We start from the raw sequence: 57,671 nt of genomic DNA, 5'->3' as shown, positions 1-57,671 counted from the left end.
AACGTGGGCGACAGCTCGTACATCGACAGCACCATGCGCCACGCCTTCGTGTCTGGCGATGAGGGCGAGGCAGAAATTCTGTCGATTTGCCTGTCGATCAGGCCGTTCAAAGCGCAATAGATCGCGGTCTGCACACCCCTCCCCGTCGACTCAATGGACCACCGGGTCGCCTGTGCATCAGGTAACCCCGTGGCCCTTGAATGCTATCCCCGCTCACGGAATCAGCAGAATCGACCCCGAATGTTTACGCGCGGCGATGGCCTGATGGGCCAAGGCCGCCTCATCCAGTCGATACCGGGCCAGTGGGAGCGGCCCCAATGCGCCTGCCCTGAAGCGCTCGAACAGTTCAGCGGCGGCGCTGTCCTGATTCTGCGGGTTGACGTACTGCGGCGTTGAGGGTTTCACGTAGCGAATCCCGCGCGCGGCCAACACGGCCATGTCTGCCACGCCAGCGCCTGACGCATTGCCGACGTGAACCAAGTGCCCGCCGTCGCACAATGCGCTGACCGAAGCCGACAGTGTGGCCTGCCCTACCAGGTCATACACCACATCGACGCCTGCCCCGCCATTCGCGGCCTTGATCCGCTCAGCCAGTTCAGGTTCATCCGAACGCAGGACGTGATCGAGCCCCCAGCCTTCGATGATTCGCGCTTTCTCGGCGGACCCCGCCGTCGCGATGACGGTGGCACCGATGGATTTGGCCCACCGGGCGAGCAGCGTACCGACACCCCCTGAGGCCCCTTGAACCAGGACCGTTTCACCGGCCTGAAGGGCATGCACCTGCCTGACCAGCATCCACGCCGTCAGCCCTTTGGCCAACAGCCCGGCGGCCTGCTCGCTGGAGACATCGTCGGGCAGTTTGATCAGCGTGTTCGCGTCGATCACTCGGCGGTCCGCGTAGGCACCCAAGGCGAAGAAATAACCCACCCGGTCGCCCACTTTCAAATGCCGGACCTGCGCGCCCACGGCTTCGATGACACCGGCGCCCTCCACGCCCGGCGTGAACGGCAACGGCACGTTGAAGGTGCCGTCCCTGAACATCGTGTCGACGAAGTTCACGCCGATGGCGTCGTGGCGCAGCAGCACCTGATCACTGCCGAGGGTCTCCAGCGTGAACGTTTCGGGGTGGAGAACCGAAGGCCCTCCTTGTTGATAAATCCGGATGCGTTGGGTCATGGCAGGCTCGCTCAATCGTGACGTGGAAAATGGACGCCCGTAGGAAGGGCGTCTCTCAAGCACAGGCGTATCAGGCGGATTGGCCGCCGTCGACGTTGAGGGTGGCGCCGGTGATGTACGACGCATCCGGGCTGGCAAGGAAGGCCACGGCGGCGGCGATATCTTCCGGTTGACCGTAACGGCCGAGCGCCGTCAGGCCAATGAGAAACGACGCGTGATCGGCGGTTTCAGGGTTCATGTCGGTGTTGATCGCCCCCGGCTGGACCGTATTGACGGTGATGTTGCGCGGCCCCAGATCCCGCGCCCAGCCACGGGTGTACGCCGCGACAGCGGCCTTGGTCGCCACATAATCGGCAGCACCCGGAAACGGAATGCGATCAGCGCCAGTGGTGCCCACGGAAATGATGCGACCGCCGTCACTGATCAAGCCCGCCGCAGCGCGCACAGCGGACACCACGCCGCCGATGTTCACGGCCTGCTGGCGGTTGAACCCTGCGATATCCGCCTGCGGATCATCGACAGGACCGGTGACGAACACGCCCGCGCTGTTGACCAGAATGTCGAGACGGCCGAAGTGTTGATGGACCTGTTTGACCAATGCGGTGACTTGGGCGGCATCGCCTTGATCAGCCTGGATCGCCAGCGCCTTCACGCCGTGACGCTCGATGTCGGTGACGACCTGTTGCGCTTGCTCACGGGATTTCGCGTAGCTGAACGCCACATGGGCGCCGTCTGCAGCGAGGCGTCGGGCGATGGCCGCGCCAATGCCACGGGAGCCGCCGGTCACCAGTGCCACTTTGCCCTGAAGGTGTTGAGTCATTGATTGATCTCCTCTGAGTGCCATCCGACTGGATCGCGTAATGGGGTGAAATCAATGTATGAGAACGTGATTGATGGATAAACCTCTCGTAAACAACACCACTGTTCCTATAAACGGGCTAATAATGCGTGCACTCATCGTCACCGGAGCGGGCCGCGTGGACTATTTCAATGCTGTAAAAGCCTTCATTCAGGTCGTGGAAGCGGGAAGTTTCGTCAAGGCGGCGCAGGCCTTGGACCTGCCGCGCAACACTGTCACCAAGCACATTCAGTCGCAGGAAAGCCACCTGCGGGTGACGCTGCTCAACCGCACCACGCGACGCGTCTCACTGACCAATGACGGCACGGCTTACTACGAACGTATGGTCCGGGTGATCGATCAATGGCTGGAAGCCGAGTCCGATGTGGCTAGCGCCCAAGCTCGCCCTCACGGCCGATTGCGCGTCGACATGGGCGCGACCATGGCGTGCATGCTGGTGCTCCCCGCCCTTCCGGACTTTCAGCAACGCTACCCGGATTTGCAGCTGGACATCGGCGTGAGCGACCGCCCCGTGGACTTGCTGGGGGATCGAGTGGACTGTGTGATTCGCGGCGGCGCGTTGAACGATCCTTCGCTGATTGCCCGGCGCCTGGGCAGCCTTTCGTTCGTGACCTGCGCGACGCCCGGTTACCTCGCGGCGTATGGAACGCCCCTGCACCCACACGATCTGGAAAAGGACCATCATCTGGTTCGCTATTTTTTTGCGGGCACCCATCAGCGCAGGCCGGAAATATTCGTCAATGGCGACCAGCGTATTTCCATCGATGGCCATTACTTCGTGTCAGTCAACGATTCCAATGCCCTGCTCGCCGCCGCCCTCGCGGGCATGGGCGTGTTGCAGACACCCCGTTTCATGGCCGATCCGCACCTTGAATCCGGCGCGCTGGTTCAAGTGCTGGACGACTGGTCCCTGGAACCCAATCCGATCTACATCGTGTACTCGCCCAACCGCCACCTCAGCGCGCGGGTGCGGGTTTTCGTCGAATGGCTGGTCGAGCTGTTCGAGGCAAAAGGCTTGAGGTGACGCGCCCGCAGGCAGAACGACATGGCAGTACGCTGTTGCATCTCTTTGCATCATTTCAGCCTGCGAAACAATGAATTGAGATACGAGCGGGTTCTGTACAGAAATATCTTGTAGGACGATATCCGTCTCAGTTGTCGGAATCCGTGTCATGGACAAACCTCAGGAAGACACAGAAACCTCCCCCTGGAACGAAGGCGAATTGCGCCTGCAACGCAGCGTTGGCGCCGTCGAGCAAATGGTCAAGGCGGGCAAGATGCAGATGTCCCGCAACTGGCTGCCTGATCAACACCGCGAGTTTTACGCACAGTTGCCGTTCGTGGTGTTCGGCTGTGTCGATCCGCAGGGTCACCCGTGGGCGACCTTGCGCGCAGCCCAGCCCGGTTTCGCTCAGTCGCCGGACCCCAGACGCCTGGTGTTCGACCTGCCCCGGGAACCTGCCGACCCGGCCGACGCAGGCATGGAAGACGGCGACGGCATCGCCATGCTTGGCATCGAAATGCACACCCGGCGCCGCAACCGCCTCAACGGTTTCGTGAAGCGCATCGACAACAGCGGCTTCGAAATCGACCCAACCCAGACCTACGGCCATTGCCCCCGCTACATTCAATTGCGTCGTTTCGTGTTCAGCGACGCGCCCCCCGGCCAGGTGAGCCAGTCCGACACCTTGAGCGCCGATGACATCGCCATGATCACTTCAGCGGACGCCTTCTTTGTCGCGTCTTACGTGGAGCGCGACGGCAAACGCCACGTCGACGTGTCCCATCGTGGCGGCAAACCCGGCTTCGTGCGGGTCGACGAAAACGGCAGGCTCACGGTGCCCGAATTCAACGGCAATCTGTTCTTCAACACCTTGGGCAACATGCTGCTGAACCCGAGGGCCGGGCTGGTATTCGTCGACATGCACAGCGGCGACCTGATGCACCTGACCGGGCGCTCAGAGGTCATCATCGATTCGCCTGAAACCCAGGCCTTCGCCGGCGCCGAACGCATGTGGCACTTCTTTCCCGAACAGGTGATCCGTCGCCCTCGCGGGCTGCCCCTGCATTGGGAAGAAATCGAAGGCGGCATGTCGCCCAATGTGCTGATGACCGGCAGTTGGGACGACATGGAAATGCGCCTGAAAGCGGCCGAATTGAAACGGACGTGGCGACCGTACCGCGTGATCGGGATCGACGACGAAAGCGCGAGCATTCGCTCGTTCCGGCTCTTGCCCGATGACGGTGTGGGCACGCCGACACACCTGGCGGGGCAACACTTGCCAATCCGCGTGACCCTCCCGGGGCAGGACGCACCGCTGCTGCGCACTTACACCCTGTCGAACGCCCCGCGAGACGACGCACTGCGCATCAGCGTCAAGCGCGACGGCGCAGTCTCCAGCCACTTGCACGACACCCTTCGCGTCGGCGACAGGCTTGAAGCCCTTGCGCCGTCCGGCGCCTTCACGGTGGATCATCTGGCGCGCCGCTCGGTGGTGTTTCTGGCAGCGGGGGTCGGCGTGACCCCGTCGCTGGCCATGGCCCGCCACTTGGTCCAGGAAGGCATTCGCACGCTGCTCTGGCGCCGTACGTGGGTGTTTCAGTCGGCCTCAAACAAAACACAACTGGCCTTTCAGGAAGAGTTCGCCGGCCTGGTCACCGCCGCCAACGGCAAGCTCAATTACGTGCGTGCCTTGAGTGACGTCACCGAGGCGGAGCACGGCGTGGATTACGAACACGAAGGCCGACTCAGCATCGACCTGTTGCGTGAAAAGCTGCCGTTCGACGATTACGACTTCTACCTGTGCGGCCCTCAAGGATTCATGCAGCAGATGTACGACCGCCTGCGCGCGCTGGACATCAACGACGGACGTATTCATGCGGAGGCCTTTGGCCCCTCGAGCCTGCAACGCAGCCGCGATGACACCCCGCCGCTCGCGGCACTCGAACCGGTGGCCACGGAATCCGTCACCGTTACGTTCAACGCCTCCAACAAGAAAGCGCTCTGGAACCCGGACGCCGGGTCGCTCTTGGAACTCGCCGAAGAGAACGGTCTTACGCCCCCGTTCGGTTGCCGAAACGGTTCCTGCGGGTCATGCCGGGCAAAAATTGTGCAAGGGGCAGTGACCTACGAACGGCATCCGGAATTTCCACTTCCTGCGGGGGAAGCATTGATGTGCTGCGCGGTTCCAGCGAAGGGAACGGAAGCGGTGCAACTGGATGTCTGAATGTTCGTCAATCCGTTCAAAACAGCGGCGCATTGACAGGAAACGGACAAGTAAGTTGTTCGTCAGTGCAATGAAACGTGTTACCCCTGCGCGCCGCAAACATACTTTTTTTACATCATCAAGAATGTTGCGCCGCAGAAACACTCGCGCAAAACATATAGCAGCTATTGATACGATCAATACGATTCACTGCATCTTCCAAAGTATGTATCTCAGTATTATGGCGTCGATGCCGATGAATATTTGCCCGTTGCAAACGTACCCGCGCTCTTACCGGGTACAGCCTGCGTCAGACACACCGACCTCATCATCAGCATGTCCGGTTCACTTTGGAGGCTGGACATATTCCCCACCACAATAAGAACAGCACACACGGAGCAATGCGTCATGAAATTCATTCACGATTTGAAACTGGCCACGAAACTGATCATGGCGTTCGGGCTATGTGCATTCATTACATTGGGCGTCGGCTTGTTGGGAAGTCGAGGTTCTACCCAACTGGCGGCGAGTCTGGAAAACGTGTTTTCCAACAACTTCGTTTCCGTGGCAAACATTGATGATGCCCAAACCAAGGCGGTGGCACAGCTTCGTGACGTCTACAGCCTGATTGTCGTGACGGCGGCGAACGAGCCCGACAGCGACAAACAGGAAATCCTCACCAGCATCAGGGCCAACCGTAAAGCCAGCGAAGACGCGTTCGCGACTTATCGCAAAACGCCAATGGTGGAAGACGAACGTATCGCCGGTGACAAAGTGGTGAAGGACTGGCCGCTGTACCAGGCCCAGGTGCAACGCGTGCTCGATGCATTGGCATCAGGCGACTTGCCCTCTGCCCGCTCCATCGTCGGCAACGAAGTGCAAGACCGCTACCAGCAGGTCATGAGCGAATTCGACGCGATTGCGGAGTCCAATGACCGCCAGGTTGCAGACGCTGCGCGGGACGCACACGAACAAGCCAGTACCGCCGCGACGATCCTCTTCACGGGCGTTGCGGCCGCCTTCCTCGCGGCACTGGGGCTGGGGCTCGTGTTGGCGCGCCTCATCAGTCGTCCCATCAAGACTGCCGTGGAAACGGCTGAACGCATCGCAAAGGGCGATCTCACGCAGCGCATCCACAGCACGTCCCTTGATGAAACCGGCCAGTTATTGACGGCCTTGGGCAAGATGCAAGAAGGCCTGCGCAGCACGATTCACCAGATTGCGGATGCTTCCAACAACCTCGCATCCGCCGCCGAGGAATTGAATGCCGTGACCGAAGACGGCAGCCGTGGCTTGTTGCGTCAGAACGACGAAATCCAACAGGCCGCCACCGCCGTGACGCAAATGACCTCGGCGGTTGAAGAAGTCGCACGCAACGCCATCTCGACGTCCGAAGCGTCAAAACAGGTCAGCGCTCAGGCGAGTAGCGGTCTGGAGAAAGCGCAGGAGGCCGTCGGTGCCGTCAATCAGGCGACAGCCAACATCACCTCGTCCACCGGCATCGTGGAAGACCTTGCCGTCGGCGTGCGGGACATCGGCAAAGTGCTGGAAGTGATTCGCGGCATCGCCGAGCAGACCAATCTGCTGGCGTTGAACGCCGCCATCGAAGCCGCGCGCGCCGGTGAACAGGGGCGTGGTTTTGCGGTGGTCGCCGACGAGGTCAGGGCCCTGGCGGCGAGAACCCAATCCTCCACAGGCGAAATCGAAAGCATGATCTCGTCGATTCAATCCAGCGCCGACCAAGCGGTGGTTTCAATGGGTAACAGCAAATCACTGGTGACCCAGACGCAGCAGTTCGCACAAGCCACCGGCGACGCGCTGGAACTCATCGCACAGGGCATCGGAGAGATCAACGACCGGAATCTGGTCATTGCCAGCGCCAGTGAGCAACAGGCGAACGTGGCGCGTGAGGTAGACCGCAACCTGGTCAACATTCAGGACCTGTCGACCCAGACGGCAGCGGGTGCGCACCAGACAACGGCGTCGTCGCAGGACTTGTCGCGCCTCGCGATTTCCTTCAACGATCTGGTAGGCCGCTTCAAGCTATAAAAGCAAGCGAACCGCATCGGGCCAATGGGATGCCATTGGCCTGATGGGTGATTGGACGTGAGGGGTGAACGATCAGAGGTCCAGGACCAGCCGTGGACTTTTGGCGCGGGAGCAGCACGGGGTGAACTGGTTGTTACGCTGGTGCTCTTCCTGGGTCATGAACATGTCCCGGTGGTCCGGGGTGCCGTCGAGGACCTTGGTCAGGCAGGTGCCGCAGATGCCTTGTTCGCAGGACACCGGAATCTCGATGCCGGATTCGGCCAACACCTCGACCACGCTTTTGCCTTCGGGGATGTGATAGGTCTCGCCGGTGCTGTTGAGTACCACATCGAAACTGTCCGCACTGCGTTGCACCACCGGCGCAGCGAAGTATTCGCGGTGCAGGTGGTCCGCTGGCCAGTCCAATTGTTCAGCGGTGCCAAGCACGGCGTTCATGAAACCGTTCGGGCCGCACACGTAGAGATGGCTCCCCTTCATGGGTGCTGCCAGCACCTTCGCAGCGTCCAGTTTCGAAGGCGTGTCGTCGAAATGGAAGAACACGCGGTGGGCGAAACCGGCCTCGCGCAGCTCTTTGAGGAACGCCATGCGGTCCACTGAGCGCGTGCAATAGTGAAGCTCGAACGGCGCACCCCGGTTGAACAATTCTCGCGCCATGCACAGGATCGGCGTGATGCCGATCCCGCCTGCGAACAGCATCGAATACTTGGCGTCGGCCACCAGCGGGAACAGGTTTCGCGGCTCGCTGATGGACAACGTGTCGCCCACCTGCAGCCCGTGCATCGCCAGCGAACCGCCCCGAGATGCGGGATCATTGAGCACGCCGACGCGATAGCGCCGGGTGTCATGGGGGGCGTTGCACAACGAGTATTGTCGCGTCAGGCCAGCCTTGAGGTGCACATCAACGTGCGCACCGGCCGTGAAAGGCGGCAACGGCGCGCCATCGACACGCTCCAGTTCGAAGCTGTCGATACCGATCGCTTCAGCACGGCGCGACACCACACACACGTCGATCATGCTGGACTCTCCACGTTCCGTGACGAAGGGTTCAGGCTGTTCTGCTCCTCAAGGATCAACCTGTCGAGAATGCGGCGGGCACGAATGGCCCCGGCGTCACCGATCAACAGGATCGGTTTGAGGTCCCAGAAGTCCTCATCCCCCATGGAGGCCTGCTGCGCTTCGAGCATCGGCAGGTCTTCGGTTTCGAACGGCACACGCAGGCCCTGAATGTACATCTTGGCTTTCTGCTCACCCACCTCGGCCAAACGTTTCGGGAAGCTGATCCCGAACCAGTAATGGGTGGTGGTTTCCGTTTCGGGGGTGAAGAAATGCACGGTAGGGACCGGGCTGCCTTCTTCGCGGCTGCTGCCGGTGCGGGTGGCACCGGTGTTCAGCAACAGCGTGGCCGGGGCGTCCCAGCGCACGTCGAGCCAGCGATCGACCCGGGTGTCCGGCGTGAAATCGAAGATGTCGTACAGGAACGACGGCATGATTTCATTCTGGATCAGGCGCTTGGACCAGACGGTGTTGCCGTCCTGTTCGACCACTGTCGTCGCCTGGCTCACCGAGCTGCTGCCCAGGGTGCTGGGGTGCAGGTATTCGATGTGGCTGAGGTCCATGATGTTGTCGGTTTCGAGCACGTAGTTGGCCCGCGCGTGCAGGTAGTCGCGACCGATGTAATAGAGCTCCGGGTCCAGGGCTTCGAAGAACGGAATGGTGTCCGGCGTGGCCAGTTCAGGGGCGCCCATCCAGATCCACAGCACGCTGTGACGTTCGACCAGCGGGTAGGCCTTGACCTTCGCGGCCTTGGGAATCTTGCCGTCGCCGTGAGGGTTATGCACGCACTCGCCACGGCCGTTGAATTCGAGGCCGTGGTAGGCACAGCGCACCGAGTCGCCTTCCAGGGTGCCCATGTGCAGCGGCGCGAATCGATGGGGGCAACGGTCGTGTACCGCTTGAGCGACGCCTTGGGAGTCGCGGAAAAACAGGATGTTTTCGTTCAGCAGCTTACGGTTGAAGAGCTTGTCTTGTTCGACTTCGTAGTCCCAAGCTGCCGGATACCAGGCATTACGTAGAAAGGCCATTATCGATTCCTCATCTCAGATCATCTTGTTATTGAACGAGCGGCGTCTTCACACCAACGCCTGTCGTTTTGCGGCAGCGGGGGGCGGCGCTATTCGGTCGTGCCGTCCGTTTTCAGCCTCCGGGGAGGCAGCTTTGTCTGGCGCATCAGGCAGCATGAAATGCGCGAGCGCGGGCAACAGAATCAGCGCGCCCAGCATGTTCAGCAGGAACATGAAGGCCAGCAGCACGCCCATGTCCGCCTGAAATTTGATTGGTGAAAAGATCCACAGAAAGACCGCGCAGGCCAGGGTCGCGCCGGTCAACATCACGACCTTTCCGGTGAACACCAGCGACTGGTAATAGGACGCCGACAGCGAATGGCCCTGACGTTTGTGCGCCACCAGCACGCTCATGACGTACAGCGCGTAATCGACCCCGATGCCCACGCCCAGCGCGATGACAGGCAGGGTCGCGACTTTGATGCCCATCCCGAGCATGACCATCAACGCTTCACACAGGATCGACGTCAGGACCAGCGGCACGATGGCGCACACCGTCGCGCGCCAGGAGCGGAACGTCGCCAGGCACAGCAAGGTGACGGCGGCGTACACCCACAACAGCATTTCGTGGTTGGCCTTCTCCACCACCTGATTGGTGGCGGCTTCGAACCCGGCGCTGCCCGCGGCCAACAGGAACTTGACCTCAGGCTCGTCGGCGGTCCGGGCATAGGCCTCGACCGTTTGCGTGACCGCCTTGAGCGTGTTGGCCTTGTGATCGCTCAGGTACACGAAGAGCGACAACAGGTTGCAGTCCTGATTGAACAGCGAACGCGGGGTGTTGGTGGCGATGGCGTTCAACATGCCCTGGTTATGGCTGAGGTCGTACCATTTGGGGTTGCCTTCGTTCATGCCCACCAGCGCCTGACGACTGACGCTGGACAGCGACGCCGTGGACTCGACGCCGGGCAGGTTGCGCAGTTGCCATTCCAGCGCGTCGACTTTTTTCAGCGTCGAATAGGCCGTGCATTGATTGGTCGGGGTTTTCACCATCACCACAAGGACGTCACTGGTGGACGCGTAATGCCGGGTGATGAAGTCGTTGTCCTGGTTGTACCGCGAGTCGGCACGCAATTCCGGTGCGCCTCGGTCGAGGTCGCCGATCTGCACGCCCCGCCCGATCACGAAACCGGCACCCGCCAGCGCAGCGGCAACGATGAGTGCCACGGTGGCCCAACGCCGCTGGGTGAAACGGTCGAGGAATTGCCACAGCGGATTGCGCGCCGCCGTGTCAGCTTCTGCCACGCTTTGTTCATAGCTTTTGCGCGCAGCCGACGGGCTCACGCCCACGAACGACAGAAACACCGGCAGCAGGATCAGGTTGGTGAAAATCAGCGTCGCGACGCCGATGCTCGCAACCATGGCCAGGTCCTGGATGATCTGGATCTGGATGATCGTCAGCACGCCGAACCCCACGGCGTCGCACAACAGCGCCGTCAGCCCGGTGAGAAACAACCGGCGGAACGTGAACCGCGCCGCCACCAACCGATGCGTACCCTTGCCGATGTCCTGCATGATGCCGTTCATCTTTTGCGCGCCGTGGCTGATGCCGATGGCGAACACCAGGAACGGCACCAGCACCGAATACGGGTCGAGCTGCAGCCCCACCAGCGGCAACATCCCCAACTGCCAGATGATCGCCACCAGCGAACAGGACAGCACCAGCGCCGTGCTTCTCAGGCAGCGGGTGTAGGCGTACAACACGCCACCCGTGATGATTACCGCGAGCAGGAAAAACAGCAGGATCTGCTCCAGCCCGTCGATCAGATCACCCACGACCTTGGCGAAGCCGATGATGTGAATGTCGACCTTGTCGGAGCGGTATTTGTCCCGGATCTGTTCAAGGCGCGCGGACAATTGCGCGTAATCGATCGGCAAGCCGGTCTGCGTATCGAGGGACAACAGCGGCACGTAAATGATGCTCGACTTGCCATCGAGCCCCACCAATCGACCGATCTCGCCTGAGTTATCGACGTTGTGGTGCAACGCTTCAAGGGTGGCTTTGGAGCCGTCGTAGTCGTCCGGCATCACCGGGCCGCCGTCCAGCCCCTCTTCGGTGATCGCCATCCAGCGCGTGGACGAGGTCCACAGCGATTTCATGAACGGCCGATCAACGCCTGGAATCAGGAACACCTCATCGCTGATCTGCTTCAGCGTCTCCAGATACGCCGGTTCGTAGATGTCGCCGCCAAGGTTTTCCACCGCAATGCGCAGTGCGTTGCCCTGCCCCGCCAGTTCGTCCTTGTTGTCGGCGTAGTGAATCAGGTACGGGTGCTGGGTCGGTACGGTCTTTTCGAAACTGGCGTTCAGTTGCAGATGGCGCAATTGCCACCCGAGAAAAAACGTCGCGAGCACGCACAGCAGGATCACGATGAAACGGTGATTGAAAATCAGGCGCTCGGTGAACGAACCCGAGCGGGGATCGAACTGATCCAGCGTCATGGGCTGCTGACTGTCGGCGGCACCGGTCATGTCTTTAGGGTTCATTGGTGGGCTTCCAGTACGGCGTTGTCAGAGACAGCCTTCAAAGCGTGGGTCACGCCTCCCGGGCCGACCACAGTCGTGGCCCCTGTGGGCGAGGCGATGAAATCGGACAGCGGCACGCCCCTCGAACGGGCGAGCGGTATCAACGCAGCGTCCTTCGCGGTGTGAAACAGCGCACCGTTGGCGTTGGCGAATATCACGCTGTCATCAGGACCGGGTCGACTGGCGACCCAGCTCTGCTTAGGCCCACCCGTCAGTGGCTGCCAGGTGGCGCCCTGATCCGAAGAGCGCAAGGCAACCCCTTCGAGTCCCCCTGCGTAGATCCCACCCTGGGCGTCTTCGGTCAGGGTGAAAAAACTGGCGGAGGCGCCGGAGTCCAGTCTTGCAAAGTGCTCGCCCTGATCCGTGGAGCGCGCCAGGAAACCTTGCTCCCCGGCCAGGTAAAGGCTCCCTTGAACGTTGGCAAGGGCGTACAGATGCAGGTTACGAGGGTTGTCGACATGCCCCAGCACGGCGGCCCACGTACGGCCACCGTCCTGTGTGCGGAGAACCACTCCGTAGGCGCCCACCGCCAGACCGTGCTGCGAATCGGTGAACTGAATGGAGAACAACGGCTCGCTGGAACCCGTCTCGATCATGCGCTCGGCATTGCGCTCCAGACCGTCGATCAAGGGCTGCGCCTGCGCCGAAACGGGGGACGCCTTGAGGTGCCGGACTTCGGCCAGCGCCAATTGCGCGGCCGCCACGCCTCGCAGCACCGGTGCCCAATGCTCGCCGCCGTCGTCGCTGCGCAACAACGTGCCTTCATGGCCAACGACCCAAATGTGTTGCGGGTCCAGGGCCGTCAGGCCGGTCAGCGTGACGTCATTGCCGCTGTCGACCTGTCGCCAGTTGGCGCCGTCGTCGTCGGACAGCAGGATGACGCCCCGCTCCCCCACCGCGATCAGGCGTTCGCCCGCGCGCTCGATGGCGGTCAGGTAATGGGGCTTGGCGGCGCTGTCTTGAGCGGCGGCGTGGACGAGGTTTCCCGCCACGGGCAACACGCTCACCAGCCCGAGAAACAGGCAACCGAAAATGCGATGGTACATGTCAGATACTCCAGTCATTCGCGCCGCTTGCGCGGCGCGGATGGACCTCAGCGAACGCCTTCACTGGACAGCGAGTCCGCCGTGAAAAACGAGTTGGGCCAGGGAGCATGAACCGTCATCTGGTCCTGATAACCGTTCTGGATGTTGTTGGCGAACCAGCCGCCGCTCAGCAAGTCGTAGACGCCGAAACTGCTGTTGATGGTGCCCGGCAAATCCGGAAGGACGACGTTCTGCATGTAGCCGGTTTTCCACAGTTTGCCGTTGGCGTCCCAGCTGTCGGCGAGCATGGCCTGCCAAGTGTCTTCGTCGAGGTAGAAGCGACGTTTGGGCATCACGTGGCGCATGCCGGGCGCGAGTTCCGCTTCCACGATCCAGGCGCGGTGCAGTTCCCAGCGCACGTGATCCGGGTTGAGGAAATGCTCGCCCAGCACGTCAGCGTCCTTGGCCGGTTGCAGGGCCTTGTTATTGTTGTACGGCACGAAGACTTCCTGCTTGCCGACCAGCTTCCACTTGTAGCGGTCCATCGGGCCTTCAAACATGTACACCTCGTCGAAGTTCATCTGCCCGGAGGTGACGAACGACGGCGTGTCGTAGGCGGCATTGGGCAGCTTGCGGGTGCGGCGCTGGCCGGTGAGGTACTGCCAGGTCGGACGGCCCTGGGCGATCTGGTCCAGCGGGTCGATGGCGAGAATCGATTGACCGGCCTGCAACGGCGGCGCAGTCGGCACCAGTTTCAGTTGACGATAAATACCGTTGAAGCTGTCCCGGCCATCTTTCTGGTAGTACGGAAACTGGTAGTAGGCATTGTTCGTCGAGGTCAGCACGGTACGACCCGAGGTCGTGCCGTTGTAGGCGCTGAACTCGAACGTGAGGCTTTCGCCCTGCCAGCGCAGCATGTGGTTCCACATGGCTTCGTTGCCGTTTTTCGGGATCGGAAACGGCGTGCCGCCATAAGCCCCTTCCACCGCAAAACCGTCTTTGACCAACTTGGCCTCGGTGGCATTGCGCAGGGTGTTTTCATAGACCCATTTCGGCGCAGCGGCGGTGCGGTGAGTCGGGTATACGTCGATGCGATAGTCCGGGTACTTGGCAAGCATCGCCAACTGGCCTTCGGTCAGGTTCGCCTTGTAGTCCGCCGCGTTTTTGCCGGTGATGCTGAACAGCGGTTTTTCCCCCGCGAACGGGTCGCCTCGCTTGCCGCCGGATTTGTAATTCGGATCGACCGTGGTGTACCCGCCGGTCCACGCCGGGATCTTGCCGTCCGCACTCGCGGCGCGCTCTCCGCCCAGCGGCGTCAGCGTCGTATTCAACTGAGCGGCTTCCTGAGGGCTGACGGCGGCGTGGGCCAGGCCGACACTTGAACACAACACGCCAATGGCAAAGGCTGAACACAGTTTCATGGAAAAATCCTCGGTTCTTATCATTCTGGATTTAGAACGCCCGCTGAATGGAGAACGAAATGAAGTCCCGGTCCCCGTAGGCATTGTCGGCACTGTTGGAGCTGCCGTAGTAATGGGTGAAGTTGAGCAGGCCGTTCCAGACGCCGTCGTAGACGCCGCGCAGGCCGATGCTCATGTCGCCGCCACCATCGGCGTTGTAGTTGTTGAAGGCCGCGTCGGTCGGGGATTTGCCGTGGGTGTAGCCCATGCCGACAGGCACGAACAGATCCAGCCCCGGTGCCGCCTGGTAATAGCTGGGCTCCAAAACGAAGCGCACGCCGGTGGCACTGTCGGTGAAGTCCTTGGCATCGAACTGTTCACGGTTTTTGGTCACGGCCAGCAACCGGTGCCACGCCACTTCACCGATCAGGCTGGCGGACTCCCACAGGGGCGTGCGCGGCACCAGGTAGATGGTCGACAACTGGGCATGGGCGGTTCGACCCAGTGCATGTCGGTCGCGGCTGTCATCGTCAACGTCGACGAACACCGGCCCCAACTTGCGCAGCGGCATGTCGTAGCGCGTCGACATTTCACCGGCGAAGTTCGCCTCACCGACGCTGGTGCTGAAACTGGCACCGAGCATTTTCACGCCTTCGGAATACACCTCGGCGAACTCACCCACCTGGCCAGGGTTGGCCCCGAAATTCTTGCCTTGATAGGCATAGATTTGCGGAAGACGGTTATTGAAGCGCAAGGCGAACAGGCTGTACTCCGTTGCGCCTTGACCGGGGTTGAAGTTCAGCGCGACGCCAAACTGGCCGGACTTGCTGGCGTCGCGACTTTTGCCGCGATAGAGCGAGATGTTACCGTCCGCGTCGCCGATCACCGGGTTTTGCCCCACGATGATCCGCTTGTTGCCGTCGCCGACGATGTCGGCGGTACTGAAGAAACTGCCCGAGGGCGCCAGGCGGGTGCGCTCCCAATCCAGTTGGTAAAACGCCGCCATGCTCATGCTGTCGTTGAACTGGAATTGCATCGACAGCTGGTTGACCGGCATGAACAGCTCAGCGGCCCGAGTGTTGGGCACCGACAACGCTTTGGACACATCGATAGGCGCCTGGCCGTAGGCGATGCCGTTGGTGGGGAACAGCAGGCTCTGCCCCCACAACAACGTGTGCTTGCCCAATCGGAACGAGGTGTTATGTCCGCCGATATCGGTGCTGCCGTAGACAAACGCGTCGAGCAGCTCGGCCTTGCGACCCGCGAGCTTTTCGGTCTCGTCGTCAAACCCGTCGTTTCTGCCCAGGTGGTTGACGGTATTGGATGAGTTGTCGTTGCGCCCGTTGTAAACGCTGTCGTACCAGGCGGCGCCCGTCGTGCGAAATCCGAAGCCCTGATAGCTCATCCCCAACTCGGTGAACAGGTCGACTCGGTTGGAGGTGATGCCCTTGTCGAAGTTGCGGTCGCCATCATCGGCGTTGGCATCGGACGTCAATGAGCGATCCTGGCCGTGCAGCCGGTACGCCGTGCTGTACTTGAGGGTGTTGTCCCAATAGCCTTTGACGCCCGTGTCTTCGAACTTGAATTCAAACCCAGAGGCAAACGGGGCCATGATGGAGAACGTGCCGAACAGCAACGTCATCTGGGTCGGACGGGCAAGACGCTTATAAATGAGGTGCATGGCAGATACCGTTTTTATTTTAGTTGTCTGAACTACGTCGTGGTGCACTACAGGCTTTCAATGCCGTTTCAAACGCTCCGGTTCGTGAGCGTCAGAAATTCACGTGGCTGGCGCCCTTAAGGGCGAGCAACTGCCGGGCCTCTTCCGGCGTGGCAACATCGAGGGCCAGGCCTTCGATGATCTTGCGCACCCGGCGCACCTGGTCCGCGTTTTCCCGGGCCAATTGGCCCTGCTGGTCCCACAGCGAATCTTCGAGACCGACCCGGACGTTCCCGCCGTTGGCCGCCGAAATGGCAGCGGTGGGCATCTGTGCACGACCGGCCCCCAGCACCGACCACACGAAGTCGTCACCGAACAGCCGATCCGCCGTGCGCTTCATGTGCGCCACATCGTCTGGATGCGGGCCGATGCCGCCGAGAATCCCGAACACCGTCTGCACGAACAGCGGCGGGGTCACCAGCTTGCGGTCCAGGAAGTGCGCCAGGTTGTAGAGATGGGACGTGTCGTAGCACTCGAATTCGAAGCGCGTGCCTTGGTCCGAACAGGCACGCAGGATGTTTTCGATGTCCTTGAAGGTGTTGCGGAACACCGTGTCCCGCGTGCTTTCCAGGTACTTCGCTTCCCAGTCGTGCTGGAAATCCTTGTAGCGGTTCAGCATCGGAAACAGCGCGAAGTTCATGGAGCCCATGTTCAGCGACGCCAGCTCCGGCGCCAGCTGCAACGCGGGTTGCAGACGTTCGTCGACACCCATGGTCGGCGCGCCGCCGGTAGTGATGTTGATGATGCCGTCGCACTGCGCCTTGATCGTGCCGACGAATTCGCGGAACAGCGCCGGGTCTTGACTCGGGCGCCCGGTCAACGGATCGCGGGCATGCAAGTGCACGATGGACGCGCCCGCCTGCACGGCACCGATCGCCGCGTCGGAAATCTGCTGCGCCGTCACCGGCAAATGCGGCGACATGCTCGGGGTGTGGACGCCGCCGGTCACGGCGCAGGTGATGACCACTTTGCCTTTGATGTTTTTCATGGGTTACCCGACCTTCGCTTGAAGCGCTGGCGTGCGCTGAGCCGTCAGGTCGTTGAACACGTCCCTGACCCAGTCCACGAGGTAGTCCCGGGCGTTGGACATGTTGTCCGCACCGCAATGCTCTACCCCGCCTTCGCGCTCGGTGAAAATCTTCAGTTCGCGCCGTGGGCTGTTGACCGCTTGCTCGTAGGACTGGTGGGCGTACTTCACGTTGATCTGGCGGTCGTTGCTGCCGTGCAACACCAGGAACGGCACGGTGATCTTGTCCACCACGCCATTGAGGGTCACCCGAGGGGCCATGGCCATGAACGCGTCCATGCTGTTTTCGCCCCAGACCCATTGCACGTGTTCCCAGTAATGAGGCACCGGGTTCGCGCCTTCACGGGCCTGACGCTGTTTCTGGACTTCGCCCCAGTTGTGATTGGCGCCCCAGGCGACGCACAATTTGAAGCGTTTTTCGAAGGCTGCCGCACGGGGGGCGTAGTAGCCGCCGAGGGACCAGGCCGAGATGCCGATCAGGGCTGGATCGATGTCGCTGCGGGTTTCGAGATAATCGACGACTGCGCCGGCCCACAGCTCACTTTCAATGACAGCGGTGTGGCCGTGCAGGCGAATGGCGCCCCCTGCTCCCGGTTGGTCCACGATGATGCTGGAGATGCCGCGACGAGCCAGCTGCTGGGCGAGCCCCGAGCCGTAAATCATCTCTTTGAAACTGTCGAGGCCGTTGAACAGCGCCATCACCGGCGCAGGCTTGCCGTTCACACCTTCCGCTTTCACGAACAGCGCGGGCAAATAACTGCCGTTATAGGGCACTTCGATGATTTCGCAGTTTTCCTGGCTCAAGTGCACGAACTTTTCAAAACACTCAATGCTCTTTTTGTACGCGGTCTCACGCTGCGGGAATTCCTGCGACAACATGCGTTCAGCAGTGAGGTAATAGTTGGAGGCGCGACCGTATTTAGTGCCCGCGCTCAACAAGTGCCCCGCCGCCACGTCTTCCTGTGCCAACTCGATCAACGTGTTGGCGCGAGCGCTCCAGGCTTCGTAAAACGCCAGGCTGCCCTCGTCATCGCCCCGTTTCGACACGTCGATGAGCGACTGACAAATAGCGTGCACTTCACCGAAATGGCCACCGGTGTTCAATGAAATATTGGTCGCCAGGTTCCATACATAGTTCGTTGGAAAGTATTCAAGCATGTCGACAACTCCAGCCAATCTGAATAGTGGGCACGGTCATGGACGCGCACAGGTCCGCGCGCCGCGATCAATACGCGACACGGGAAGTGCAACGATCACAGTGCCCCTGATGCGAACTTAAAACGGGCGCGCGAGGTCTCTCAGCGCTTCGCCGAACACTTGGCCTGCGTCATGGGTAGGCGCCTGACCGGCCCATTGCTGAAGTTCGGCTTCGATCAATTTTCCGCACGCGTCGGTGACGTTGCGGCAGCGAGGCTGACGCCGGACGTCGTAAGCGCTCAGGGCGCTTTCAAGGCCCTGATGTTCGTCGAGCAGGTCGCCCAATAACACCGCATCTTCCAGCGCCATCGCGGCGCCTGCTGCCAGGTGCGGGCTGGAAGCGTGGGCCGCGTCACCCAACAACACGACGCGACCACGGTGCCAGGAGCCTTCGACGAACAGCTCTTCGATGGGCTTGTAGACGACCTGGGCCGGATCGGTCACACGCTGGGCCAGCTCAGCGATCAGGCCGGAATAATCCTGCAAGTGTTCGCCCAACAGGGTGTGCAGTTGATCCAGCGGCTTGCGCGGATTGCCCGGCTCGGCGGTGACCAGGAACAGGTACATCAACTCTTCGCTGAGAGGGACCAGCCCGACCTTGTTGCGATGACCGTAATAAATCCCGCCCCAGCGCATGTCCTTCGGACGCTCGGTGATGAAGCGCCACACCGCCTGCCCGACGAACTTGAGCTCGGTGCGACCGAACATCAGATCGCGAACTTTCGAGTAGACGCCATCGGCGCCGACCACCAAGTCATAGTGGGCTTGGCGCCCATCGGTGAAGGTCACGTGGGCGGATTCGGTCGTTTGCGTGATCGCCTCCACGGAAGTTCCCAACTCGACGCGGACACCGTGCTCGATGGCCGTCTGCGACAGCATGTCGTGGAGGATGGGCCGGGTGATCCCGTTGTTCGGCGGACAGTCGGCGCCTTCAGCGCGGGGTGTCGGCACGGAGTGGAGCAACTCACCTTCTTGCGTGAAGAGCTGCCAGCCTTCGAACGGCCATCCGTTGTCGATGCAGCGCTGGGCCAGGCCGATTTTCGACAACGCACGCAGGGCATTGGACGGCTGGATGATCCCCACGCCGTAAACGGTCCACTCGGTCTTGATCTCGACCAGGTCCACTTCGATGCCTTTTTGGCGCATCGCGATGGCCGCTGCGAGACCACCGATTCCACCGCCCACGATCAGAACTTTATTAACGCATCCCATGACTGAATCCTTTTAATCGGCAACAACAGGCTGAAGAGTCACTGACAGCCAGTGAAGGTCGATTTCAGGGGGCATTTCAGAAACTGAGGGCAACGAATCAGGGTGTAGAAACATGAGGTCTGGCTCCGACGTCAGGATAAGCCGGTGATGATTGGCCCATCGGTTTTTTGTATTTGTGAGCCCAATCTATCGGGCTGCCCGGCCCCTGATAAATGGCTTGTATAAATGCTTCGTATTGACCCCGTGAATGTTTCTTCACGCTTCTCGCCAGTCTCGTGGATGCGTCATCAATGGCCGCCGCTTCAACAGCTATTTGCCGGGTGAATGGCAGGTATTTATCCAATCCACTCCTCATCGTTTAGCCCTGAGCGTAGGTTCGTCCGCCAAGCGCGAATGCCGGGCAAGTACCCGTTTCCGTGAACGTTCAGGTTCAACGTCCGGCCGCCCCGAACACAATAAAAACGACACTCAGAGGGTGATTCAATGGCAATTATCGGAATAGAAAGTCTGGTCTATGGCGTCGAGGATTTGAGCGAATCAACCCGCTTCTTTGAAGACTTCGGCCTGCCGCTCATTCATCAGGACACCGACTCCAGCCTCTTCCGGCTGGAGGAAGGCTCCCATGTGGTCCTTCGACTGCTGGGCGACCCGTCGCTGCCCGCGTCCAGTGTGATTGGCAGCGGCGTGCTCGAAACCATTTGGGGCGTGGACTCGCGGGCGTCGCTGGAGACGTTGGCGCAGCAGTTGGGGCGTGACCGGGACCTCAGGTTCGATGCAGACGGCACTGTGCATTTCCAGACCGATTGCGGGTTGGCGATGGCGCTTCGGGTCTACTCCCGGAAAACCGTACTGACGGCCCCCGATGCGCTGAACTCGCCCGGTCGGATCAATCGGCTCAATCAGCACCGCAAGTGGCGTCTGCGGGCACGCCCCAAGGTGATCCAGCACGTGGTGTTCGCGGTTCAAGACTACGAAAAGACATTCGCCTTCATGAAGGAACGGCTGGGGTTCAGGCTGTCGGACCACCAACGCACCTTCGGCATTTATGCCCGCGCGGACGGGGCCAACAACCACCACAACATCTTCTTCCTGAACGCCAATCTGCCCTTCGGTGGCAATGTCGGGGAAGTGCGTTTTCATCACGCCAACTTCGGCGTCGAGGACATTGACGAACTGATGGTCGGCGCCAATTACATGGAACGTAAGGGCTGGGAAAAATCCCATTTCGGGTTGGGTCGTCACCGCATCGATTCCGGGCTGTTTTATTACGTGCCCTGCCCGGCCGGTGGAGAAGCCGAATATGGCGCGGACGCCGATTACGTCGACGATAACTGGATACCCCGCGACTGGGAGGAACCGACGTTCGGCTTCGCGCATTATGTACACAACATCCCACCGTTCCTGAAAGAAGAACCGGGCTGGGTCGTCAAATACCTGGAAGGCAGCGTGCCCACCGTCAAGAGCAAGTAACTGACGGCGTTTGAATCGCCCGTCTTGCATAAATTGCAAGACGGGCGCCTATGAATCGGTATCGCTGAGTTATTGTTTGACGCCACTGTTCATTTGCGCGGCGACGCGATGCAACAAATCGCGAAACCACAGGGAGACCTGATCGGAGCCAAAGGATTTGTGGTATTGAATGTACTCTTTGAAGATGGGCATCTCGACTGGAAGTTCGTATATCGCGATGGGAAATGTCGACTGATACAACTTCGCCAACTCATGATGCACCGTGGCAATACGGTTCGTGCCCACGACCAGACTGGGCAATAAGCTGAAGTACGGACAAATCACTTCTATTCGTCTGACCTTTCCATACTTGGCGAGGAACCAGTCTTCGAACAACGCCGTACGCCCCTCTTCGATTTGCGTCACCACGTGACCCAGCTTTTGATAATCCTCGAACTTCACGCCTGCTTTGATGGCAGCGTTCTGGTCCCACGCCACGCAACAAAAACGGTCCTGGAACAGAAACTCGGTGGGATGGGCGGGATGGGTAAAGTTCTCCGGGGCAATGACGAAATCCACTTCGCCCCGGTCGAGGCGGTCCAGATAGGAGCCGTTCAGGATCGACATGCGAATCCTGACATTCGGGGCTTCCAACGCCACAGCCCGCACCACGGCCGGCATGAACACGCTGCTGACGTAGTCGGACACAATGATCGACACCTCGGCATCGACCTCTGAAATATCGAACGTTTCCCGGATCTGCGTGACTTTTTGAATGCTGATTAGAATGGACTTTACTTCCGGTGCCAGGCGTTCACCGAGTGATGTAATGACCATTTTTCTGCCCGTAGGCACCAACAGTTCGTCTTGAAAATACTCTCTGAGTCGGGTCAGCGAATTGCTCATGGCGGACTGGCTCAGATAAATCCGCTCTGCCGCTTTCGATACGCTTTTTTCCCGCAACAAGGCGTCGAGCGCGACCAACTGGTTTAAGTCCAAACGGTTAAACCTCATCGCCCCTCTCCTCTGTTCTTATATTTATACGGTCCACGCGTGGTATTGATCTAATCCATTCCTCAATACACGGTCGGAAGCCTACCCTTCCCATTGGGATTTTTCAATCCTGGCGGTCGGTTACCGACAACTTTCATCACTCACAATGATAATAAACAGGGGTATTGTTCGATGCCTGGCAATCCAATAGATGCTTTTATCGTCACCACTGACGATCTTCATTACATCGGTAATAACTTACAGCGCCCGGAATGCATTCTGGCCGAGCGCGACGGTTCTTTATGGACAGCGGACGCCCGGGGTGGCGTGGTGCACATTCAGCCCGACGGCAGCCAGCAGTTGATTCTTCCCAAACAAACGACGGGCGCCACGGTGTCGAACCCTTCCGAAGAGGCCTCTCGACTGACCACCGGCAGTTTGCCCAACGGCCTGGCGTTCGCCCGTAACGGCGACATCATCATTTCCAACTTCGGCACCGACCGTCTGGAGCTGATGAGCCGACAGGGCGACTTCAGCGTCATGGCCGACACGATCGATGGCCTGCCCATCGGCAAAGTCAATTTCGTGCTGCGGGACAGCAAGGACCGCATCTGGATGACGATTTCCACCCGTACGGTGAACTGGATGACGGCCATGAGCCCCAACATCTCAGACGGCTACATTGCGCTGTACCAGCACGGCGTGCTGCGGGTCGTGGCCGAAGGGTTTCACTTCACCAACGAAATCAGGCTCGATGCCAACGAGGAATGGCTGTACGTCGCCGAAACCTGTGGCATGCGCGTGACCCGATTGCGTGTGCTCGAAGACGGGTCGCTGGTGGATCGCGAAGTGTTCGGCCCCTCGAATCACAACGGCTTCATCGACGGCATCACCTTCGACGCCTTCGGCAACCTGTGGGGAACGCACATCATGCTGGACCGGGTGTTCGCGATCACGCCCCAGGGTGACATGAAGATCATCCTCGACGACGACAACGGCAGTGCCGAAGGCAAGGCCCTGCTCGCCGCGTTCGCAGAAGACAAGGCCACCGCAGACTTGATGTTGGCGTGCGGCGGCACCATCGCGCCCTGGTTCACCAGCATCACCTTTGGCGGCGCCGACCTGTCCACCGTGTACATCGGCACCCTGCGGGGCGACCGCATTCCGTATTTCAAATCCCCGGTGGCGGGCCTGCCGATGGTTCACTGGTAGTCGCCTGCCCTCTCAAGCCCGGCCAATCCCGTCGTAACGACGGGATTGTTCAGTCCCCTGAACACTCATTTCGTCCTCTGCCCGTATATGGGTTTTTCCCGACTCGATAGAGTTTCCTCATGCCGTTCAGCCCTGTTGAACGGCCCTCGCTTTCCCTTTTTCATACCGCCCATCTTTCGGGATGTCACGGAGTGAGCCATGACCGATAACGCGCAAGACAATCAACCCGCCGGGTACCTGCCTGACGCCGTGTGGCAGCCGAAAACGGTGTACGGCGGCCAATTCGCAAGCATCAACCGCCCCGACTCGGGCGCACGCTTCGAACAGGCGCTGCCGGTGGGCAAGCACCCGCTTCAGCTGTATTCCCAGGGCACGCCCAACGGCCAGAAAGTGACGATTCTGCTGGAAGAATTGCTCGCCCTCGGACACGAAGGCGCCGAGTACGACGCGTGGCTGATCGATATTTTCAAGGGCGACCAGTTCGGCAGTGGTTTCGTCGGCATCAACCCCAATTCGAAAATTCCGGCATTGGTGGATCACTCGATGAACCCTGCCCTGCCGGTCTTCGAAAGCGGCTCCATCATGGTGTACCTCGCAGAACGCTTCGGCGCCTTTCTCCCGAGCGAGCCACGTGCACGTTCCGAGACCTTCAACTGGCTGATGTGGCAGATGGGCACGGCGCCATTCGTGGGCGGTGGACTGGGCCATTTCTATGCCTATGCACCGATCAAAATCGAATACGCCATCGACCGCTACGCCATGGAAACCAAACGCCAGCTGCATGTACTGGACACCCACCTGGCCTCCCACGAATACCTGGCAGGCGATCAATACACCATTGCCGACATGGCCGTGTGGCCCTGGCATCCGGGCAGTCTGTTCGGGGTCTACGGCACCCACGCGTTTCTCGCGGTCGAGGAGTACACCCACCTGATGCGCTGGTATCACGCCATCGCCGCACGCCCCGCCGTGGCCCGAGGCCGCATCGTCAATCGCACCTCCGGCGCACCGGGAACGTCCCTGCGTGAGCGTCACGATGCTGCGGATTTCATACCGTTTTTCAAGTAACGAACCTGTCGTTCGCGTAAACAGAGGTGATTATGAAGCTGTATTTTTCTCCTGGCTCTTGTGGGCTGTCGCCGCAAATCGCGTTGCGTGAGGCCGGGCTGGATTTTGAACTGGTCAAGGTCGACTTCGGCACCAAGCAAACCCAAGAAGGCGACTATCACGCCGTGACGTCCAAGGGCTTCGTCCCGGCGCTGCAACTGGACAATGGCGATGTCATCACCGAAGGCGCCGTCATCCTGCAGTGGATCGCTGACCAGCATCCAGAGCGTCAACTGCTGCCTGCCCTCGGCACCCGGCAGCGCTACAAGGCCATGGAATGGTTGAACTACATTGCGACCGACCTGCACAAAGGCATGGCCGTGATGTTCTCCCCGTTCGTGGACGCGGAGTCCAAGACCCGATTCGCCGACGGCAATCTGGGCAAAGTGTTTGCGTACATCAACGAACATCTTTCGACCCATGACTATGTGCTGGGCGAGCAGTTCTGCCTCGCGGACGGCTATCTATACAACGTGCTGTCGTGGCCTTCGCGTGTGAACATCGACATCACGGGCTACACCCATATCCAGACATTCCTGGCCCGGATGGAGCAGCGTCCAACCGTGCGCGCAGCCCTCATCGCAGAAGACGTCCGCGCCGCATGACCCTTGAACATCGGGTGATGTGATCCCTCACTCCACACCTTGCGCCGCCCCCGATGCGGGTTCCCGGCGCAAGGTGCGGGTGTTGGCGAACAGCTCGATGATCCAGTCGACAAACACCCGCACCTTGGTCGAGAGATGGCGGTTTTCCGGGTACACCGCGTACACCGGCAGCGGCTCATTGAACCAGTCCTCCAGCACGCTCACCAGCCGGCCTTCACTGACCAACGGTGCCATCAGGAAATTGGCCATTTGTACGATGCCAAGGCCGGACAGTCCCGCTGCGGTATAGGCATAGCTGTCGCTCAACGCAATGTGGCTGGACAGGGCCACCTGCACGCGCTCCCCCGCTCGGGTGAAGTACCAATCGAACATCTTGCCGGTGCGTGCGGAGAAATAATTGACGCAGCGGTGATGGATGAGGTCATTGGGGTGCAGAGGACGGCCGTGGCGCTCCAGGTAGGCCGGTGACGCGCAGGTGGCGTAGTGCATCGTGCCGACACTACGGGCAATCAAGCGAGAATCCGCGAGCTGACGACCGCCCCGTATCGCGCAGTCCACCCCCTCCTCCAAAAGGTCCACCGGACGGTCGCTGCACCCCAGCTCCAGGCAAATGTCAGGGTAGCGTTCGAAGAAGTCTGGCAGCGCCGGGATGATGACTTCACTGGCAAGCCCGGTGGGCACATCGACCCGCAGCCGCCCCGAAGGACTGAGCCGGTTACGGGAGACGGCGTCTTCCGCGTCCCGCACCTCTGACAGAATGCGCAGGCAGCGCTCGTAGAACGACGCGCCCTCGGCGGTGACGCTGACGTGCCGGGTCGTCCGGTTCAGCAGCTTGACCGACAGCGACGCCTCCAGAGACTGAATGAGGGTCGTCACCGTCGCCTTGGGCAGCTTCATGGTGTCGGAGGCGCGGGTGAATCCCCCCGTATCCACCACCTGAACGAAGACTTCCATCGCCAGCAATTTGTTGATCAAAGTCCTTCCTTCTGCGCCCCCTCGGCGATGATCGTCTGCACGATCACCATCGCGGGGGCGAGCGTCTGCGCAATCCGCTCAGCCTTGGTGGTGGGCCGCACGTGACGCCCGCACGGCACGAACAGCGGATCGTCAAAGCGCTTTCGCAACTTGCTGAGCACATTGCTGACCGCTGGCTGCGTCACGTTCAAGACATGGGCCGCCTTCGACACGCCCCCTTCCTGATACACCATCAGAAAGGTGACCAGCGAATTGAGGTCGAATTTCTGGAAGTGCTGGCCGTCAATCGGCATGGGGTGCCCTCTGCACGCTCACAGGCTTCCCCGGATGACGAAGCTCTGCCAGCCGCGCATGTGATTGATGAAACGCTCGCTCAGTCCGCCGTCACGCAGATACTGCGCAGGCACTGGCAGTTGGGGGCTTTCGTAGGCCGGGTTCTCCCAGACCTGCCGCGGGAAATCCCGTTGCACGATGCTGGCCCGCCCGATCAGCACGAAATCGCAGCCTTCATCCAGCAGTTCACCGGCACGTCGGGCGGTCATGATCTTGCCCGCCGCGCCAACCCGCACACCGCCGCGTGGCAAGTCGGTGAACACGCTGAGCATGCTCTGCCCTTTGAACGTGCCCTCTTGAACGATCTGCGCGGAATCCCACAATGCCAGGTCCAGGTAGTCGATGAGCGAACGCTGAAGAATGTCTGCCGTGATATCCCGCAATTCATCCAGCAACAGACCGTACCGCTCGACCGACAACCGCCAGCCGATCTGGAAATCAGGGCCACACGCCTTGCGGATCCCTTCGATGACTTCAATGGTCAGGCGCGCACGGTTCTCGACGTTACCGCCGTATTTGTCCGTGCGGTCGTTGTACATCGGCGACATGAACTCCGAGAGAATCCAGCCGAACGCGCCGTGTACCGCGATGCCGTCGAAGCCCGCTTTTTCCGCTCGCACAGCGCCAGCAATGAAACTGTCGCGAATGCGCTCGACCTGCTCGGTGCTCAACGCCCTTACGCCGGGAACGGTGTAATTGGACGCCGGGGCCGGAATCCCGCCAATCAGCGGGTTGGCGCGATGCCCGGCGTGGTGCAACTGCACCGCCGAGAGGCCGCCACCCGCCCGGATCGCGCGGGCCATTTTGGTCAGGCCTTCCAGCTGTGCGTCGCAGTTGATCCCCAACTGCCGTTCGAAACCAATGCCGCTGGCTTCCACGTAGGTGGCACAGGTCTGGAGCAAGCCATACCCGCCTTGGGCGAGCTGTTCGATCCATCGCTGATCGAACTCAGTGGCCGTGCCGTCGTGGTCACTTTGCTGGTTGGTCAGTGGCGCCAACATGAAGCGGTTTCTCATCGCCGGGCCGTGGAGCAGCGTCAGCGGTTTGAACAAATCTGAAACGGACATAAAAACCAATCTCCCATCACATCACTTTCAACGAACGTCAGCCGCTGGGGCTGACGCTGGATCAACCTCGACGACCCTGCTGCTGCACATCGACGGCAGCGCCCGCCTGCTGGCGTTCATCGGCATGCCATCCGCCACCGAGGGCGCGCACCAGGTCCACCGTGGCACGGGCTCGCGCCCCTTCGGACTGGATCAACGACTGCCGGTTACGCAGCAACGTGCGCTCTGCATCGACCACCACCAGGTAGTCCACATCGCCTTCGTCGAAGCGCGACTTGGCCGACCGGGCCACACGGGACGACGCCTCTTGCGCGCCACGCTGATGAACGATTCGCTCATCCAGCGTGCGCATCGAGACCAAGGCATCCTCAACCTCGCGGAAGGCCTGCAGCATGGTTTTGCGGTACTCGCCGACGCGCTCCTCGTAAACGGCGCGGACCCGTGCAATGTCAGCCTTGCGCCGCCCGCCGTCGAAGATCGGCAGGTTCAACGCCGTGCCCACCAAAGGCCCCAACAGGAAGGTGCGCTGCGACCAATTCGTCAGATTGCCCAGGTCCGTGGACTCGTAGCCCAGGCCGCCGGTCAACGACAGCGAAGGGAAGAACGCCGCCTTGGCGACACCGATCCTCGCGTTCTCGGCCGCCATGGCCCGCTCGGCGGCGGCGATGTCAGGCCGACGTTCAAGCAGTGTCGAGGGCAGGCCAGGTGGCAGTTGAACGGTGATCGGGTCCAGCGGTTTGCCTTCCACCGAAAACGCCGCCGGTGCCTGACCCAGCAACGTGGCCAGTGCGTGTGCCGTCAGCGCGTATTGCTGCTCGACCGCCAGTTGTTCGGCGCGAGCGGAATACAGCTCGGTCTGTGCCTGATCGACCACGTAATTGGCCACCGCGCCATTGTCGAGCCGTCGCACCAGCAACTTCTCCGTGTCCTCGCGCAATGTCACCGTTTCCACCAGCAACCGGCGTTCGCCCTCCAGTTGGCGCAGGCTGAAATAGGTCCGCGCGACGTCGGCTTGAATCAGCAACAGCATTTGATCCGCCAACGCTTGTTGCTGGGCCGCGTCCGCCTCGGCCGCTGCGATGCTGGACGACACGCGGCCAAACAGATCCACCTCGTAGGCGACGGTGGCCTGGGCACGCCACAGGGTTTGCGTGGTGCCCGGATCGCCATCGTTAAATCCGTCAGCGGCACCCGAGGTGCGCTGGCGGGTCGGACCGAAACCTGCATTGATGTCAGGAAACCGCGCCGACTCGCTGCGTGCAGTCAGTGCGCGGGCCTGCTTGAGCCGGGCCATCGCGATGCTGACGTCCGGGTTGGCCTCCAGCGCCTGAGCCTCCAGTCGCTCAAGCACCGGGTCGCCCAGTACGGTCCACCAAGGTGACGGTTTTTGTGTGTCAGCAGGCGCTGCGGGTTGCCAGCGACCGGGGTTTTCCGACGGGGTCAGCGGCTTGACGGACTGCTGACCGGCCTCGACGAACTGTGCAGGCACGTGCAGGTCGGGACGTTGCTCGACGGGCGCGAGCGAACAAGCTGACAGCAGTGCAAGACCGACGGCGACACTGAGCAAATTCAGGGGCGTGCGAGCGGCTCGCGCGCCTGCGTGGGTTAAGTGGCTCATGCCAGACGCTCCGGCTGCGGTTGATCGTGATGATGAGTAACGAGCGCAGGGGCTTCGTGATGGGAGGCACTGTGCAGTGGCTTTCCTCCACTGAGCGCCCGGACGACCACGTAGAACAGCGGTGTGAGGAACAACCCGAAAAAGGTCACGCCGATCATGCCGAAGAACACCGAGATCCCCATGGCCTGACGCATTTCCGAACCGGCGCCGGACGACATGACCAACGGAATCACACCCATGATGAAAGCCATGGACGTCATCAGGATCGGCCGCAAGCGCAGGCGGCACGCCTCGATGACAGCCTGGACCGTGGACTTCCCGGCCATCTCCAGTTCACGGGCGAACTCGACGATGAGGATGGCGTTTTTCGACGCCAGCCCGACGAGCACGATCAGACCGATCTGGGTGAAGATGTTGTTGTCCCCCTTGGTCAGCCACACGCCGAGCAACGCCGAGAAAATACTCATCGGGATGATCAGGATGATCGCCAGCGGCAGGGTCAGGCTCTCGTATTGAGCGGCCAGCACGAAGAACACCAGCAGCACGCAGAGCGGCAGAATCCACACCGCCGTGTTGCCCGCGATGATTTGCTGGTAGGTCAGGTCCGTCCACTCGTAGGTCATGCCTGCTGGCAAGGTTTCAGAGGCGATCCGTTGAATCGCTGCCATCGCCTGGTCCGATGAGTAGCCGGGCGCAGGGCTCCCGCCGAGGTCAGCGGCGGTGAAGCCGTTGTAACGCACGACCTGATCCGGGCCATAGGTCTGGCTGATCTTCGCGACCGAGGCGATCGGCACCATGTCGCCAGAATTGCTGCGAACATGCAGTTGGCCAATGTCGTCGGGTTTGGCGCGGAATTGACTGTCAGCCTGCATCCGTACCTGATACACACGACCCAGGAAGTTGAAGTCGTTGACGTAGTACGAACCCAGGAAGGCTTGCAGCGTGTTGAACACCGCCGGGGTGTCAACGCCCAACTGCTGCGCTTTCGCACGGTCGATGTCGAGCTTCAGTTGCGGTACGTTCACCGTGTAGGTGGTGAACAACGGGCCAAGCTCCGGTGCTTCAGAAGCCTTTTTGATGAACGCTTGCGTGGCCTTGTAAAGCTCTTCGTAGCCCATGTCTGCGCGGTCTTCGATTTGCAGCTTGAAGCCACCCAACGTCCCAAGGCCGTACACCGGCGGCGGTGGGAAAATACCGGTGAATGCGTTGCCGATGGTGCTGAACTCTTTCGCCAGGTCGGCCGCCACTTGATTGGCACTGATGCCTTGGCGGTCCTTGAATGGCTTGAGCAGCACGAAGCTCAGCGCGGTGCTGGAGCTTTTGGTCACGGCGTTGATCGACAGGCCGCTGTAACCCGAGGTTCCCATGACCGCAGGGTGCTTGAGGGCCATCTCGTTCATGCGGTTCATGATCGCTTCGGTGCGATCCAGCGTCGAGCCTTGGGGCAACTGCGCCAGGCTCACCAGGTACTCTTTGTCCTGCGCGGGCACGAAGCCGCCAGGGACATGGCCTGTCAGCCACCAGGTCGCTGCCAGCAAGGCGGCGTACACCACCAGCATGCCGCCTTTGCGTTTCACCACGCCGCCGATGCTGCCGCCATAACTTTCAGAGGCGCGATCGAACGTGCGGTTGAAGCGCTTGAAGAATCGACCGAACAGTTTGTTCGTCACACGGGTCACCGCGTCGGGTGCCTGGTCATGCCCTTTGAGCAGCATGGCCGACAACGCTGGCGATAGCGTCAACGAGTTCACGGCGGAGATCAGCGTCGAAATCGCGATGGTGACGGCAAACTGTTTATAGAACTCACCCGTCAAGCCACTGAGGAACGCCAGGGGCAGGAACACGGCGGACAACGTCAGCGCGATGGCGATGATCGGCCCGCTGACTTCGCGCATGGCCTGATAGGTCGCCTCCCGGGGATTCAACCCTCTAGCAATATTTCGCTCGACGTTTTCCACCACCACAATCGCATCGTCCACCACAATGCCGATGGCCACCACCAGGCCGAACAGCGACAGGGTGTTGATGGAGTAACCCGCCAGCAGCAGGAAGGTGAACGTGCCGATGATCGAGATGGGCACCGCGAGCAGCGGAATGATCGACGCGCGCCAGGTTTGCAGGAACAGAAACACCACCAACACCACCAGAGCGACAGACTCCAGCAGGGTTTCGATGACCGCATCGATACCGTTCTGAACGGCACGGCTAGGTTCGTACACGACGCGATAGATCAGGTCTTCCGGAAAGTCCTTCTCCAGCTCGCCCATGACCCGATGCACTTCGCGGGAAATCTGCAGCGAGTTGGCGCCGGGCGCTTCCTGCACGGTCACGGCCACGGCGGGCGCGTTGTCCAGAGTGGCCCGAATGCCGTAGTCCTCGGCGCCCAGTTCGACGCGTGCGACGTCCCCCAGGCGAGTGATCGCGCCTCGGGCGTCGGACTTGATGACGATGCTCTTGAATTCGTCGGGAGTCTTGAGTCGCCCGTCCGCGTTGACGTTGAGCTGATACGCGGTGCTCGACGGTGTCGGCGCGCTGCCGATGGTGCCGACGGCCGCCTGAATATTCTGACGGCGAATGGCGTCGGCCACATCGTTGGCGCTCAGCCCCCGCTCGGCCAGCGCCGCAGGGTTCAGCCACACGCGCATGGCGTAGCCGCCCGGGCCCCAGATCGACACTTCGCCCACGCCGGCGATCCGCGCCAGACGGTCCTTCACATGCAGAATGGCGTAGTTGCTGACGTAGTTGTTGTCGTAGGTGCCCTTGGGCGAAACCATGTGCACGGCGATGGTGATGATCGGCGAGTTCTTGATCGCCGTGACACCCAGACGCTGCACGTCTTCAGGCAACCGCGCCTGAGCTTGGGAAACGCGGGTCTGCACAAGCTGCTGCGCCCGGTCCGGGTCAGTGCCCAGCTTGAATGTCACGGTCAGGTACAGATGGCCGTCGCCGCTGGCCTTGGAATCCATATACAGCATGTCCTGCACGCCGTTGATGGATTGCTCCAGCGGCGCGGCGACGGTTTCGGCGATGGTCTTGGCGTTGGCACCGGGGTATTGCGCGTGGACCACCACCGAAGGCGGGATGACTTGCGGGTATTCCGAGACGGGCATGTTGAACGCCGAGACGATGCCCGCGAGCAGGATCAGTGCCGAGATCACACAGGCGAAGATCGGCCTGTCGATGAAGAACTTAGAGACGTTCACGACCGGCCTCCCAGGGCGGCGCTGGCCGATTCGGGTTGAACGGCGGGCTTCGCGTCCGCCGCGACCGCCGAGACTTCGGCACCGGGCATGGCACGGAAGGCGCCGTCCACGATCACTTTCTCATTGGCCTCTACGCCGCTGCGCACCACGCGGTCGGTGCCCTGTAAGGTGCCCAGTTCCACGAAGCGTCGCTCGACCTTGTTCTGCGCATTGATCACCAGTACGTACTTGCGGTCCTGATCGGTGCCGACGACGGTCTCATCGACCATCACCGCCTTGTACGGCGCACCGCCTTGCAACCGAACCCGGGCTTGCAGACCGGAGAGCATGTCAGGGCTGACTTTTTCCAGACGCGCACGCACCCGTACCGTGCCCGAGCGGGTGTCCATCTGGTTGTCGAGGGATTCGATGCGGGCGGAATACGGGAACGCGTCATCGTTGGCCAGGCCGACCTTGACCACCGGTTGCGTGCCCGCGCGCAACGACGGCGCGATGAGGCGCAGGTAACTCTGCTCGTCGACGTTGAACGAGGCATAAAGCTTGCCGTCGGAGACGATTCGGGTGAGCGGCAGTGCGTCGCCGCCCGCAGCGACCACGTTGCCCACGGTGATTTCTGCGCGAGAAATACGGCCTGCGATGGGCGACCTGACCTGGGTGTAACTGAGCATCAGTTGAGCCTGCGCCAAGGCGGCCTGCGCGCCTTTCAGCGCCGCCGCCGCTTCACGGGCCGCATTGTCGAACGTGTCGAAATCCCTGCGGGCGATGGCGTTCGATTCCAGCAGGCGCTTGCCCCGCGCCTGCTCGACGTTCGCGTGCCGCTGGCGCTCTTCGGCGCCTGCCACATTGGCCTGGGCCTGGCGCACCTGGGTCTCGAAGGGGGCAGGGTCGATGGTGAACAGCAAATCGTTCTGGCGCACCGACTGGCCGTCCTTGAAGTGCACCGTCAGCAGCGTGCCCGCCACTTTCGGGCGCACGTCCACCACATCGACGGCTTCCAGACGCCCGGTAAAATCCTGGGAATCGGAGACCCAGCGCAATTGGGCGGATTTGTATTTCACGGCGGGCAGTGGTGCGGCCGGTTCGGCTTGAGCGTCCGCGCCGGGCTTCCAGAAAGCACTGCCAGCGCCGATGGCTGCAAGCACGGCTACCGCCAACAGGTGCTGTTTTTTGAGGGGATTCATGCGAGTGATTCCAAAGTTGAATACCCGCAGTCTGAGGCCGCCCACGGGGGCCATCTAGATCGAAACTTGGCTATGTTTATTGCCTGAAATGGAATAACCCCCACTGATAATCAAGTGATATCAAGCGAATCGGTTTTTTTAGTCCTCGAAAAAAACCGGGCTTATTGCTACAACTGCAATTAATTTTGACAGCCGGAGAGAGCGTGTGGACCGTATTCAATCGATGCAGATCTACGCCCGTGTGGTTGAAATGCACAGCTTCACCCGCGCGGCCGAAAGCCTGTCCCTGCCCCCTTCGCGGGTCACCCGGTCAGTGAAGGAACTGGAGGCGTTTCTCGGGGTGTGCCTGTTGCGCAGGACCACGCGCCACATCAGCCTGACCCCGGACGGCACCCTGTATTACGACCAATGCAGACGCTTGCTGGCGGACATCGAAGCGGTCGAGTCGAGCTTTCCCGGTTCCGCCGGAAAGCCCCGAGGCCGCTTGCGGGTGGACATGACGCTGTCGCTGGCACGGCTGGTGGTGCTGCCACGGATCAAGGATTTCCAGGCGCGCTTTCCCGACGTCGAACTCACCCTGACCATGGCGGACCGCACGGTCGAACTGATTCAGGAAGGGATCGATTGCGTGATCCGCGCGGGCACGCCCGAGGACTCGCCGACGCTGGTGGCCAAGCGCATCGGCGCGTTCGACTGGATTGTCTGCGCGTCCCCGGAATACCTCGCCGAGCACGGCACGCCGAACACGCTCGAAGACCTGGCGGACCATCACGCCGTGGGTTACCTCTCCAGCCGAACGGCCCGGTCGCTGGAGTGGCACTTCGTGATGGACGGCGAAGAGCGCTGCATCCGCATGCCGGAACGCCTCATCGTCAATGACACCGACGCTTACGTCGAATGCGCCTTGGGAGGGCTGGGGCTGATCCGGGCCGGGAGCTACATGGTGCGTCATCACCTGGCCAGCGGACGACTGGTGCACGTCTTGGCCAACTGCCCTGCCCCCGCCGTTCCGCTCTCGGTGCTCTACCCGAAGAACCGCCACCTGTCGCCAACCGTCCGCGCGTTCGTGGACTGGGTCGGCGGCGTCGTGCGCGAGGCGGAAGGCAGTTGGAAGGTCGCCTGACTCACCAGGCTTCAGGTCTTGAACCGACGCACCAGACCATCGAGTTCACGGGACAGCGCGGCCAGGTTTTCAGAATCATTCTGGGCGGCGTTGGCGAGGCTCGACACCAGTTGCGCGTCGCCATGAATCTGGCTGATGTGGCGATTGATGTCTTCCGCCACCTGATGCTGCTCCTCGGCGGCGGTGGCGATCTGAGTGTTCATGTCGCGAATCACGTCCACCGATTCACGAATCTGACCGAAGCTGCTGCGGGCCTGGCCGATCTTCGCCACGGACTGCTGCGACACATCGAGACTGGCGTGCATCTGCTGCGCCACTGAGGCTGTCCTTCTGGCCAGATTGCCCAGCAACGAATCGATCTCGGCCGTCGAGTCTGCGGTGCGTTTGGCCAGCGCGCGCACTTCGTCGGCGACCACCGCAAAACCTCGACCCTGCTCGCCCGCGCGGGCGGCTTCGATGGCGGCGTTGAGCGCCAGCAGGTTGGTCTGTTCGGCGATCGAACGGATGGTGTCGAGGATCGACTGAATATCGTTGCTGTCCTTTTCCAGCTGAGTCATGTCGTGGGCCGAGCGGGAGATCTCGGTGCTCAATTGATCAACGCTGGTGACCGCATCATCGATCTGGCGTTGACCTTCGCGAGCCTGTTGCTGACCGCTGTCTGCCGATGCTGCTGCCTGACTGCATGAGCGTGCGACTTCGTTGGCGGTGGCGACCATTTCATGAAACGCCGTCGAGACCATGTCCACTGCTTCACGCTGGCGTCCAGCCGCTTGCGCCATGTCATTGGAGACACGGGTGGAGGTGGCCGAGCTGTCGAGAATGCGTGTCGCCGCGTGACCGATGTGCTGGATCAATCCGCGAATCGCGGCCAGGAACTGATTGAACCAGTTGGCCAGTTGCGCGGTTTCATCTTTGCCCCGTACGGCCAGGTTTTGGGTCAGGTCACCCTCGCCTTGCGCGATGCCTTCCAGACCGCTGGCCACACTGCGAATCGGGCGCACGATCAGGGTCGCAAAACTGGCCCCGAGCAGCGCAAAGACCAACGCCAACACAGCGGCGATGATCGCGATCACCCACGTCAGGTGCGTGGCTGAGGCCATGACTTCGTCCTGTTTGATCAGGCCAATGAAGCGCCATCCCAGCTTGTCCGAAGGGAAGACGTTGGCCATGAACGGCTCGCCGTTGATAGTCACCTTGATCAGCCCCGGACCCGCTTTGGCCAACTCGGTGAAACCGTCGCCCAACTCACCCAGTTTCTTGAAGTTGTGTTCGGGCTGCTTGGGGTCGACCAGCACGGTGCCGTCGTTTTCGATCAGCATCAGGTAACCGGTGTCTCCCAGCTTGATCTGCTTGACGAGGGTGGTCAGCTGCTTGAGCGACACGTCGATGTTGACCACGCCACCCGAATTCCCGAAGGCGTTGTTCACGGCACGAACGGTGCTGACCAATACCGCGTCATCGCCCGCCCAGTAGTAGGCGGAGGTGCGCAGGGTTTTACCGGGATTGGCCTGGGCGGTCTTGTACCACGGACGTTGGCGCGGGTCGTAGTTGGCCAGTTTCAGGTCTTCCGGCCACAGCTCGTAGGTGCCGTTGTTCAACCCGTAAGCGACGTACGCATAGTCAGGATGGGCTTTGGCCAGGCCTTCGAACAGACTGAAAATCTGTTTGTCGACCTCGGTTTGCGGGACCTCCCGGGGGTTGGCGGCCATGTAGTTCCTGACGCCCTCCCCCGTGCCGACGATCAACGGATGTTGCGCCAGGTAGTCCACATTCTGCGAGATGCCGTCGAAGAATAACTGGATGCCATTGGCGACCTGGCGAATCTCCCGGCTACTGCTGTCGACGAAATCCGTCTGCGCATCCTCGCGCAGGTTAATGATCACGACGGCAGCCACCGCAATGATGGGCAAGCTGGCGATGAGGGCGAAGGCCCTCGTCAATTTCTGTTTGATGTTCATCTGCGTACCTGATTGTTATTGGAATTCACGCAGAGGTTTCTGTCCGAAGCGCTGCCTTTGGATCAGCGTTCGACACCTCCGTTTTTGAAACCGGTAGATCGTCCTTCTCTGAACGTCACTGTTTGCGCAATTGCCTCCACGTATCCACGCTGTACACCAACAGCCCCAGCCAGATGAACACGAACGCCGTCAGCGTCGCGGGCGCCAGGACTTCGCCGAACAGCGTCACAGCCAGAATCAGCACCAGCGTCGGCGCGAGGTATTGCAGAAAGCCCAGCGTCGAATACGGCAGGTGCCGCGCGGCGGCGTTGAAACACAGCAATGGAATGAGCGTGATCAGCCCCGCGAGGGTCAGCCAGAGCACGTCATGACTGAGAAGAAAGGCGGGCTGAAAGCTGTCGGATTCCGGATGAAAGGCCACCCAGGCCAACGCCAACGGCACCAGCAGCCAGGTTTCGACCACCAGACCCGGCAGCGCGGCCACCGGAGCACGCTTGCGAATAAGCCCGTAGAAGCCGAACGAGAGGGCCAGTGCCAGCGACACCCATGGCAAGCTTCCGACCTGCCAAACCTGCTGACCGACGCCAATGGATGCCAGCGCCACCGCCACCCATTGCAAGCGGCGCAGGCGTTCGCCCATCAGCAACATGCCGAGCAAGACGTTGATCAGAGGGTTGATGTAATACCCCAGGCTTGCCTCCAGCATCCGACCATGGTTCACCGCCCAGACGTAGACCAGCCAGTTGGTTGCGATCAGGCACCCACTCACCGCCAGCACACCCAGCCGACGCGGGTTCTGCAGGAGCTCGCGCCCCCAGCCAGGGTGTTTCCAGATCAGCAGCATCAGCGAGCCGAACAGGGCCGACCACAGCACGCGGTGGATAATGATTTCCACAGCGGGCACGCTTTCGACAGCTTTGAAGTACAGCGGGATGAAGCCCCACATGAAATACGCGCTCAGGCCCAACAGGTAGCCCTTGCGCGGGTTGACGGCAGTTTGCATCAGTAATCCTTTCCGGCCTTGTTATGAAACGACTGAGCGGTGACCGGTCACTCAGACGTTGTTCGACTCCGTCAGCCCTCGTGGGGCAAAGGAGTGATCTGTTCGAGCAGCGTCAGGTTCCGATCCGCGACGCTGAGGGTGACACCGTGGCTGAATTGCGCAACCGTCTGCGCTGAAATTCCCGGTTCGATCCCGGCGATGGACATCGCGTAGACGCCCTCCCCACGGGTTTTCAGCAGCGTCGATAAGCGCTCGCTCAGCCCGGTGTTGATCGAACCGACAGGCGATACCAGATGCAGCGCGGCCTCCCCGACGTGCAACGTCCTCACCACTACGCCCTGCGTGTCGGTCAGCGACGTGTCTTCAGCACCCACCTCAGCCTCGTCTCCCAACAACCCGCGATAGGCCTGTGTGCTCGCCTTCAGATCATCGACCGCAATCGCAATCGACTGAATCCCGGTGGCGCGATTCGGCTGCACACGCACCTCGCCCTCCGGCACCCGCAACGAACGCGGCGTTACGTCACCGCACAAAAACGGCAGGCCATGCAGCGCGGGCCAGGCCAGCTGTCACTGCACATGCTCACCCGTCGGTTTGACCCGCGAGCCGTCGATAGGCCCACGGTACTGAACGCCCGCAGCGGCGGCGTTGGCGACGGCCTGGCCGATGTTCGACGGCACGAACGCCACATCCACGAAGCCCTCGCCGTGCAGGGTCAGGCGTTCGTACCACTTTTCACCCGGCGCGGGCGCGGTCCACTCGATCAGCTCCAGGTACGTGCCGTCGAGAAAGTACACCAACGCGTTTTGCGTCGGCGCGTGTTGGTGGCGGCCGCCGACGAGGACCTGAAACCCCAGTTGCCGGTAATCTTCAATCGCGCGAGGCAGGTCGTTGACCGCGATGACCAGGTGATCCAGTAGAAAGTTGACGCTCATGAGCTTGCTCCTTTGAATGGGTTCAGGCCTGCCAACGCGCCAGCCCATCGAGGGTGGCGTCAATGATCGGCAGCCCGAGAGTCAACACCTGTTCGCGCCATTGGTAGGAGACAGGGTTGAGTGAGTCCAGCAGGTCGGCGTGCATCTGAGTACGCGTGTCTTCGCTGAGGCGGTGGCCGTAATTGCGCAGCCACAGGTCCTGGCGAATGGCGAGGTCGCCCGCCACCGAACCCCGTGTCCCGAACTCGATCACACCCCCGGCCACGATGGCCTGGGGCAAGAACGATGCGATCCCCTGAAACACCAGCCCCTGGTAGCGCGGTCGGGCACGGCCATGGGGGCGTGATCCCGTCACCGTGTCCAGCCCCCACCAATCGGCTGTTTGCCGTTGGGCGTCGGAGCTGTCGCTGCCGAAATTCAGGTAGAACGGCTTGCCGTATTCACCAATGCCCGTGTGCCAATCGATGACGGCCACGCGCTCGGCATGGCCAACAGCGGTCCGCACCACGCGCTCCAGCGTCAGGCTTTCCCACTCACGTGAAAACCCGCCGAAGCAAGTGCCCTGGGGGTACAGGTACTGGCCGCCCGCAAAGGTGTTGAAGTACACGTCATCGCCGTATTTGAGCCGAAAATCCATGATCCCGATGTCGCAGGCCGAGCGGTAGTTATCGTCCCACCACTGCGGCAACAGATACGGATGGAGCTGCGCGTACAGCGCATTGGTCACCGGCACGGCGGTGTGGTCGATGAAATTGCGATTGAGGTCCACGCCGTTCACCGTGGTCCGCGAGCCGTGGGAAAAACCATAGGGGTTAAGCCCATGAATCAGCAGCACACCGACCTCGTCATTCAGTGCCCGCGCACTCAACTGTTTGAGCCAGCCGATCTGCAACGCCGAGCCCGCGAACCCTTCGAGGCCGTGGGTGCCGCTGATCATGATCAATTGCCGAGGCGCGTCGATCCGCCCGATGTGCCCGACATCGATCGTCAGCTTTTCCCCGTGAGCGCCTCTGGCATCCGGGTGCAAATAGGCGCTCAGTTCGCCGTCGACCGCCTTTACGGCGTTGCGAAACGTGCGCCGGGCGACCTCGTAGGAGGCGCTGAAATAATCGGTGTAGTTGACCACCCGAAAACCCTCACTGAAACGTCAGAGGCTCAACTGGCGGCATCGTAGCCGCCGTCGGCGTTGTGGGTTTCATTGCCCTGGATCGGCGGATTGAACACGCACACCAGGTGCAGGTCGCCCTTGGTCGCCTTGAGGATGTGTTCGTCGTGCTGGTCCAGTGCATAGGTGGTGCCCACCCGGATCGGGAAGGTCTCGCCACTCTCCACGTGCAATACCTCGCCTTCCCCGGCGATGCAGTAATTGGTCTCGTAGTGGTTTTTGTAATGGCAATGAACGGAGTTGCCTTCGGGCACCACGGTGTGATGCACCGAATAGCCGAGCCCGTCGGATTTGACGATCAGGCGGGTGCTGCGCCACTTCTCGGTGACGACGTGACTGCCGGTTTGAGCGAGCTGTTCCAGGGTGCGCACGATCATGGGTGTTCTCTCATGTCAGGGGTTCAAGATGCAGGGCCGTCTGGACCGACCGGGCCAGGTGCAACAACGCACGGTCGCCGTCACGGTGGCCGGTCAGGCAGAGGCCGATGGGTTCTGAGGTTGCCGCCGGGAGGCTCACGCTCGGGGCGTCGATCCGGTTGGCGACTTCGGTCAGGCGAAACGCCAGACGGTTTGTTCGGTAGTAGGTCGGGTCGTCTTCAAGCTCGCTGAGTGTAGGCGGCAGGAAAGGCACCGTCGGCGTGAGGAGCGCGTCGTACTCGCTCATGCGCTGTGCGTAATCGGTCTTGCACTGCGTCAGTTTTTGCTGCGCGGCGAAGTAGGCGCCGGCCGTGACCCGCTCGCCCAGGGCGATGCGTGGCCCGACTCTCGGGTCGTAGAGGTGCGCGCGGTCTTGCAGGAACTCGCGGTGCCAGGTGAAGGCCTCAGCAATGATGATGCCGCCCTCAATGGCGATTTCACCGAAGTCCGCGAGCTCGGGCCACTCTTGCTCGATCACCTCGGCGCCCGCGCTTCTGAGCCGTGCAATCGCGGCGTGAAAGCGTTCGGTGACCGCCGCGTCGGCGTGGGCCAAAGCAAACGTCGGGGGCATCAGAAACCGGCGACCGCGCAGGGTCACAGCATGCAGGGCCGGCTCATCGGGCACCAGCGCCTGATCGACCCGCAGCAGCGTCTCGACGTCCTTGGCGATGAAACCCGGAACGTCGAACGTCGGCGACAGGAAGAGCATGCCGTCGTCGCGATAACGCCCCTTGCTCGGTTTGAAGCCTGTCACGCCGCAGAACGCCGCCGGAATACGCACCGAGCCGCTGGTGTCGCTGCCCAGTGCGATGTCTACAAGGCCTGACGCCACGGCGACCGCGCCGCCCGAGGTCGAGCCTCCGGCGATGCGCTGACCGGTCGCGTCCAGTGGCGTGACCGGCGTACCGAAGTGAGGATTCAATCCCAACGCCCCGAAAGCAAACTCGGTCATGTTGGTTTGCGTGGTGATCACCGCGCCCAACTGGCTCAACGCCGCGACCAGCGGGGCATCAGCCGAGGCAGGCGATGCGTTGGCCAGCACCCGGGAGCCTGCGGTGGTCGGCCAGCCGCGCACATCGAAACAGGCTTTGACCGCCAGCGTCAGCCCGCTCAGCGGCGGCACGATGCCAAACCCGCTCAGGGTGTCCCACGCGCCCGCTTGCTGTTGAGCTTGCAAAAAACGGTCGCGCAAAATCCCGGTCCCGGACTGATCACGGTGCCGCGCGACCGCCACGGCCTGGGCGGCGACGTGCTTGCTGAAAGACATGAACATTCCTCGCGTGTCAGTGGCGCTTGAACGAGCGGCGTTACTCAAGGTGCACCGCCCGCAAAAAAGCCCGGGTGCGATCGTTCTGTGGCGAATCCAGCAGACGGCCAGGCGCACCTTGCTCGACGATCTTGCCGTTCTCCATGAAGCAGATGCGGTCGGCGATTGCCCTCGCCACGCCAATCTGGTGGGTGACGACGATAATCGTCAGGTCCCGCTCATGAGCCAGCGCGCGCATGACTTCCAGCACTTCCCCTACCCGCTCCGGGTCCAGCGCGGAGGTGGCTTCGTCGAAGAGCATGATCTTCGGTTCCAGCGCCATCGCCCTGGCAATTGCCACCCGTTGCTGCTGGCCGCCGGACAAGGTGGAGGGGTAGTGGCTGAGCTTGTCGCCCAGCCCGACCTGCTCCAGCAGCGCACGTGCTCGCTGCTCCGCAGCCTCACGGGACAGCCCCAGCACCAGACGCGGCGCCGTGGCGACATTGTCGAGGGCGGTCAAATGCGGAAACAGGTTGAAGCTTTGGAACACCATGCCCACCAACGAACGCATACGTTGCAAGTGCTTGCGGGTGGGCGCGATCAATGGCTTGCCCTCGACGGCATGCCAGAGCGCTTCGCCATCGAGCGACACCTTGCCGCTGTCGATGCCTTCCAGCGCCATGACGATGCGCAGCAACGTGGACTTGCCCGAACCGCTGGGGCCGATGATCGCGACCTTGTCGCCGCGATTCAGGCTGAAGCTGAACTGGTCCAGCACCACGGTCTTGCCGAAGCGTTTGCTGACGTTTTCAAACGAAATCATTTCAGTCATTGATGACGACTCTGCGTCCAGTGACGCAACACGAATACAAACAGGGCCGCGACCGCGCTCATGGCCAGATAGGCCAGTGCAGCGAGGGTGATCGGCTCGACATAACGGAAGCTCTGCGCCCCCACATCATTGGCCGCGAACATCAATTCCGGGACGGACACCGCCGCCAGAATCGGCGTGTCCTTGAGCATCGTGATGAAGGTATTGCCCAAGGCAGGCGTCAGCGGTTGTATCAGCTGGGGCAGCATCAGGTGGCGATACGCCTGGTAGCGGCTGAAGCGCAGGCTGTCACTGGCGTCCCATTGCCCGGAAGGCAGACTTTCCAGCACCGCGCGATACGCTTCGGCGACATAGGCGCCGTGATACAGCCCCAGCGCGACAACACCGGTGGCTACCGGGTTGAGCACGATGCCCATCTGCGGCAATACGAAAAACAGGAAGTAGACCTGAATCAGCAATGGGGTGGACCGCAGTAATTCCATCAACCCGCGCCCTGCCCACACACACCCGCGATGACCCGAGCGTTGCAGCGTGGCGAGAATCCCGCCCGCCACCAGTGCCACGGCAAACCCGCCAATGGCCGCGACGAACGCGACCCCTGCGCCATTGGCGAGCGTGGGTGCGATCCGTGCGGCGAACGACCAGGAAAAATCCATCGTCATGCCTCACTCCTCGCGTTTCGCCCACGGGCCAGCATGCCTTCCAGCTTGCGCATCGACGAGGACACCAGCAGCGAAATGAGCAGGTACATCACCAGCGTCGTTAACAACACGGCACCCGACTGATAGGTCTTGGAGATGATGGATTTCGCTTGAAACGCAAGGTCTGGAATGGTGATCAGCGACACCAGCGACGTCGCCTTGATCAGCTCGATCAGCAGGTTGTTGAACAGCGGCATCATCATGATCAGCGCCTCGGGCAACACCACCACCCGGAGGGTGTTGAAGCGACCGAGATTCAGCGCAGCGGCCGCATCCAGCTGCCCCTTTGGAACGGCTTCGATACAGGTCCGCACCACTTCCGCCCCGTAGGCGCTGAAGCACAAACCGAGGCCCACCACGCCACATTGAAATGGCGTGAGGTCGACCCCCAGATACGGCAACACGTAGAACAGCCAGAACAACTGAGCCAAGGCTGACGTGCCGCGAAAGAACTCGACGTACAACGCCGCCGGGACATTCAGCCAACGCCTGCGCGACGAGCGGGCCAACCCCGCGACGAGTGCCAGTACCAGCGCGAGGATTGCTGATACTACCGTCAGGCGGATCGTCCACCAAAGCCCGGTCAAAAATTCGTAGCGGTATTCCCAGACCATTTCCATGAAACGTTTCCCATCCAAACGGAGCGCCCTCAAAGGCACCCCGCCTGTGTCATTCAGCTGTCATTCAGCGCAAAGGCTTGCCAGTTTCACATCACCGGTCGGGATGTCTTCCGCGGAGAAGCCATAAGGTTGGCCGATCTTCGCCGCCTCACCGGACGTGAGGATTTCCTGCAAGTACGTGTTGAACGCATCGACAAAGGCCTGGTTCTCGCGACGGAACGCGAAGCTGCCAATCCCTGACGCAGGCTTGCCGTTGATCACGGCCTGGGCGAACGGTTGAACGCGCTCAAGGCCCGGATCGTTCGCGGTCTTCAACGTGGCAGCAACCGTCACCGCCGTGTTCAGAAACGCATCGATGCGACCGGTCTTCACGGCGGCGAACAGCGATGCAACGTCAGGCAGCGTGACCAGTTGCTCGGCCTTCACACCGGCGGCCAGTGCGTGGTCGGCGATGGGGCCACCGCCCGTGAGGTAACCGACCTTGAGGGACGGGTCCTTGGCGATGTCCGCATAGCTGCGAATGCCTTTAGGGTTACCCGCCTTCACCACGATCCCGTCATTGACGATGTGCGTGGGTTCGGCGAACGCCACGAGTTTGCAGCGGTCCGGACGGATGTACAGGTCGGAGGCGATCACGTCGAACCGACGGGCCTGCAAACCGGGGATCAGCGCGCCGAACTGGGTGGGCACCGCTTCAAGCTGGCTGTTGCCAAACTTCGCCAGCACCGCCTTCAGCAGATCCGCTTCATACCCCACCAGCTTGCCGTTGGGGCCACTGACGATAAACGGCTCCTGCTCGGCAAAGCCGACCCTGACCGGCTTCCCGGCCTTGACTGCGTCCAGCAAATCATCGGCATGAGCGACTGACACCAACGACAAACCTAACGTGAGACCCACCAATATTGAGCGCAGCATTGTATTTCCTCCTCCCCTAATGATGGTGAAAAACTACCATACAAAAAACCATACACTTAATATCGAATAATTATGAATGTATGCCTTTTTCTTCAGTAGAAGGCCGCTATTCGCCCTTGAATAACTGAAAAAGACAACTTCAGGTTGAATAACAGACGTTTTACCCATACATTCGGGCCGAAACCATACAATACGGTCTACCTGCCTGATGCCCATCTCCGAACCCCGTCCTTCGCCGCGCCGACAATGGAATGCATGGCTCGACCTCACGGCTTCTTTCAAATACCTCGGCATCTACCAGGCCATCGTTGCCGACATTGAAAACGGCCGACTGCAACCTGGAGACTCCCTGCCGCCCCAACGTACCCTGGCCAAGCTACTGGGGGTCGACCTGACCACCGTGACCAAGGCCTATGGCATGGCGCGGGACGATGGCCTCATCGAAACCCGCACGGGCAGCGGCACCTGCGTGGCAGGGGAAACTCGCACCTCCCCCCCGACCGCCCCCGAAGCGCCGATGCTGGACCTGAGCAAGAACAGCCCGCCCCGCACCGAAGGCCAGGAAATCAATGCACTGATCGTCAAGGAGATGGGCCGGGCGTTCGCAACCATCGGCGACGTCGCCAGCTTCAACTATCAGGAAACCGGGGGAAACCTGCGCCACCGCATCGCTGGGGCCTCCTGGCTGACGCAACGGATCGAGCAGATCAGCGCCGACCGTGTGATCCTCACCTCCGGCGCCCAGAGCGCGCTGTTCGCGATCTGCCATCTGTTGAGCCGCACTTCGCGGTCGCTGGCCGTGGGGCAGTTCTGCTACCCCGGCATTCACACCGTCGCCCGGCAACTGGGCCTGGACCTGGTGCCTGTCTCCATGGACGCCGAAGGGCTGATCCCTGAAGACTTCGAGCAGGCCTGCCAACGGCACGCGCTCATGGCGCTGTATGTGGTCCCGAATATCGATAACCCGACGACGGCGACGTTGCCGGAAGCGCGACGCCTGAAAATTGCCGAGATTGCCCGCCGCCACCGCGTCACCCTCATCGAGGACGACCCCTACTCCAACATCGCCGCCAACGACCTGACGTCCCTGGCACAGCTGGCCCCTGAACTCACGTGGCACATCGCGACCCTCTCCAAATGCGCCACTCCGGCGCTGCGCCTCGCTTATCTGTGCGCGCCTGACATTCGCAGCGCACAAGAGATCGCGGGCCTGATGCAGGCGATGACCATGATGGTCTCGCCGTTGTTCGCTGAGCTCGCCTCGCAGTGGATCGACAACGGCATCCTGCAAAACCTGACCCAGGCCATCCGCGCCGAAAACGCGGCACGACTGCTGATAGCAGGTCAGGTGTTCGCCGACCTGAACTTCAGCGCGCCGCCCCAGGGGTCGCACATCTGGCTGCACCTTCCACAGCCGTGGCAGGCGCTGGATTTCGCCCATCAGGCAGAACGCCAACACATCAAGCTGCTGCCCGCGTCGAGCTTTTCCCCGGCATCAGGTCACAGGCCCAGTGAATCGGTGCGCATCTCCCTGGGTGCCGCCGACAACCGGCAGATGCTTGAAGAAGGTCTGAAACGACTGCGCGACATTCTCGATCAGCCGTTGGCGTTTTATCAGGCGATGGTTTGAGCCCTCACTGCCGCTGTCAGCCACAGGGCTAGCAAGCGGCACACCAACGGGTGGGAGCCGGCTTCTTGGCTCCCACCCGTTTGGCGCATAACGTCATTGCACTCAAGCCCAGTCCAGTGATCACACCGCCCGAAGTTTGAAATGCTCCGAGTTGCCGATGAACCGGGTGATGCGCTGATCCGAAGACCGCATCATGTCCGCCGGTGAGGCGTCTTTGACCACCACGCCTTGCTCCATGAAGATCACCCGGTCCGACACTTTGAACGCGAACTCCATTTCGTGGGTGACGATGACCATGGTCATGCCTTCACTTGCCAGGTCCTCGATGCAGCGCAGCACGTCACCGACCAGCTCAGGGTCCAGCGCCGAGGTCGGCTCGTCGAACAGAATCATCGAAGGCTGCATCGCCATGGCCCGCGCAATCGCGACCCGCTGTTGCTGCCCACCGGACAGTTGATGCGGGTACTTGTGCACATGCTCGCTCAAGCCGACTTTCTGCAGGATGGCGCGGGCCGATCCTTCGCACGCCGCCTTCGAACCACGCTTGTGATAAGCCGGCGCCAGGGTCACGTTTTCCAGCACGGTCTTGTGCGGGAACAGGTTGAAGTTCTGGAACACCATGCCGATGTCCACAGCCTGATCCAGCGACGGCACGACCTTCCCCGCGTCGGCGTCCAGGAACGGTTTGCCATGCAGCAACACCTTGCCGCTGTCCAGCGGCTCAAGGCCGTTCATGGCGCGAATCAACGAGGTCTTGCCCGAACCCGACGGCCCGATGATCGACACCACTTGCCCGCGCTTGATGCTCAGCCCGATGCCCTTCAACACTTCCAGACTGCCGTAGCTTTTCTTCGCCCCGACGATCTCCAACGCGGTCTCGCCCGTGGCCGTTTCTCGCGCAGGCAATACACCCAGCGCAGGAGAAGGGCCCGACGTGGGTGCGGTGTTTTTGGCCGCCGTGAAGTCCAGCCGACGCTCCAGGTACGACAGCAGCCAGCCCACCACGGTGACGATGAACACGTAGTAGAACGCGACGCCGAGCATGGTCTCCAGCACCCGGAAGTTCTGGGTGTACAAGCGCTGCCCGACCGCGAGGATTTCATACAACGAAATCACCGAAACGAGCGACGTGAGCTTGACGATGTTGACGTACTCGTTCGCCAGCGCAGGCAGCGTCACCCGAATGGTCTGGGGAATGATGATCCGGCTTTGCAGCGCCAGTCGTCCCAGCCCCAGCGACCTGCCCGCTTCGCCCTGCCCCTTGGGAATCGCCACCAGCCCGCTGCGATGGATTTCAGCGATGTACGCCGATTCGTTCAACACCATCCCGATCAAGCCCGCCAGAAACGGGTTGGACAGCACGGCCCCCGTTTCAGGAAACACTTGCGGCAGGTTATAGATCAGAATCAACAACACCAGCAGCGGCAAACTGCGGAAGAACCAGATATAACCGCTGCACAGTTGTTTCACCCAGACGATTTTTGACGACTTGCCCAACGCCAGAAAGAAGCCAAAGACAATGCCGGATAACCAGGCCAGCATACTGAGTTCAACGACCAGCAGTGTGGCGCTCCAAAACTCGCGATTCCACAGAAGACTGATCGCATAGCGCACGTCAAATTCCACTTGAGCCACCTTTTTATTGTAATAACAGTAGGTCTTAGTTGGCGGTGCCCATGGCAGCCGCTATCTCTTCCTTAGAGGGCTCACCCAAGTTGTATTCCTTCAACAGCGCCGCGTATTCGCCCGAATCCTTGATGGCTTGAAGGGCTTTGGTCATCGCGGCCAACAACACTTGGTTGTCCTTGCGAAGGCCGTAACCGCCCACGACCGGGTAGAGGATTTCCTTCGAACTGATTTCGATGCGTCCCGACGTGTTCTTGACGGCCACCGCTGCGACAGCCGCGTCTTCGGTCTGAACGTCTGCGGTCTTGGCGAAGAGCGTCTGCACCGCTTCCGCCGAGGACGGGAACTCGGACAACTTGATCGGCGCCTTGCCCTGATCCACGCAGCCGGTTTTCGAAAACTCGGTGAGCTTGGGAATCCACGCCGCGCCCTGGATACTGCTCACTCGCAAGCCGCACAGATCGGCCGGTGTCATGGGTTGATTCGCGCTACCTTTCAGCACCACGAACGACACACCGGTTTTCATGTACGGCAGAAAGTTGATCTGTTGTGCCCGCTCAGGCGTGACGTACATACCTGCCGATGCCAGGTCGAAGCGATTGGATTTAAGGCCCAACAATAAACTGGCGAAACGCGTGTCCGAGAACGTGAGTTCAACATTCATCTTCTTGGCCAACAGCGCCAATAACGATGGATCAAACCCCGCCGGTTTGCCATCCACGAAATAATCGTAAGGCGGGTAGTTCAAATCCGCGCCCACCGACAATGTGTTCTTTTGAAGCGACGTTTCAGCCGCCGCATTAACGTTAGTTGCGGTCATACCCAAAACGCAGGCGAACGCACACACCATGCTTGAGATTGTTTTCATGGCACTCTCCACACTTTTATTATTAGAGTGCGGCCCCGATGCAGGGCCGCCATCGACAACTTAAGGTATTAACGCTTGATGTTGACGCTGCGCGGGAACTGGGTCAGGCACTCATAACCCTGTGGCTGCACAACAATGGTTTCCGACGTTTCCATGCCCCAGCCCTTCATCCACATGCCGAGGATGATGTGCAGCGTGGTGTTCGTCTCGATCGGCTCGTGCTCGCCCGGACGCAGGCTGATGACGTGCTCGCCCCAATCCGGTGGCAGGCCGATCCCGATCGAGTAACCGATGCGGCTGTCCTTGCGCAGCCCGTAGCGGTTCAGCACCTGCTGCCAACTGGCGTGAATGTCCGCTCCACTGACCCCGGTCTTGACCATCGCCAGCACTTCGCTCATGCCTTCCTCGACCGCCGCAGCCGTGTGGGTCAGTTCGTCAGGCGGGTTCGACCCCAAGTGCAGTGTGCGCGCAAGGCCGGTGGTGTAGTGGCGGCGAGCGCCGGCCAGTTCGATGGCCACGGTCTGGTTGTCGATGAACTTCTCATCGGTCCATGCCGGGTGCGCGGCAGAGGCTTTCTCGCCCGCCAGAATAATCGGGCACAGGGCGGTGATGTCGCCGCCAAACGGCGCGTCGGGCGCGATCTGGGCTTTGTAGATTTCCGCGATGACGTCGGACTGACGAACGCCCGGCTGGATCATGTCCTGAGCGACGTGCATGGCGCCTTGAACGATGATGGCGGCTTCGCGGTGGTACTGAATCTCGGTCTCGCTCTTCACCACCCGTGCGCGGTTGACGAGCAGATCGCAGTCCACGAACACGCCGTTCGGCAGTTTGGCGATCAGGCTGTTCAGCGAGCGTGGCGAGAAGAAATAGCTGTCGGACTCGTAACCGATGCGTCGCGCACTCGGCCAGCGTTTGGCGACAAATTCACCGATGTAATCGCTGGGGTGAATGTCCCGGCGCATCACGTAATCTTCGGGGTAACCGATGACGTGGTCGTTGCCCATCCAGGTGGTCAATGCGGCACCGGGGGCGTCCATGGCACGGCCAATCCACACCGGCTTGCTGTCCTGCAAACTGACGATCACGAACTGCGGCGTGTAGAACGACCAGTCCGCCGCGCCGGTCAGCCAGAAGATGTTGTTGGCATCCGCCACCAACAGCAGGTCGACGGACGCCTCCGCCATTCGATGCTTCACCTTTTGCAGACGGCTCGCGTATTCGGCGTCTGTGAAAAACGGGTCACTCATGATCCACCTCGTCTTATTGAAATTTTTGGGTGCAGGGCGTCGCGTATCAGGCTTCGGGGCTGGCGAACATCGCCAGGAAATCGCCCTTGGCGATGTACCCACCAAAATGACGGCCCAGCAGCGTGCCGGTAACGGGTGCGGTCACGGCCAGCGGCTCCTTGTCCAGCTGTTCGAAGTCATGAATGCGGGCAATCACCTGACCGGCTTCCACTGCTTCGCCCAACTCGCGGGTGAATTCGATGAAGCCGCTGTTCTGTGCGCTCACGTAGCCGTCGGCCTCGTTTTGCATGATGACCACCGGCGAGGCAGCGGGCTTTGGCGCCGTGTCATAAACCCCAGTGTGCACAAGGAAGTTATGGGCACCGTCCTGCGCGAGTTTGACCGTCGCAGCAGTGGTCGAACCGCCGCCGCCCAACTCGGTGGAGAGGAACAGCTTGCCCTTCTCTTCCACGGCGGTGTCGAGCATGCCTTCGTTGTCCAGCTCATCCAGAATCAGGCCGATGGGTGCACCGAAGGCGATGAGCGCCTCCCGGGCACGCAAGGTCTGCGCTTTATCGGGCAACTGATGAGAGACCGCGAAAGGCTGGAAGAACATGGTCCGGCCGCCTGCGTGAATATCCAGCACGGCGTCGGCGCGACTGATCAATTCGGCCTCGACGAAATGGGCGATCTGTTCGGTGATCGTCCCTTCCGCCCTGCCGCGAAACGCGCGGTTCATGTTCAAACCGTCGATGGGCGACAGGCGAGTGCCGGCTTTCAGCGCGGGGTAATTGAGGGCAGGCACGATGCAGATCGTGCCGGTGACCCGCTGCACATCGATGGCTCGTGCCAGGTTGGATAACGCCAGAGGCCCTTCGTATTCGTCGCCGTGATTGCCCCCGGTCAACAACACGAAGGGCCCCTCGCCGTTCTGGATGACGATCACCGGAATCTGCAGGCTGCCCCATGCGGATTCGTTTCGGGACCAGGGGAAATTCAGACTTCCGAACTGACGCCCTGTCAGTTCCCAATCGATGGTCAGCCGACCTTTGCTCTTCTTGTTCATGCGTCCCACCCCACTTGCCGTCGTCTCTGTGAACCCTTACGTGAGACAAATCATAGCGATTCCCCCAAACCATATCCGACGATAAACAATCGTCCAGAGATGAAACCCGTACAAAATCGGATAGAAACGAGGAAAAACTGCGTTATCTGCGGTTCAGATCAGCGGCAAAAAGGGACATCAGAAAACCTTCCGACGTCGCAATTCGTTGTGGGGGGTCAAGAAGGGATCAATCCAGATCAATCGGCAATTCGAACCCGGCTTTCACCCGGTCCATGACCACCAGCGTCTTGAAGCTCTTGATGTCCGAGTTCTCGTAGAAGAACCGGCGGGTGAACTGTTCGTAGTCTTCCATGTTCTTGGCCGTGATCACCAGGACGAAGTCCGAATCGCCCGTGACGTAATACCCAGTCATCACCTCCGGCGTATTACGGATGGATTTTTTGAAGCGGTCGATGATGTCGGAACGTTCCCTTTCCAGGGTCACCAGCACCAGCATGAACACGTTCCGCCCCACGGCTTTGGGCGACACGATGGACACGTCACCTTCGATCACCCCTTCCTTGCGCAGCGTCTTCAAACGTCGCTGGCACGCGGTGGCGGACAACCCGACCAAGTTGCCCAATTCCTCGGACGTGATCCGGTTGTTCTTCTGCATTGCACCCAGAATGTTGACGTCTATCCGGTCGAGAACAAACATTGGCTTTCTCCTAAGGGCAACACGATGACGTTGAAGAGTGAATGGCAGCGGGGTCGGATGCTCTCACACGGATCGACCGCCAGCAACGCACGACCCTGTCTGGCAGCCCCCAATAAGCGACCACAAAAAAGGCCGGTACGAAACCGGCCTTCTTCATGGGCGATGCGCGATGATCAGCGCAATGCGCCTTCCTTCGCCAGCTCGTCCATCACTTTGTTTACCGCTTGGCGCGCGATGTCCACGATTTGATCCACTTCCTTCTCGGTGGTGGTCAGAGGTGGTGCGAAGCCCAGGATTTCGCCATGGGGCATCGCTCGCGCGATCAGGTTCAGGTCGCGGGCAGCCTTGGAGATCCGCGCGCCGACTTTCAGGGCCGGGTCGAAACGTTTTTTGGTGGCCGGATCGGCGACGAACTCAATCGCAGCCATCAGGCCCACACCGCGCACTTCACCCACGATCGGCAGGTTGTCGAAGACTTCGTGCAGGCTGCTTTGCAGGTACGCACCTACACGGTTCGCATTGCCCGGAATGTCTTCACGCTCGACGATGTCCAGCACCGCGTTCGCCGCTGCCACCGCAATCGGGTGGCCGGAATAGGTGTAGCCGTGGGAGAACGCGCCGACACGGTCCGCGCCCTCTTCCATGACCTTGTAGACCTTCTCGCCTACAATGGCCGCGGACAGCGGCATGTAAGCCGAGGTCAGGCCTTTGGCGACGGTGATCAGGTCAGGCGTGATGCCGTATTTTTCGCAGCCGAACATGGCGCCGGTGCGGCCGAACGCGGTGATCACCTCGTCAGCGATCAGCAGAATGTCGTACTTCTGCAGGATCGGCTGAATCGCTTCCCAATAACCGGCCGGTGGCGGCGTGATACCGCCAGTGCCGAGCACGGGTTCGGCGATGAAACCGCCGATGGTGTCCGGGTCTTCGCGCAGGATCAGCTCTTCGAGTTCACGGGCACGACGGGCTGAGAATTGCAGCTCGGTTTCACCCGGCTGAGCGTCCCAATACTGATGAGGGACGCCCGTGCGCAAGATGCCGGAGATCGGCAGGTCCATGTGATCGTGGTAGAAGTTCATGCCGGTCAGGGAGCCGGACATCACCGAGCAGCCGTGGTAACCGCGATCACGGGTGATAATTTTTTTCTTCTTCGGCAGACCGCGCAGGTTGTTGTAATACCAGACCAGCTTGGCGTTGGTTTCGTTGGCGTCGGACCCCGATGTGCCATAGAACACCTTGCTCATCTTGCCCGGCGCCATCTTCACCAAACGATCCGACAGGCTCGCCAGTTCGTCCGTCGTGTGCGCGGCGTAGCTGTGGTAATAAGCCAGCTTGTGCGCCTGACGGGAAATCGCCTCGGCCACTTCGTCACGGCCATAGCCAATGTTCATGCAGTACAGGCCGGCAAACCCGTCGATGTACTCGCGCCCGGTCGAGTCGGTGATGCGAATGCCTTTACCGGTTTCGATAATGGTCGGGTCACCCAGCTTGCCGCTGGCAAAATCCTTCAGGTTGGTGAAGGGGTGCAGCACGGAATTGCGGTCCTGGGCAGCGACGGTATCGTGCTCTGTCTTATTCATGTCGTTCTCCTTCTCTCTCACAGGTTGCCAAAACAGACATATTTGATTTCCATGTATTCTTCCAGGCCGTGCTTCGACCCTTCCCTGCCCAACCCCGACTGTTTCCAGCCTCCGAACGGAATGGGCGCACCGGTAAACTTCGGCGTATTGATCGCCACCATGCCGTATTGCAAGCGGTCGGACAGGCGCAGCGCACGGCGCAAATCGTTGGTGTAAACATAGGCGGCCAGCGCGAATTCGGAATCGTTGGCGCGTTGCAGCACTTCTTCTTCGGTGTCAAACACGAACACCGCAGCGACCGGCCCGAAGGTCTCATCGCGGGCAATGTCCATGTCATCCGTGGCGTCGGCCAGCAGCGTCGGCTGCACAAAATTGCCGTTGATCTCCGACCCGCCCACCAGCAGCTTCGCGCCCAGCGAAACCGCGTTGAGGATCTGTGCCTGGCACTTCACCGCGACGGATCTGCGGGTCATCGGGCCAATGTCCACACCCGGCTCCAGACCATGACCCACCTTCAGTTTTTTCACCTCCGCTGCCAGCGTGCTCACGAATGACGCGTAAAGGCTGCGATGAACGTAGATGCGGTTGGCCGCCAGGCAATCCTGACCCGAGGTGGCAAATTTCGCGTTGAGGCAAGCGGCGACCGCGTCCTCGACCGACGCGTCTTCGAACACGATGAACGGCGCATGACCACCCAGTTCGAGGGACACGCGTTTCACGGTGTCGCTGGAAGTCTTGAGCAGGATTTTTCCGACCTCGGTCGAGCCGGTGAAACTGAACGCGCGCACCTCGGGGAACTGAAGCAGGCGCGCGGATTGAGCGACGGCATCGCCGGTCAGCACCTGGAACACCCCTGCTGGCATCCCCGCCTCTTCCGCCAGTTTCGCAAGGGCCAACGCCGACAGCGGCGTTTCAGGCGCGGGCTTGACGATCATCGTGCAGCCTGCCGCGAGTGCGGCCCCGGCCTTGCGGGTGATCATCGCGCTTGGAAAGTTCCAGGGGGTAATCGCGACCGTCACGCCGATGGGCTGCAACTTGGTCAGCAACTGGCTGCCCGGCAAATGGCTCGGGATGGTTTCGCCGTAGCAACGCTCGCCCTCTGCCGCGAACCAGTCGAGGAACGCCGCCCCGTATGAGATTTCACCCACGGACTCCGCCAGCGGCTTGCCCTGCTCGGCCGTCATGATGACTGCCAGGTCCTGAGCGTGTTCGCGCATCAGCGTCGCCCACTTGCGCAAGATCAGCCCGCGTTGAACCGGCAGCAACTGGCTCCAGACGGGGAGCGCCGCGCTGGCGGCTTCGACGGCGCGGTCGGCCCAGATGGGCGCGCAATGGGCAACATGCGTGATGGTCGCCCCCGTGGCGGGGTCGGTTACGGCAAGTTTGGCGTCGGCATCGACCCACTCTCCGTTTATATAGGCTCGAAGCTCCAGCAAATCCTTTCGAGCGAGGCGGTTCAGTGCGTCTTTAACGATATCGGTCATGGCAGTCGTCTAACGTTGTGTCTGTGTGCGAAAGCTTAGGGCCGCCAACTGACGCAAAAACGTCGAAACCCTTCACGCCGACGCAGTGTTACTGCGTTATCCCGCTGACCACGCCGTTTTTCTGCATCCTCCGTTTTAGCCCTGAGGAGGACGCGTTTTGAGGCAGGTTTGCGGCCGTATCGCTACGCGCTGCATCGGCGAAGGGCTTCACGAAAAAGACGCTCTCGCACTTAAATCGCTTCGGTCAGACGCCGTTTTCCCGTAGCCTTGAGGCCATTCACCCACACGGCAATTGCTTCCTGAGGCCCTCACGTCCCCCTCCATGCGCAAAGTTCTTGGCACCCTCGCCGCCATCGTGCTGGCGATTCTTCTCACCAGCTATGGCCTTTGGACACATAAGCGCCATGTCGGCCATTACCTCACCGATTTGCGCATTCAGCTGGTGGTCAACGACGGTGAACCCGGTGATCGCGGCAATCTGCTGGGCATTCAGCCCGAGCTGTTTCCTTCGGACTATTCCAGCGTCAAGCGGCTGCATCGCAAGCTGGCGGCGTACCTGCAACAGGCGCGGGAGCACGGCCTGATCAACGACAAGACCATCGTTGTCCTGCCGGAGCACATCGGCACGTGGCTGTTCGCGGTCGATGAGAAATCGCAGTTCTACCAGGCCATGACCATCGAAGAAGCCATGAACTGGCTGGCGTTCAGCAACCCGCTGCTGTTCCTCGACGCGCTGTTGCACGCCCGTGGGGAAAGCCGGGTGGACGACGCGCACCTGCGCATGAAAGCGCGCAGCATGGCGCAGGATTACCAGACAGTGTTCGGCGGGCTGGCCAAAGAGTTCGGGGTGACGCTGGTGGCGGGTTCTATCGTGCTGCCAGGTCCAGAAGTGCGCGACGGCCAATTGCAGGCGGGCAAAGGTGCGCTCTACAACAGCAGCGTGGTGTTCGGCCGTGACGGCCTGCCCATCGGCCAGCCTCAGCGCCAGTTGTTCCCGTCCTGGTATCAGCGCGGCTACATCCGCTCGGGCAAGGACGCGCCGCTGAACATCATCGACACCCCGGCCGGTCGGCTCGCCACGCTGATCGGCAGCGACAGCTGGTACCCGGACAACTATGCACGATTGAACGCAAGCGGGGCCGAGCTGATCGCCGTGCCTGCGTTCGTCGCGGGCAATGGCAGTTGGTCCCAGCCATGGCGCAGCGATAAACATCCCACGCTGATGAGCCGCCTGGACCTGGGCCCTAAAGCATTGACCGAAGGCGAAGCGTGGCAACGCTTGTCCCTGACGCCGATCAGCACCGCCAAAGCGGGCATCAGCGTGTTCATGCGCGGGCAGTTCTGGGATCAGGGCAGCGCCGGTCACAGCTTCGCGACACGCGGCGGACAAAGCGTTGCCGAACGCTCCATCAGCGCCGCGCCCAAGGGGGCCAAGCCCGGCCACGGGGCGCGCCTGATCAACCTCTGGTTGTGATTGATGAACGCGCCGCGAGTACGTCTGGGGGATCTGTCGGTCGGCTTCGTCCATAACCTGGGCGATGCCGTGCGCAGCACCGGTCATGACCCGCAACCCTTGCTCGACCAATACGGCCTGGACGCGGCGCGGCTGGGCGAAGCCGATGCGCGCCTGTCGATTCCGCGCTACATGCGTCTGGGTCACGCGGCCATTCAATTGAGCGGGATGCCGGGGCTGGGCCTGAGGATGGGGCAGTTGAGCCGTTTGAGTCTGGCGGGGCTGGCCGGGGTCACGGCCGCTCAGGCGCCAACGGTGCGGGAAGCGGCGCGCACCCTCATTCGTTTCGAAGCGCTGTACGCCTCCAATTACCGGGGGCAGTCGAGTTTCCACGAAGACAGCGAAGGCGCGTGGCTGCGGTTTTACTCCATCAGCCCGTACAACGATTACAACCGCTTCGTGGTCGATTCGATCCTCAGCGGGTGGCTGCACCAGCTGTCGACGCTGGCCGGTACGCCGATTCTCGCCGAGCGCGCCGAGATCGAATTCGATGCACCAGGCTATGCCCCGGACTATGCCGTGTTGAGCGAGCAACCCGTGGCGTTCGGCGCGGGCCTCAATCAGCTGCGCCTGAACCAGCGGACTCTGGGGCTGCGCAATCCCGACCACGTGCCGAGCACTTGGCGGCACCTGCTGCAATTGTGTGAACGCGAGCTGGAACAACGCACGCGCACCCGCACCCTGCGTGAACGGATCACTCAGTTGCTGGGACCTTTGCTCAATGGTGGGAGAGAACCGGACCTGGAAGAAGTGGCTGCCCGGTTGAAACTGCCGACCTGGACTCTGCGTCGCCGGCTGGCAGACGAAGGAACGCGCTTTCGCGCCGTGCTCAATGACACACGTCGGGATCTGGCGATGACCTACATCCGCGACACGGAGCTGGCCTTTGGTGAAATCGCCTATTTACTGGGGTTTGCATCGGCCGAAGCCTTTCAACGCGCCTTCAAACGGTGGAACGGACAGACTCCCGGGGAGTTCCGCCGTAGCCAGCGTCATTCGGCCTGACAGACTCGCTTACAGCTCAGTCGCGTCGTCTGCGGGTTCCAGCGGGTCAAGCTCGTAAGCCTGATATTCCAACAACTCTTCCTGATAATCGTCCATCACTCATGCCCTCATGGCTGGTCTTTGCGTTTCGGCGTTTTGTCGTCGTTTCAGCGACTGATTCCACTGACCACGTCCTTCACCCTAAAGTGCACTCATGAACGAACCATGAAGGCTTTTTGAACAATCGACGAAGGGGATGCAGTGCAAATGACCGACGCATCCTTGTCAGCGCTCTGGGGCGGGGTCCGTAGCCAGCTAACGGAATTTGTAGCTCAGCGGAAAAAACCGCGCAAGTGGTCAGGAAAAATTCTCTGCCGTTGGCCTCTGATCAACCGTGCGGCGACAGGGCACCCGATTGCGCTTGACGACGAGAACCGGCTCGCCATAGTCTTTGGGCCATGAACCTCACTCAGCAACGCCTCGGCCAACGAATTATTACCGCCATTACAGTCATGGCGGGTTAGCCGACGTTTGCACCGAACCCGCCCTTGGAGGCGGGTTTTTTCTTTCTGTCTCCCTGGGCCCCGAACCTCGAACCAGGAGTCAGACATGCTCATCATCCGCCCTTCCCTCGCCGCTCATTCCGCACGCCTGATCATCGCCGTTCCCACGACGAGGACCACACGATGACCTCGACGCTTGCGCACAGCTCAGTCAGCGGCGACCTGCTGAACCACTATGCCCGCAAAATCCTCACCTCCCGCGTCTACGACGTCGCCATCGAAACCCCGCTACACGGCGCTCGACAGCTGTCCGAACGGCT

Annotated in this window: 49 protein-coding genes and 2 pseudogenes (1 of these 51 running past the window's edge); 14 read left to right on the top strand and 37 right to left on the bottom strand. The window is 61.1% G+C overall.

What is annotated here, in order from left to right; genetic code table 11:
• Positions 1 to 120, top strand: partial view of a helix-turn-helix domain-containing protein gene (locus ACWKWE_RS10965; protein ID WP_166598202.1) — the 3' portion only. Its footprint begins 492 nt before the window's first position; only the last 120 of its 612 coding nucleotides appear in the window; its start codon lies off the left edge, out of view; its stop codon occupies positions 118 to 120.
• A 93-nt stretch (positions 121 to 213) separates the two neighbouring features.
• On the opposite strand, the gene ACWKWE_RS10960 is transcribed toward ACWKWE_RS10965, so the two are convergent.
• Together ACWKWE_RS10960 and ACWKWE_RS10955 are read right to left on the bottom strand one after the other, a co-directional pair.
• Positions 214 to 1,176, bottom strand: coding sequence for a quinone oxidoreductase family protein (locus tag ACWKWE_RS10960; RefSeq protein ID WP_483850521.1), 963 nt, complete (start codon positions 1,174 to 1,176; stop codon positions 214 to 216).
• 70 nt (positions 1,177 to 1,246) lie between these two features.
• Positions 1,247 to 1,996, bottom strand: a complete 750-nt coding sequence (locus tag ACWKWE_RS10955) for an SDR family NAD(P)-dependent oxidoreductase (protein WP_483850520.1) — start codon at positions 1,994 to 1,996, stop codon at positions 1,247 to 1,249.
• A gap of 157 nt (positions 1,997 to 2,153) precedes the next feature.
• On the opposite strand from ACWKWE_RS10955, the gene ACWKWE_RS10950 reads away from it, so the two are divergent.
• From ACWKWE_RS10950 to ACWKWE_RS10935, 4 genes and pseudogenes are all read left to right on the top strand, one after another.
• Positions 2,154 to 3,059, top strand: a complete 906-nt coding sequence (locus tag ACWKWE_RS10950) for a LysR family transcriptional regulator (protein ID WP_483850959.1) — start codon at positions 2,154 to 2,156, stop codon at positions 3,057 to 3,059.
• A 148-nt stretch (positions 3,060 to 3,207) separates the two neighbouring features.
• Entirely contained in the window at positions 3,208 to 5,262 is a 2,055-nt protein-coding gene (locus tag ACWKWE_RS10945; protein ID WP_483850519.1) for a 2Fe-2S iron-sulfur cluster-binding protein, read from the top strand.
• Positions 5,263 to 5,577: 315 nt separating this feature from the next.
• Positions 5,578 to 6,432, top strand: a pseudogene (locus ACWKWE_RS10940) (MCP four helix bundle domain-containing protein); the annotation flags it as partial.
• Complete coding sequence (locus ACWKWE_RS10935) at positions 6,427 to 7,290, top strand: methyl-accepting chemotaxis protein (RefSeq protein WP_483850958.1); 864 nt, start codon at positions 6,427 to 6,429, stop codon at positions 7,288 to 7,290. The pseudogene ACWKWE_RS10940 and the gene ACWKWE_RS10935, both read left to right, overlap by 6 nt.
• A gap of 72 nt (positions 7,291 to 7,362) precedes the next feature.
• On the opposite strand, the gene ACWKWE_RS10930 is transcribed toward ACWKWE_RS10935, so the two are convergent.
• The 9 genes from ACWKWE_RS10930 to ACWKWE_RS10890 all read right to left on the bottom strand — a co-directional run bounded on the left by ACWKWE_RS10930 (position 7,363) and on the right by ACWKWE_RS10890 (position 19,514).
• The gene (locus ACWKWE_RS10930) at positions 7,363 to 8,304 is read right to left on the bottom strand and encodes a PDR/VanB family oxidoreductase (RefSeq protein ID WP_483850518.1); all 942 of its coding nucleotides are present in this window, start codon (positions 8,302 to 8,304) and stop codon (positions 7,363 to 7,365) included.
• Entirely contained in the window at positions 8,301 to 9,371 is a 1,071-nt protein-coding gene (locus tag ACWKWE_RS10925) for a Rieske 2Fe-2S domain-containing protein (RefSeq protein ID WP_483850517.1), read from the bottom strand. The genes ACWKWE_RS10930 and ACWKWE_RS10925 overlap by 4 nt, the downstream gene beginning before the upstream one ends.
• A gap of 48 nt (positions 9,372 to 9,419) precedes the next feature.
• The gene (locus ACWKWE_RS10920; RefSeq protein ID WP_483850516.1) at positions 9,420 to 11,894 is read right to left on the bottom strand and encodes an efflux RND transporter permease subunit; all 2,475 of its coding nucleotides are present in this window, start codon (positions 11,892 to 11,894) and stop codon (positions 9,420 to 9,422) included.
• Positions 11,891 to 12,979 carry a WD40/YVTN/BNR-like repeat-containing protein gene (locus ACWKWE_RS10915; RefSeq protein WP_483850515.1) on the bottom strand — a complete coding sequence of 363 codons (1,089 nt, stop codon included), beginning with the start codon at positions 12,977 to 12,979 and terminating at the stop codon, positions 11,891 to 11,893. Before ACWKWE_RS10915 ends, ACWKWE_RS10920 begins: the two co-directional genes overlap by 4 nt.
• Before the next feature lie 47 nt (positions 12,980 to 13,026).
• Positions 13,027 to 14,379: a DUF1329 domain-containing protein gene (locus ACWKWE_RS10910; RefSeq protein WP_166598194.1), complete on the bottom strand. Its 1,353-nt coding sequence runs from the start codon at positions 14,377 to 14,379 to the stop codon at positions 13,027 to 13,029.
• A gap of 31 nt (positions 14,380 to 14,410) precedes the next feature.
• Positions 14,411 to 16,039: a DUF1302 domain-containing protein gene (locus ACWKWE_RS10905; RefSeq protein WP_483850514.1), complete on the bottom strand. Its 1,629-nt coding sequence runs from the start codon at positions 16,037 to 16,039 to the stop codon at positions 14,411 to 14,413.
• Between the two features lie 91 nt (positions 16,040 to 16,130).
• A complete protein-coding gene (gene kce / locus ACWKWE_RS10900; protein WP_483850513.1) occupies positions 16,131 to 17,066 on the bottom strand; it encodes a 3,5-dioxohexanoate:acetyl-CoA acetone transferase in 936 nt (311 codons plus the stop codon).
• A 3-nt stretch (positions 17,067 to 17,069) separates the two neighbouring features.
• Positions 17,070 to 18,263: an alpha/beta hydrolase family protein gene (locus ACWKWE_RS10895; protein WP_166598191.1), complete on the bottom strand. Its 1,194-nt coding sequence runs from the start codon at positions 18,261 to 18,263 to the stop codon at positions 17,070 to 17,072.
• A 117-nt stretch (positions 18,264 to 18,380) separates the two neighbouring features.
• Positions 18,381 to 19,514 (bottom strand): FAD-dependent monooxygenase, encoded by a 1,134-nt coding sequence (locus tag ACWKWE_RS10890; RefSeq protein WP_166598190.1) that lies wholly within the window; start codon positions 19,512 to 19,514, stop codon positions 18,381 to 18,383.
• 483 nt (positions 19,515 to 19,997) lie between these two features.
• Between ACWKWE_RS10890 and ACWKWE_RS10885 the strand changes: the two genes are divergently transcribed.
• Positions 19,998 to 20,984 carry a VOC family protein gene (locus ACWKWE_RS10885; protein ID WP_483850512.1) on the top strand — a complete coding sequence of 329 codons (987 nt, stop codon included), beginning with the start codon at positions 19,998 to 20,000 and terminating at the stop codon, positions 20,982 to 20,984.
• Between the two features lie 69 nt (positions 20,985 to 21,053).
• Here ACWKWE_RS10885 and ACWKWE_RS10880 read toward each other — a convergent pair whose 3' ends face one another.
• Entirely contained in the window at positions 21,054 to 21,977 is a 924-nt protein-coding gene (locus ACWKWE_RS10880; RefSeq protein ID WP_483850511.1) for a LysR family transcriptional regulator, read from the bottom strand.
• Between the two features lie 171 nt (positions 21,978 to 22,148).
• Here ACWKWE_RS10880 and ACWKWE_RS10875 point away from each other — a divergent pair, with 171 nt between their 5' ends.
• The 3 genes from ACWKWE_RS10875 (at position 22,149) to gstA (ending at position 24,880) form a co-directional block, all read left to right on the top strand.
• Complete coding sequence (locus tag ACWKWE_RS10875) at positions 22,149 to 23,168, top strand: SMP-30/gluconolactonase/LRE family protein (protein ID WP_483850510.1); 1,020 nt, start codon at positions 22,149 to 22,151, stop codon at positions 23,166 to 23,168.
• 198 nt (positions 23,169 to 23,366) lie between these two features.
• On the top strand, positions 23,367 to 24,236 hold the full coding sequence (yghU, locus tag ACWKWE_RS10870; protein WP_483850509.1) for a glutathione-dependent disulfide-bond oxidoreductase: 870 nt from the start codon (positions 23,367 to 23,369) through the stop codon (positions 24,234 to 24,236).
• 32 nt (positions 24,237 to 24,268) lie between these two features.
• Positions 24,269 to 24,880 carry a glutathione transferase GstA gene (gene gstA, locus ACWKWE_RS10865; protein WP_166598185.1) on the top strand — a complete coding sequence of 204 codons (612 nt, stop codon included), beginning with the start codon at positions 24,269 to 24,271 and terminating at the stop codon, positions 24,878 to 24,880.
• A gap of 27 nt (positions 24,881 to 24,907) precedes the next feature.
• Here the strand turns inward: gstA and ACWKWE_RS10860 are convergent, their stop codons facing one another.
• The 6 genes from ACWKWE_RS10860 to ACWKWE_RS10835 form a co-directional block, all read right to left on the bottom strand.
• Positions 24,908 to 25,855, bottom strand: coding sequence for a LysR family transcriptional regulator (locus tag ACWKWE_RS10860; RefSeq protein WP_483850508.1), 948 nt, complete (start codon positions 25,853 to 25,855; stop codon positions 24,908 to 24,910).
• Positions 25,852 to 26,148, bottom strand: a complete 297-nt coding sequence (locus ACWKWE_RS10855; protein WP_483850507.1) for a LysR family transcriptional regulator — start codon at positions 26,146 to 26,148, stop codon at positions 25,852 to 25,854. Before ACWKWE_RS10855 ends, ACWKWE_RS10860 begins: the two co-directional genes overlap by 4 nt.
• An 18-nt stretch (positions 26,149 to 26,166) precedes the next feature.
• Positions 26,167 to 27,255 carry an NADH:flavin oxidoreductase gene (locus ACWKWE_RS10850; protein WP_483850506.1) on the bottom strand — a complete coding sequence of 363 codons (1,089 nt, stop codon included), beginning with the start codon at positions 27,253 to 27,255 and terminating at the stop codon, positions 26,167 to 26,169.
• Positions 27,256 to 27,316: 61 nt separating this feature from the next.
• On the bottom strand, positions 27,317 to 28,873 hold the full coding sequence (locus tag ACWKWE_RS10845; protein WP_483850505.1) for an efflux transporter outer membrane subunit: 1,557 nt from the start codon (positions 28,871 to 28,873) through the stop codon (positions 27,317 to 27,319).
• Entirely contained in the window at positions 28,870 to 32,076 is a 3,207-nt protein-coding gene (locus ACWKWE_RS10840) for an efflux RND transporter permease subunit (RefSeq protein ID WP_483850504.1), read from the bottom strand. Before ACWKWE_RS10840 ends, ACWKWE_RS10845 begins: the two co-directional genes overlap by 4 nt.
• Positions 32,073 to 33,257, bottom strand: coding sequence for an efflux RND transporter periplasmic adaptor subunit (locus ACWKWE_RS10835; RefSeq protein WP_483850503.1), 1,185 nt, complete (start codon positions 33,255 to 33,257; stop codon positions 32,073 to 32,075). The genes ACWKWE_RS10840 and ACWKWE_RS10835 overlap by 4 nt, the downstream gene beginning before the upstream one ends.
• Positions 33,258 to 33,462: 205 nt before the next feature.
• On the opposite strand from ACWKWE_RS10835, the gene ACWKWE_RS10830 reads away from it, so the two are divergent.
• Entirely contained in the window at positions 33,463 to 34,380 is a 918-nt protein-coding gene (locus ACWKWE_RS10830; RefSeq protein ID WP_341963361.1) for a LysR family transcriptional regulator, read from the top strand.
• 11 nt (positions 34,381 to 34,391) lie between these two features.
• On the opposite strand, the gene ACWKWE_RS10825 is transcribed toward ACWKWE_RS10830, so the two are convergent.
• From ACWKWE_RS10825 to ehuB, 12 genes and pseudogenes are all read right to left on the bottom strand, one after another.
• Positions 34,392 to 35,120 carry a methyl-accepting chemotaxis protein gene (locus ACWKWE_RS10825; RefSeq protein ID WP_444860678.1) on the bottom strand — a complete coding sequence of 243 codons (729 nt, stop codon included), beginning with the start codon at positions 35,118 to 35,120 and terminating at the stop codon, positions 34,392 to 34,394.
• A 129-nt stretch (positions 35,121 to 35,249) separates the two neighbouring features.
• Positions 35,250 to 36,338: pseudogene (locus ACWKWE_RS10820) on the bottom strand (cache domain-containing protein); the annotation flags it as partial.
• A gap of 115 nt (positions 36,339 to 36,453) precedes the next feature.
• Positions 36,454 to 37,341, bottom strand: a complete 888-nt coding sequence (rarD, locus tag ACWKWE_RS10815; RefSeq protein WP_483850502.1) for an EamA family transporter RarD — start codon at positions 37,339 to 37,341, stop codon at positions 36,454 to 36,456.
• Positions 37,342 to 37,412: 71 nt separating this feature from the next.
• The gene (locus ACWKWE_RS10810) at positions 37,413 to 37,826 is read right to left on the bottom strand and encodes a hypothetical protein (protein ID WP_483850501.1); all 414 of its coding nucleotides are present in this window, start codon (positions 37,824 to 37,826) and stop codon (positions 37,413 to 37,415) included.
• 84 nt (positions 37,827 to 37,910) lie between these two features.
• Positions 37,911 to 38,276, bottom strand: coding sequence for a VOC family protein (locus ACWKWE_RS10805; RefSeq protein ID WP_483850500.1), 366 nt, complete (start codon positions 38,274 to 38,276; stop codon positions 37,911 to 37,913).
• Positions 38,277 to 38,298: 22 nt separating this feature from the next.
• Positions 38,299 to 39,402, bottom strand: coding sequence for a DUF2817 domain-containing protein (locus tag ACWKWE_RS10800; protein ID WP_483850499.1), 1,104 nt, complete (start codon positions 39,400 to 39,402; stop codon positions 38,299 to 38,301).
• A 29-nt stretch (positions 39,403 to 39,431) separates the two neighbouring features.
• Positions 39,432 to 39,818 (bottom strand): ectoine synthase, encoded by a 387-nt coding sequence (locus ACWKWE_RS10795; RefSeq protein ID WP_166598174.1) that lies wholly within the window; start codon positions 39,816 to 39,818, stop codon positions 39,432 to 39,434.
• A 10-nt stretch (positions 39,819 to 39,828) separates the two neighbouring features.
• Positions 39,829 to 41,124 (bottom strand): amidase, encoded by a 1,296-nt coding sequence (locus ACWKWE_RS10790; protein ID WP_483850498.1) that lies wholly within the window; start codon positions 41,122 to 41,124, stop codon positions 39,829 to 39,831.
• A gap of 40 nt (positions 41,125 to 41,164) precedes the next feature.
• Positions 41,165 to 41,926, bottom strand: a complete 762-nt coding sequence (gene ehuA, locus ACWKWE_RS10785; RefSeq protein WP_483850957.1) for an ectoine/hydroxyectoine ABC transporter ATP-binding protein EhuA — start codon at positions 41,924 to 41,926, stop codon at positions 41,165 to 41,167.
• A 5-nt stretch (positions 41,927 to 41,931) separates the two neighbouring features.
• Complete coding sequence (ehuD, locus tag ACWKWE_RS10780; RefSeq protein ID WP_483850497.1) at positions 41,932 to 42,597, bottom strand: ectoine/hydroxyectoine ABC transporter permease subunit EhuD; 666 nt, start codon at positions 42,595 to 42,597, stop codon at positions 41,932 to 41,934.
• A complete protein-coding gene (ehuC, locus tag ACWKWE_RS10775; RefSeq protein WP_483850496.1) occupies positions 42,594 to 43,256 on the bottom strand; it encodes an ectoine/hydroxyectoine ABC transporter permease subunit EhuC in 663 nt (220 codons plus the stop codon). Before ehuC ends, ehuD begins: the two co-directional genes overlap by 4 nt.
• Positions 43,257 to 43,316: 60 nt before the next feature.
• On the bottom strand, positions 43,317 to 44,171 hold the full coding sequence (ehuB, locus tag ACWKWE_RS10770; protein WP_483850495.1) for an ectoine/hydroxyectoine ABC transporter substrate-binding protein EhuB: 855 nt from the start codon (positions 44,169 to 44,171) through the stop codon (positions 43,317 to 43,319).
• A gap of 208 nt (positions 44,172 to 44,379) precedes the next feature.
• On the opposite strand from ehuB, the gene ACWKWE_RS10765 reads away from it, so the two are divergent.
• Positions 44,380 to 45,801 (top strand): aminotransferase-like domain-containing protein, encoded by a 1,422-nt coding sequence (locus ACWKWE_RS10765; RefSeq protein WP_483850494.1) that lies wholly within the window; start codon positions 44,380 to 44,382, stop codon positions 45,799 to 45,801.
• Between the two features lie 120 nt (positions 45,802 to 45,921).
• Here the strand turns inward: ACWKWE_RS10765 and ACWKWE_RS10760 are convergent, their stop codons facing one another.
• From ACWKWE_RS10760 to ACWKWE_RS10730, 7 genes are all read right to left on the bottom strand, one after another.
• Positions 45,922 to 47,427 (bottom strand): amino acid ABC transporter permease/ATP-binding protein, encoded by a 1,506-nt coding sequence (locus ACWKWE_RS10760; protein WP_483850493.1) that lies wholly within the window; start codon positions 47,425 to 47,427, stop codon positions 45,922 to 45,924.
• 34 nt (positions 47,428 to 47,461) lie between these two features.
• Positions 47,462 to 48,295, bottom strand: coding sequence for a transporter substrate-binding domain-containing protein (locus ACWKWE_RS10755; RefSeq protein WP_483850492.1), 834 nt, complete (start codon positions 48,293 to 48,295; stop codon positions 47,462 to 47,464).
• 68 nt (positions 48,296 to 48,363) lie between these two features.
• Positions 48,364 to 49,545, bottom strand: coding sequence for a M24 family metallopeptidase (locus ACWKWE_RS10750; RefSeq protein WP_483850491.1), 1,182 nt, complete (start codon positions 49,543 to 49,545; stop codon positions 48,364 to 48,366).
• Between the two features lie 46 nt (positions 49,546 to 49,591).
• Complete coding sequence (locus ACWKWE_RS10745) at positions 49,592 to 50,590, bottom strand: N-alpha-acetyl diaminobutyric acid deacetylase DoeB (RefSeq protein ID WP_483850490.1); 999 nt, start codon at positions 50,588 to 50,590, stop codon at positions 49,592 to 49,594.
• 226 nt (positions 50,591 to 50,816) lie between these two features.
• Positions 50,817 to 51,287, bottom strand: coding sequence for an Lrp/AsnC family transcriptional regulator (locus tag ACWKWE_RS10740; protein ID WP_166598766.1), 471 nt, complete (start codon positions 51,285 to 51,287; stop codon positions 50,817 to 50,819).
• Positions 51,288 to 51,460: 173 nt separating this feature from the next.
• On the bottom strand, positions 51,461 to 52,867 hold the full coding sequence (locus ACWKWE_RS10735) for an aminotransferase (protein ID WP_166598767.1): 1,407 nt from the start codon (positions 52,865 to 52,867) through the stop codon (positions 51,461 to 51,463).
• Positions 52,868 to 52,884: 17 nt separating this feature from the next.
• The gene (locus tag ACWKWE_RS10730) at positions 52,885 to 54,351 is read right to left on the bottom strand and encodes an NAD-dependent succinate-semialdehyde dehydrogenase (protein ID WP_483850489.1); all 1,467 of its coding nucleotides are present in this window, start codon (positions 54,349 to 54,351) and stop codon (positions 52,885 to 52,887) included.
• 322 nt (positions 54,352 to 54,673) lie between these two features.
• Between ACWKWE_RS10730 and ACWKWE_RS10725 the strand changes: the two genes are divergently transcribed.
• The 3 genes from ACWKWE_RS10725 to ACWKWE_RS10715 form a co-directional block, all read left to right on the top strand.
• Entirely contained in the window at positions 54,674 to 55,825 is a 1,152-nt protein-coding gene (locus ACWKWE_RS10725) for a carbon-nitrogen hydrolase family protein (protein WP_483850488.1), read from the top strand.
• 3 nt (positions 55,826 to 55,828) lie between these two features.
• Positions 55,829 to 56,869, top strand: coding sequence for an AraC family transcriptional regulator (locus ACWKWE_RS10720; RefSeq protein ID WP_483850487.1), 1,041 nt, complete (start codon positions 55,829 to 55,831; stop codon positions 56,867 to 56,869).
• 665 nt (positions 56,870 to 57,534) lie between these two features.
• On the top strand, positions 57,535 to 57,671 hold a 137-nt coding region (locus ACWKWE_RS10715), incomplete at its 3' end, for a hypothetical protein (RefSeq protein ID WP_483850956.1).

Source organism: Pseudomonas salicis (genome assembly GCF_057128705.1).
This window is presented reverse-complemented; position numbering and strand designations above follow the sequence as displayed.

Coding starts and splice junctions, on each gene's coding strand:
- ACWKWE_RS10960 (WP_483850521.1), bottom strand. CDS start 1,176: ATGACCCAACGCATCCGGATTTATCAACAAGGAGGGCCTTCGGTTCTC.
- ACWKWE_RS10955 (WP_483850520.1), bottom strand. CDS start 1,996: ATGACTCAACACCTTCAGGGCAAAGTGGCACTGGTGACCGGCGGCTCC.
- ACWKWE_RS10945 (WP_483850519.1), top strand. CDS start 3,208: ATGGACAAACCTCAGGAAGACACAGAAACCTCCCCCTGGAACGAAGGC.
- ACWKWE_RS10935 (WP_483850958.1), top strand. CDS start 6,427: ATGCAAGAAGGCCTGCGCAGCACGATTCACCAGATTGCGGATGCTTCC.
- ACWKWE_RS10930 (WP_483850518.1), bottom strand. CDS start 8,304: ATGATCGACGTGTGTGTGGTGTCGCGCCGTGCTGAAGCGATCGGTATC.
- ACWKWE_RS10925 (WP_483850517.1), bottom strand. CDS start 9,371: ATGGCCTTTCTACGTAATGCCTGGTATCCGGCAGCTTGGGACTACGAA.
- ACWKWE_RS10920 (WP_483850516.1), bottom strand. CDS start 11,894: ATGAACCCTAAAGACATGACCGGTGCCGCCGACAGTCAGCAGCCCATG.
- ACWKWE_RS10915 (WP_483850515.1), bottom strand. CDS start 12,979: ATGTACCATCGCATTTTCGGTTGCCTGTTTCTCGGGCTGGTGAGCGTG.
- ACWKWE_RS10910 (WP_166598194.1), bottom strand. CDS start 14,379: ATGAAACTGTGTTCAGCCTTTGCCATTGGCGTGTTGTGTTCAAGTGTC.
- ACWKWE_RS10905 (WP_483850514.1), bottom strand. CDS start 16,039: ATGCACCTCATTTATAAGCGTCTTGCCCGTCCGACCCAGATGACGTTG.
- kce (WP_483850513.1), bottom strand. CDS start 17,066: ATGAAAAACATCAAAGGCAAAGTGGTCATCACCTGCGCCGTGACCGGC.
- ACWKWE_RS10895 (WP_166598191.1), bottom strand. CDS start 18,263: ATGCTTGAATACTTTCCAACGAACTATGTATGGAACCTGGCGACCAAT.
- ACWKWE_RS10890 (WP_166598190.1), bottom strand. CDS start 19,514: ATGGGATGCGTTAATAAAGTTCTGATCGTGGGCGGTGGAATCGGTGGT.
- ACWKWE_RS10885 (WP_483850512.1), top strand. CDS start 19,998: ATGGCAATTATCGGAATAGAAAGTCTGGTCTATGGCGTCGAGGATTTG.
- ACWKWE_RS10880 (WP_483850511.1), bottom strand. CDS start 21,977: ATGAGGTTTAACCGTTTGGACTTAAACCAGTTGGTCGCGCTCGACGCC.
- ACWKWE_RS10875 (WP_483850510.1), top strand. CDS start 22,149: ATGCCTGGCAATCCAATAGATGCTTTTATCGTCACCACTGACGATCTT.
- yghU (WP_483850509.1), top strand. CDS start 23,367: ATGACCGATAACGCGCAAGACAATCAACCCGCCGGGTACCTGCCTGAC.
- gstA (WP_166598185.1), top strand. CDS start 24,269: ATGAAGCTGTATTTTTCTCCTGGCTCTTGTGGGCTGTCGCCGCAAATC.
- ACWKWE_RS10855 (WP_483850507.1), bottom strand. CDS start 26,148: ATGCCGATTGACGGCCAGCACTTCCAGAAATTCGACCTCAATTCGCTG.
- ACWKWE_RS10850 (WP_483850506.1), bottom strand. CDS start 27,255: ATGTCCGTTTCAGATTTGTTCAAACCGCTGACGCTGCTCCACGGCCCG.
- ACWKWE_RS10845 (WP_483850505.1), bottom strand. CDS start 28,873: ATGAGCCACTTAACCCACGCAGGCGCGCGAGCCGCTCGCACGCCCCTG.
- ACWKWE_RS10835 (WP_483850503.1), bottom strand. CDS start 33,257: ATGAATCCCCTCAAAAAACAGCACCTGTTGGCGGTAGCCGTGCTTGCA.
- ACWKWE_RS10825 (WP_444860678.1), bottom strand. CDS start 35,120: ATGGTCTCGACGGCGTTTCATGAAATGGTCGCCACCGCCAACGAAGTC.
- rarD (WP_483850502.1), bottom strand. CDS start 37,341: ATGCAAACTGCCGTCAACCCGCGCAAGGGCTACCTGTTGGGCCTGAGC.
- ACWKWE_RS10805 (WP_483850500.1), bottom strand. CDS start 38,276: ATGAGCGTCAACTTTCTACTGGATCACCTGGTCATCGCGGTCAACGAC.
- ACWKWE_RS10795 (WP_166598174.1), bottom strand. CDS start 39,818: ATGATCGTGCGCACCCTGGAACAGCTCGCTCAAACCGGCAGTCACGTC.
- ACWKWE_RS10790 (WP_483850498.1), bottom strand. CDS start 41,124: ATGTCTTTCAGCAAGCACGTCGCCGCCCAGGCCGTGGCGGTCGCGCGG.
- ehuA (WP_483850957.1), bottom strand. CDS start 41,926: ATGATTTCGTTTGAAAACGTCAGCAAACGCTTCGGCAAGACCGTGGTG.
- ehuD (WP_483850497.1), bottom strand. CDS start 42,597: ATGACGATGGATTTTTCCTGGTCGTTCGCCGCACGGATCGCACCCACG.
- ehuC (WP_483850496.1), bottom strand. CDS start 43,256: ATGGAAATGGTCTGGGAATACCGCTACGAATTTTTGACCGGGCTTTGG.
- ehuB (WP_483850495.1), bottom strand. CDS start 44,171: ATGCTGCGCTCAATATTGGTGGGTCTCACGTTAGGTTTGTCGTTGGTG.
- ACWKWE_RS10765 (WP_483850494.1), top strand. CDS start 44,380: ATGCCCATCTCCGAACCCCGTCCTTCGCCGCGCCGACAATGGAATGCA.
- ACWKWE_RS10755 (WP_483850492.1), bottom strand. CDS start 48,295: ATGAAAACAATCTCAAGCATGGTGTGTGCGTTCGCCTGCGTTTTGGGT.
- ACWKWE_RS10750 (WP_483850491.1), bottom strand. CDS start 49,545: ATGAGTGACCCGTTTTTCACAGACGCCGAATACGCGAGCCGTCTGCAA.
- ACWKWE_RS10745 (WP_483850490.1), bottom strand. CDS start 50,590: ATGAACAAGAAGAGCAAAGGTCGGCTGACCATCGATTGGGAACTGACA.
- ACWKWE_RS10740 (WP_166598766.1), bottom strand. CDS start 51,287: ATGTTTGTTCTCGACCGGATAGACGTCAACATTCTGGGTGCAATGCAG.
- ACWKWE_RS10735 (WP_166598767.1), bottom strand. CDS start 52,867: ATGAATAAGACAGAGCACGATACCGTCGCTGCCCAGGACCGCAATTCC.
- ACWKWE_RS10730 (WP_483850489.1), bottom strand. CDS start 54,351: ATGACCGATATCGTTAAAGACGCACTGAACCGCCTCGCTCGAAAGGAT.
- ACWKWE_RS10725 (WP_483850488.1), top strand. CDS start 54,674: ATGCGCAAAGTTCTTGGCACCCTCGCCGCCATCGTGCTGGCGATTCTT.
- ACWKWE_RS10720 (WP_483850487.1), top strand. CDS start 55,829: ATGAACGCGCCGCGAGTACGTCTGGGGGATCTGTCGGTCGGCTTCGTC.